Consider the following 55,191-nt stretch of genomic DNA (forward strand, 5'->3'; position numbering starts at 1 on the left):
GACCACGACCATCGGCTCCTACCCGCAAACCGCGACCATCCGCCGCGACCGCGCCGCCTTCCGCAAGGGCACGCTCACCCCCGAGCAATACCGCGACCGCATGCGCGCCGAGATCGCCGAAGTCATTGCTCTGCAAGAGAAACTGGGCCTGGACGTGCTCGTCCACGGCGAGCCGGAACGCAATGACATGGTCCAGTACTTCGCCGAACAGCTGACCGGCTTCCTCACCACCGCCAATGGCTGGGTCCAGTCCTACGGCACCCGCTGCGTCCGCCCGCCGATCCTCTACGGCGACGTCGCCCGCCCCGAGCCCATGACCGTCGATTGGATCACCTACGCCCAATCCCTCACCGACAAGCCGGTCAAGGGCATGCTCACCGGGCCGGTCACGATTCTGGCCTGGTCTTTCGTTCGCGACGACCAGCCCCTGGACGTCACCGCGAACCAAGTGGCCCTGGCGATTCGGGACGAGACGCTCGACCTCCAGTCGGCGGGAATCCGCATCATCCAGGTGGACGAGCCAGCCTTGCGCGAACTCCTCCCCCTGCGAGCCGATGCGAAGGCCGCCTACCTGGTGTGGGCGATCACGGCCTTCCGCCTCGCCACCTCGGGTGTCTCCGACGCCACCCAGATCCACACCCACCTCTGCTATTCCGAATTCGGCGAGGTCATCGACGCCATCGCCGCGTTGGACGCCGACGTCACCTCCCTCGAAGCGGCCCGCTCCCACATGGAGGTCCTCGACGACCTCAATGCCGCGGGCTTCGCGCTGGGCGTCGGCCCCGGCGTCTACGACATCCATTCACCCCGAATCCCCACGGTCTCCGAGATCACCGAATCGCTCTCCGAGGCATTGAAAGCCGTTTCCGCGGACCGCCTCTGGGTGAATCCGGACTGCGGCCTCAAGACCCGAGGCCCCGCCGAGGTCGAGGCCTCACTCCGCAACATGGTCCAAGCGGCCCTGACCCTGCGCTGAACCAAGGCCCCGGCTCGGCAGTCGATCCCGGCTGCCGAGCCGAGCCATGTCAGCCGCGGCCGAGGAGGTCTCGTCGCCAGCGGGCGGGTGGGGTGCCGTAGCGGGATTTGAAGGCGCGGCTGAAGGCGGCTTCCGAGGTGTAGCCGACTCGTTCGGCGATGTGCGGGATGGTCAGCGCCGTGCCGCGCAGCAGGTCGGTCGCGGAGTCCAGGCGTACCTGGGCGAGGTAGGTGGCCGGTGGTTTTCCGACGCGGGCCGCGAAGCGTGCCGCGAACGCGGATCGGGACAGGTTGCACAGCTGAGCCAGCTCGTCGACGGTCCAGTCCCGAGCGAGGTCTCGGTGGATCGCTTGCAGTGACGGGCCGAGCTGCGGGTCGAAGGCGCCGGCCAGCCAGTTCGGTTCGACGTCCGTGCCCGCGGCCCAGGTGCGCATGATCTGGATGAACATCAGATCGAGGATGCGGGCGATCATGACCGCGGAACCCTGTGAGGGCGAGAGCATTTCGATGAGGAGCATGCGGCGGGCGACCTCGAGTCCTTCGGGCACCGGCGTGCCCGCGCCGCCGAGCACGATCAGGTCCGGCAGGCTCCGCAGCAGGTGACTCGCCTGCGGGTCGCCGATGGTGAAGGTGCCGTGTAGCCAGCGCACCGGGCCGCTGGCCTCGACATCGCTCAACCGGTGGGAGTCGCCGCGCGGGATCAGGACCATATCGCCGCGGCCGACACGGTCGACGCCGGAGCGCCCGTCGATCCGCAGGTCGAGCTCGCCCTCCTCGATGAGGTGCAGACTGCCGACCTCGGCGAAACCGATGGAGAACGTCGGCCCCGGCGTGTATTCGGCCATGCGTTCCCCGCTCAGCCGAACGCTCCGGAGCAATTCCGAGAGCAGATCGTCCGGCGGCGAATCGGCTTGCGGCGCTGGACGATCGGCAAGTTTTCCCAGCGGAGCGGTCATGGTCGCAGCCTAGTCGTCTCAATACTGTCGACAACCGTGAGCGGATGCGCTCGCTGAATCGAGATCAACCGAGAGGTCAGTCATGTCGGAGAACGGCAACCCCACCAAGATCAGCTTCGTCTACTCCAACCCCACCGATCCGGAGGCCTTCGAGACCGCCTACCCCGAGCAGCTCACGCTCGCGCGCAAGCTCCCCGGCCTCACCCGGCTGCAGGCCTCGAAGGTCTGGCCCAAGGAGGACGGCAGCCCGACCCCGGCGTACCGACTGCTGGACCTGTACTTCACCGACTACGCGGCCGCCAGCGCCGCCGCCGCGGAAGCGGGCCCGCTGGTCGCCGCCACCGTCGAAAACGCCACCGGCGGCGTGGTGATCGCCTTCGCCGAAATTCTCGAGGACGCCTAGTCGCCGAGGGGCCGGGGCGGGACGCCGACGTATTCGGAGAGCGGGCGGATCAGGGCGTTGGACTGGGACTGTTCGAGGATGTGCGCGGTCCAGCCCGTGATTCGGCTCATGACGAAAATCGGTGTGAACATGTCGATGTCGAAGCCGAGCAGGTAGTAGGCGGGGCCGGTGGGGAAATCCAGATTGGGTTCGATGCCGGTGAACTCGAACATGGCGGATTCGAGTTCGGAGTACATGGCCAGCCACCGGTCTCCGCCGGTCAACTCGGCGATGTCCGCGAGGGCGGATTTCATGGTTGGGACTCGGGAGTCGCCGTCCTTGTAGACGCGATGGCCGAACCCCATCACCTTCTCCTTGCGGGAGATCCTCTCCCGCAACCACTTTCGTGCCTGAGCCGGATCGCCGATCTCCAGCATGGCGTGCATGACGGCCTCGTTCGCGCCGCCGTGCAGGCGACCCTTCAACGCGCCGATGGCGGCGGTGACGGCGCTGTACATATCGGATTCAGTGGAGGTGACCACCCGCGCCGCGAACGTGGAGGCGTTGAAGCTGTGTTCGGCGTACAGGATCAGGGAGGTTTCGAAGGCCCGGACCAGGCGCGGGTCACCGGCTTCGCCGAAGCACATGTGGAGGAAGTTCTCGGCGAAGGGACGCGCCGGATCGGGTGCGATGGGGTCCAGGCCGCGACGGCGGCGCAGGTCGGCGGCGATGACCGTGGGAAGCACCGCGGTCAGCCGTAAGGCCTTGGCCAGCAGAGCGTCTCGCGTGGTGCCGCGATCCTCCAAGGGATCCTCGGCACCCAGGTAACTGACCGCGGTTCGCACGACGTCCATCGGATGGCAGGTCTCGGGAAGCCGGGCGATGAGGGCGAGCAGGGAACGGTCCGCGCCGCGCAATGCGCGCTCGCGCACGCGGAATTCCTGGAGCTCGGCGGGATTCGGAAGCTCGCCGTACCAGAGCAGATAGGCGACCTCCTCGAAGCCGCGATGGCGGGCCAGATCCTGCACGGCGTAACCGCGATAGGTCAGGGTGCTGGTCTCGGGCACCACCTTGGAAATGGCGGTGGTGTCGACGACGACGCCCGCGAGACCCTTCTTGATATCGGTCATGGGAATCACTCGCTCACGGTGAAATTGAAGATATCGGTGTCGAATGCGTTGTAGGCGCGGTAGTTCAGCAGCTCGTAGAGGCGAGAGCGGTGCTGCATGCGGTCCAGCAGCGCGGATTGCGTTCCCGTCGACTCTATTTCGCGCAAGCCGGATTCGATGGCGAACATGGCCAGGCGCAGCGTGGTGACGGGATAGATGACGGCGTTGTAGCCGAGCGACTCCAGCTGCCCGGTCGAGAGCAGCTCGGACTTGCCGAACTCCGTCATATTGGCCAGCAGTGGGATATCCACGGCGGCAAGGAATTTGGCGAACTCGTCGGCATCGGCGAGCGCCTCGGTGAAGATGAGGTCCGCACCCGCGTCGGCGTACGCCTTGGCCCGATCGATGGCCGCGTCCAGACCCTCGACCCCGCGGGCATCGGTGCGCGCGCAGATCACGAAGCCCGGATCGCGCCGCGCCGCCACGGCCGCCCGCACCCGCCGCACCATCTCCTCGGCGGAAACCAGGGCCTTGCCGTCCAAATGCCCGCAGCGCTTGGGATTCACCTGATCCTCCAGATGGCAGCCCGCCAGCCCGGCCTCCTCCAGCAGGCTCACCGTCCGCGCCGCGTTCATCGGCTCCCCGAACCCGGTATCGGCGTCGATGAGCACCGGCAGGTCGGTCACCCGCGCGATCTGCCGGCCCCGCTCGGCCACCTCGCTCAGTGTGGTCAGCCCGATGTCCGGCAGGCCCAGCTCGGCCGAGACCACCGCCCCGGACACATAGACGCCCTCGAAGCCGATTTCCTGAATCAGCTTGGCCACCAGCGGATTCAAGGCGCCGGGCCAGCGTTGGATGCGCCCGCTCGCCAGCCCCGCCCGCAGTGCGGCCCGCTTCTCGCCCGGCGTGGTCGCGGCGGTCAACGGCCCGCTCACCGCACCCACCCGCCTAGGCTGATCACATGAGCGACCAACCGCCCCTGCGTTACCGACTGATCACCGGACCCGACGACGCCGCCTTCTGCGAACGCGTCAGCGGACTGCTGGACGAGGGCTACCGTCTGCACGGCTCGCCGTCGGTCACGTTCAACGGCACGTCGGTGATCGCCGCGCAGGCGCTGGTGTGGGAGGGCTGAACCTCCTCGGCAGGTGATCATCGGAAGATTCCTTCCTGGGTCGCCGGAGCGCGGTCCAGCACGGTGGGCGCGACGGTGAAGGTCAGCCGATCCAGCTCGCCCGCACGAAGTTCGGGAGTGCGCTGGGCCGCATCGAGAAAGCGGTCCTGCTCGTCGAGATCGAGGATGCCTTCGGTGAGGGTGCGGAACTTCTCGATGTATTGCCGGCGTCCGAAAGGCCTGGCCCCCAATGGATGTGCGTCCGCGACGGCCAGCTCGTCGGTGATGACTTCACCGCTGCGCAGTGCGACCTCGGCGCGGCATCCGAACGCCTTGTCCGCGGGATCGGTGGAGTGATAGCGCCGAGTCCACTCGGGATCCTCGACCGTCGTTATCTTGCGCCACAGCTCGACGGTGTCCGACCTGCGCGCACGCTCGGGCGCGTAGGAGCGCTCGTGGTGCCAGCCGCCGTCCTGTAGGGCGACCGCGAAGATATAGGGAACGGAGTGGTCCAGGGTTTCTCGGCTGGCGGTCGGGTCGTACTTCTGCGGATCGCCCGAGCCGCTGCCGATCACGACGTGCGTGTGGTGGCTGGTGTGCAGCACGATCGACGCGATCTGCGTGAGGTCACCGATCCGCGTCCGCATGCGGCGGGCCAGATCGATCGGGGCCTGGCTCTGGTACTCGGCCGAATGCTCCTTGGTGTAGCTGTCGAGAATGGCGCGCTTGGCCTCGCCCGGACCGGGCAACGGCACCGCGTACTCGGCGTCGAAACCGCCCAGCAGGCGGGCGATCACACCGTCGGCCCCTTCCCAGATCGGTGCGGGCGACCCCTCGCCGCGCATGGCCCGGTCGACCGCTTCGATCGCGGCCTTCCCCGCGAAGGCGGGTGCGAACGCCTTCCAGCTGGAGATCTCGCCCTTACGCGACTGCCGGGTGGCCGTCGTCGTATGCAACGCCTGACCGATCGCCTGATAGATCGTCTCCGTATCGAGCCCCAGCAAGGTCCCGATACCCGCCGCCGCCGACGGGCCGAGATGCGCCACATGATCGATCTTGTGCTCGTGCAGGCAGATCCCTTTGACCAGGTCGATCTGAATCTCGTAGCCCGTCGCCAAGCCTCGAATCAGCTCCGCCCCGCTGCGCCCGGCATGCTGGGCCACCGCCAGGATCGGCGGAATATTGTCCCCCGGATGCGAGTATTCGGCCGCCAGGAACGTGTCGTGAAAGTCGAGTTCCCGCACCGCGACCCCATTGGCCCACGCCGCCCACTCGGGCGAGAACCGCTGTGTGCCAGGCAATCCGAAGACGGTCGCACCGGGCGTGTACGGGTGCGCTAGCGCCTGCCGTCGCGCGGTGGTCACCGGCCGACGCAGCACCGCGGCCGCCGCCACCGCCGCATTGTCGATAATGCGATTCACGATCATCTCGGTGACCTCGGCCGAGACCTCGACCGGATCGACCGCCACCTCCGCGATCCGCATGGCCAGCTGCTCCGAGCGCGGGAACTCCTCACCCGCGGAGCGTGCGCGTACTGGATAGGTCTTCATACTTCGCACGCTACGCAGCCTCGCCGGACCGAAAAACGGCTCGCAGCGGCGAATTTCGGCGAGCGAACACCCGGCGAGCAGCGAAGTCTGCGAAGCTCGGGCGCGGCCGTGCGCGAAGTTCACGCCGAGATTGACTGGGCTCGACCGCGGTGCTGAGCTGGAAAGAGATACCTGACCTCTGTGTCGAACACTGGAGTCCGTTCGGCGGCCGATATCCGAAATCATTGGACCACAATCGAAATGGGATATTGCAATGACAGCACCGAGGATCGTTTCAGCCGAGGAGTGGCAGGACGAGTGGGAACGACTGCTCGTCAAGGAGAAGGAACTGACCCGCGCGCACGATGAGATGGCGGCGGCGCGCAGGCGCATGCCCTGGGTCGCGGTGAACAAGCAATACCGGTTCGAGGGGCCCGTGGGCCCGATGAGCCTGCTGGATCTATTCGAGGGTCGCCGTCAGCTCATCGTCTACCGCGCCTTCTTCGACCCGGGCGTGCACGGCCAGCCGGAGGGCACGGCCGGGGTCGAGCGCGGCAAGGCCTGCTTCGGCTGCTCCATGATGGCCGACCACATCGGCAATCTCGCCCACGTCAATGCCCGCTCCACCACCTTCGTCTTCGCCTCGCGCGCACCCCAACCCGAGATCGCGCGCCTGAAGAAGCGCATGGACTGGACCATGCCCTGGTACACCATCACCGACGATTTCGACGCCGACTTCGGAGTCGACGAATGGCACGGCACCAACGCCTTCCTCCGCGACGGCAACCGCATCTACCGCACCTACTTCATCAACGGCCGCGGCGACGCCGAACTGGGCAACACCTGGAGCCTCCTTGACATCACCGCCCTAGGCCGCCAAGAAACCTGGGAAAACTCCCCACCCGGCTACCCCCAAGAGCCCCCGTACGTTTGGTGGCGTCGCCACGATGAGTACGACCCCAACCCCACCTCCCCCGCCGACCACTGGCACCCGACCATCCCCGAGTGATCACACTCACCGAGTGGCACATCCTGGAGGTGAATTCGGACAAAACTCCTCCAGGGTGTGCCACTCGGCGATCAAGGGAGGCGGGTAGGGAGCGAGTCCAGGGCGGCGCTGATGCGGCCGGATGCGGCGGTCAGTTCGGAGATGTAGCGGCGGCGCTCGGGGCGGGTGACGTCGTCGCGCAAGGGGCCGATCTGGAGTTCCATCACAGCGTGGCCGCCGCTGTCGAAAACCGGTGCGCCGATGTAGCTCACCGCGAGAGGGATGTCGCGGTCGAGGGTGCGCTGGTCGTACGCGCTGCCGCCGATCGCGGCCAGTTGCGCCAGGACTCGGCCGCGCAGTTCCTTGCTGGCGGGGTGGTCGGCCAGGTGGTCGGCGACCTCGGAGAGGACGCGGAGATTCGGGATGCTGTCGGATTCGAGTTTCCAGACGCAATGTCCGGTGGTGCGCAGGGTGGCGAGGACCGCGCGGTACTCCGCGCGGCGTTCTGGGCCGCGGGTGCGCAGCCAATCCTCTTGGCGGGCAGTGCCCCAGTGGGCGATGATGGCCGCGCCCGCGGGGGCCAGCAGGGGGATGCGGGCTCCGGCCTCGATGCCGACCGTGTAGCGGTCGCGGGTGACGGCCAGGAACTCGAGGTGGTCGAGGGTGATGGTGGTGAGGGCCGCGCCGCAGTCGACGCGGTCGGCCAGGCGCTCCAATTCCCGGTCCAGCCAAGCGCGATCGTCCTCGGCCTCGGTGGACCGGCGACCGAGGGCGGCGAGCGCGGGGCCCGGTTCGTAGCTGAGATCGGGCAGTCGGCGCACCCAGCGGCGTTCGGCGAGCGCGGCCAGGATCGAGCCCGCGGTGGAGCGGTTCAACTCCAGGCTGTCGGCGATCTCGGCCGAGGTGAGCGGGCCGGGTGCGGCCACCAGCAACTCCACGATGGAGATAACCCGTTGCGTGGGCGGTGAGCTCGCGGTGGACCGGGTCTTGCCAGCGGGCACGCGGGGTCTCCTAGCCTGAGCCTCGATACGAATACCCGTATCGCTGGAAACGGATAATCGCACCGAGGTGCGGCCCCTGGCAACCAGGCCGCGCGCGCACCCATTCCCCTTCGCTCATGACCACTTTCGGCGTTTCGCCGGTTTGCCGACCGACTAGTTGGCCTCGAATACAGGAGTCTGCCGCGCCCGGCGTCCGTACCCGGGGTGTGGAAGCTGGTGGCCGTGGGCGCGGTGCTCGGGTTTCTGGTCGGCGAACTTCAGGTTCACCTGATTTTGGGGTGAGCCCGCGGATTTCGGCCCACATTCCGGACCTCGTTCCACCGCGGTGGCGTCGGTGGGGTCGTACGATGGGGACTCGCGCGCAAAACCGCCGGTAGCATTGAATTCGCATGCTACGCAGCACCGTCGTTCCGATGAAGTGCCACGCAGGGTCCGTGAAGTTGCGGCGAGTCTCCTCAAATTGCGATGTTTGCGAAGCCGAATCGGTACCATCCTGCACGTGCGCAAGATGTATGCGGGGGCCCGACTACGGCGGTTGCGCGAGGAACGGCGGATGACCCAGGCGGCCTTGGCCAAATCCCTGGACCTGTCCCCCAGCTACCTCAACCAACTCGAGCGTGATCAGCGACCGCTCACGATTCCCGTGCTGCTGAAACTGAATTCCACCTTCGACCTGGACGTGCAGTTCTTCGCCGCGGACTCCGACGCCCGCCTGGTGTCGGATCTGCACGAGATCCTGGTCGAGGCCGCGGGCGGCAATGCCGCGCCGGTGGCCGAGGTCGAGGATCTGGCCACCCGCATGCCCGAGGTCGCGAAAATCGTTGTGGCCATGCACCGCCGACTACGCGCGGCGACCGACCAGTTGGATCTTTTGTCCTCCAAGGTGGCCACCCCCACCGGCGCGCCCGGCGTGCCCATGCCCTACGAGGACGTGCGCGACTTCTTCTACGATCACCACAATCACATCGCCCAACTGGATCTCGCGGCGGAGCGGCTGTTCGACGAGAGCGGGCTCACCATCGGCTCGCTGGACCGGCAGCTGGCGCGGGTGGCCGAGGAACGCGCCGGGGTCACCGTCCTGGTGCGCGGCGACGGGGCCGACCCGACCATCCCCAAGCGCCACTACGAACCCGAGACCCGCACCCTGACCCTGGCCCGGCGGCTGCGCCCCGGCCAGCGCGCTTTCCAGATCGCCACCACCCTCGCGTTCCTGCTGCACGGCGCGCTGCTCGACGAGGTCCTCGACGAAACCCCCTCGCTCACCGACGAATCCCGCACGCTGGCCCGGATCGGGCTGGCCAACTACTTCGCGGGCGCGCTCATCCTGCCCTACAGCAAGTTCCTGCGCTCGGCCGAGGAACTGCACTACGACATCGACCTGCTGGGCCTGCGCTTCGAGGTCGGCTTCGAGACCGTCTGCCACCGGCTCAGCACCCTGCAGCGGCAGGGGCAGCGCGGCGTGCCGTTCTTCCTGATCCGCACCGATCGCGCGGGCAATATCTCGAAGCGCCAGTCCGCCACCGCCTTCCACTTCTCCCGGGTGGGCGGCAGCTGCCCGCTGTGGGTGGTGCACGAGGCGTTCAACCATCCCGGCCGCATGCTCACCCAGGTCGCGGCCATGCCCGACGGGCGGCGCTACCTGTGGGTGGCGCGCACCACCCCGCCGGTGCCGTCCGGATTCGGCACGGCCGGCAAGGAATTCGCCATCGGCCTGGGCTGCGATATCGAATACGCCGACCGGTTGGTGTATTCACGCGGCCTGGAACTCGACGACCCCGCCGCGGCCGTACCCATCGGCGCGGGCTGCAAGGTGTGCGAGCGACCCAACTGCGCCCAGCGCGCCTTCCCGCAGATCGGGCGGCCGCTGGCGATCACCGAGCACACCAGCTCGGATCTGCCGTATCCGCGCATGCCCCGGTGACTTTCTCCCCTATCGCGAGGAAACATGGTGGGATAAAGGACAATTCCCCCATCCAAACTGGATATCCATTGCGCGACAACGAAACAAATACCAAAAGGTATTGACCCGCATTCGCCACACATCACGAGCACATCATGTGTAGCGTCTGGATTCGCTCGAATCTCTCGACAACAAGCGGTGGCGCGGTGATCGGTATTGACGGATGCCTCAAACGCATCATGGACATTCCCGGCGCGCGCAGCGTCACCCTCGTGGACGGCGCGAGCGGGCTCGCCATCGCGGCGGCCGGGCGGCACGACGTGCTCGACCAGCACGAAGACGCCGCCGCCGCAACCGATGTCGTGCGCTCGGTGCTCACCTCACCGGCCCTGGCCACCGGCATGCCCGGCGATGACATCACCGAGATCATCGTCTGCGGCACCCGGGGATATCATCTGCTGAATTTGATCGACGGCGATTTCGAGGCACGGCTTTTCGTGCACATCCTCTTCGACGGCGACACCGGCAATCTCGCCATGGCGCGATACCAACTGCGATCAATTCTCGCCGAATTCGCCGAGGACGGTCATGGACAGTGAACTCGTCCTCGAACTACGGCGACTCGAACAGCAACGCGGCACCGGCGTGCTCACCGTGGGCGACGGCGCATTTCATTTCGTCGAGGGCGCGATCGTGGCCGCCGAATGCGCGCGCACCACGACGCTGGACCGCATGGTGGTGGCGTCCGGAGTGGCCACCACCGAGCAATGGCGGCGCGCCCGCGGCGGCGGCGAGGACCGACTGCTGGAGCGCCCGCGGGTGGAAACCCTTGCGCTGCTGTCGGTCTTCGACGCCGCCTACGTCCTGCTGGCCGCGCCGGCGCCGCTGGCATTCCACGGCGGACCCCCGCACCGGCTGGCCCGCACCTGCCGCATCACGCCGGGCGCGCTCATTCACGAATGCGCGCGCCGCGGCGACCCGCACGCCGGAGCCTGGCCCGTCGAACTGGTCGACCGGGTCGCCGTGGTGCCGGTGCGGCGGGTGCGGCGGCGCCGGGTCGTGCTCACCGGCGGCCACGCCGAGGTGCTCGCCGTCGTCGACGCCCGGCGCAGCATCACCGGCATCGCCGAGGATCTGGGCCGCACCACCTACGGCTGCCTGCTCGCGGTGCGGGAGCTCACCGCGGTCGGACTGGTCGAACCACCGGTCATGGTGGCGCTGGCCGATCCCATCCGCACCGTGCCCGCCCCGGCCCCGGCCGCATCTGTATCAGCCCCGGCCGCATCTGTATCAGCCCCGGCCGCATCGGTATCGGCCCCGGCCGCACCCGTATCGACCGGCACGGCAACCGATTCCGTGCCACCGCTGCGCCGCCGGGTCCGGCAGGCCGCGGCCGTCGACATCCCGGACCGCTGGGAGCCGCCCGACCGGGATGTGCTCATCCGCCTGCGGGCAGCACTCGAGGAGCTGGCATGACCGAACCCGGTGCACACATCGGCTCGGCGAACGGATAGGGAGGCGGCCTTGGAGGAACTCGCGTGACCGCGCGGAGAAGGCGGCTCGGTGAATTGATAGGAAGGTTGACCAAAGTGGCGATGTCCGGCCCAGAACCGAACACGCAGGTACTCATGGAGCTGAAGGCGCTGCGGGACCGGGTGCCGCAGCTGACCGGAACACTGGTGGCGTCCACCGACGGATTGCTCATCGCGCACGATCTGCCCGTCCATATCGAGCCCGCGGGCATGGCGGCCCTGACCGCCGCGCAACTCTCGCTCTCGCACCGGCTCGCCGCCACCGCCCACGGCGGCGGCTTCCACGAGGTGGTGGTGCACGGCGAGAGCGGGGACGTGGTGATCTACGCCGTCGGCTGGACCGCCTCGCTGACCGTGCTGGCCGGTCCCGGCGCGAATATCGGGCGGCTGCACCTGGAATCGCGGCCCGCCGCCCGCGCCATCGCCGACCATCTGGCGGCGGTCACCGGCGAGGCCGATCCGACCCCCAACCCCAAGTGATAACACCGATTGAAAGGAAAACCCATGTCCAACATGGATATCGCACTGAAGGACATGATGGTGATCGACGGCGCGCTCGGCGCGGCCGTGGTCGACTACAACAGCGGCATGGCGCTCGGCATGCTCGGCAGCTCCAAGGCGCTGGACCTGCAGATCGCCGCCGCGGGCAATACCGAAGTGGTGCGCGCCAAGCTGCGCACCATCGACCAGCTGGGCATCAAAGAGGACATCGAGGACATCCTCATCACGCTCACCAACCAGTACCACGTCATCCGACCCATGACCGGGCGCAAGTCCAAGGGCCTGTTCCTCTATCTCGCCCTGGACCGCAACCGCGCCAACCTCGCCATGGCCCGCCACCGCCTCAAGGGAATCGAGGAGGACCTCGAGGTGTAGCGCCTCGGCCACCATTAATTCGGTGGCGTCGGGCCGTGCGGCGGAGTTAGCGTTGACCCCGACCGCCCCGACGACGAAAGGACCGGCCGTGCATCATCATTCGACCTCCGCCGCCGCGTCGTCGCGTGCTTTCCGAGAACCGGAACAGCGCTAGCGCCCGTACCCCTTCGCCGCGGCCCGCACGGTTCCACCCCGTGCGCCCACCATGCTGTGCGATGCCGAAGTGGTCGAGGCCCCGGTTTGTGATACCGGCATCAGCGGGTTCGAGTCCCGCCGCATAGCCCAGGGGTTGGCCACATAGCCCAGGGGTTTTCCGATACAGCCCAAGGCGCAGTTGCTCTGTTGGCACGGGCAGCCTGATTTTCACTCAGGACCCACGTCGGTTCGATTCCGACCTGCGTCACTCCGCCGTCGCTCGTTCAAGTCGGGCCGGGCTGGGTATGCCCGGGGATGACCAATGTGAGGCAACGTTGAGGGAGACAGCGGTGTCCTACGACAGCTCGGCCCTGATTGCGGCCTTGGCCCGATTTTCGCGCCTACTTCCAACGGAATACGAGCCCGGTGACGCGCTCGACGAACTCGTGGCCGCCGAGACCGAGGTCCTGGGCCTGGCCGGGGTGGGGGTGGCCATGGTCTCGCGCGGACGAATGCGCAATGTGAAATCGTCGAGCGCGCGGGTGCTCGCCGCCGAGCGATGTCAGGAACAGCGACAAGAAGGCCCGTGCGTCGATGCCCACCGCAGCGGGGAGGTGGTCGCGGTCGGCAATATCGCCCACCTGTCCATACGCTGGCCGCGGTACGCCGAAGTGGTGCGCCGCGACCGGATCGCGGCGGTGGCCGGAATCCCTATGCGGTTGCGCGACAACCCGATCGGCGTGGTCGACCTGTACGGCGAGCAGGCCGGAAACTGGGCCGAATCCGACCTCGAGATCGCGCAGATGCTGGCGGACACCGCCGTCGGCTACGTCGTCAATGCGGATAGACGCCTACGGCAACACCGGTTGACCGAACAGTTGCAGGCGGCGCTGGAGTCCCGGGTCGTCATCGAACAGGCCAAAGGGGTGCTCGCCAACGCCTACGGAATCACCCCTGACGAGGCGTTCGCCCTGATCCGCCGACATGCGCGCACGAGTCAGCTGCGGTTGCAGACGGTCGCGCACGCGATTGTCGAATCGGGTCTTCGCGTGTGAATCCTCATGCTGGGTCACCGGTTTGCTGCGATACCGGGCACGCGCTCAGCATCGAGCCGGTAGTGTGATCGCCGTCGAACATCGTGTTCCGGTGTAGCCAAACGCCGGACGCACCTGTTCCGCCCAAGCCCCCGGTGGATCGCTCGACGCGACCACGCCTGCAAGGGGGCGCGCATTGATCACATTCACTCAGCCGATGCCTGACGGCGCTGTCCCGCATCGTGGACCCGTCCGGCTGTTTTCCCTTGCCTCGAGTCCGGACCAACCGATGAAAGGAAGGACGACCGATCATGATCACCAAGGCAGATCTGCCTGCTGGACTGTCCCTGCGGACGAGCACCGCCAGTGGCCCCAACGGCAGCTGCGTCCAGGTCGGCTACTGGCCGGGTCGGGGCATCGTGGTGGCTCATAGCAAGGAGGGAACCAATGGCGCGGTACTACTGTTCACCCACCGCGAGTGGGAGGCCTTCATCAAGGGAGTGAAGGCCGACGAGTTCCCCGCCGTCGGCTAGCCGAGCGGACTCCAGGCCTCGTCGCGTCCGGTGAGCGCGAGCAAAAGCCGTTGCGGCCCAGCGCTTTCCGGCACCGCCACCCGCGGTCCGAACTTGCCGCTCGCGGCCAGGCCGGGCGCGATCCGCTCGAAAACCGGCAGCAGAAACGCCACGACATCCGCATCCAGGGTGTCGTCGGCCCCGATGGCCCGCGCCAGATCCCAGGTGTGCATGGCCAAATCGGCCGCGAGGATGTGGGCGAGATCCCGCCCCGACGCCTCGCCGCCGAACGGTGAGGGCGCCCGCGACTCCAGCGCACCCGGCACCGCCAGCCCCGAACGCACCTGATCGCGGGCGGCCGACCACGCGGAAACGGTATCCGCCCCGCCGTTTTCGATCGGTCGCCCGTGCAGGACCGAGGCCAGCCGCAGATGGTTGCCGGTCACATGCTCGACCAGTCCGCGCACATCCCATTCGGTGCATGGGGTGGCTCGACCCCACTGCTCGGATTCGACCGCGCCGAGCCGGGTTTCGAATCCCCGCACGACCAACCCGTGCAGCTCACCCACATCCACGTCTTCCGCCTCCACCGCGTCACAGAGTTACTTGTGAATTGCAATCCACACCCTGACAGGCATACTTGCAAAAGACAAGACGCTACTCGGGAGGAACCTATGACCGACGGCACCGCGCGGATCGAACCGATCGACCCGCTGCGCTCCCCCTGCCCGGTCGCGGCCACCCTCGACGTCCTCGGCGACCGCTGGACCATGCTGGTGATTCGCGACATGTTCGCCGGAAAGCGGCGCTACACAGAGTTTCTCGCCTCCCCCGAGCGCATCACCACCAATATCCTGGCCGACCGCCTGCGCCGCCTGGAACGCCTCGGCATCGTCCATACCGTGACATACCAGGACAATCCGCCCCGCCGGGAATACCTCCTGACCGACACCGGCAAGCAACTGCGCCCGGTCCTCGCCGCCCTGGCCCAGTGGGGAGCCGCCCACATCCCCGGCACCGCCGACACCGCCACCGCGCTCACCACCCTGAGACAGACGCGAAAAGCCGAGACGGGCTAGGTTCGGAGGCTGTGGCAGCCGAATACCGAGTCGGGGACATCCTCGAAGTGTCCTGTCCGTTCACCCCGACGCGGGTGACGGCATTGACCGACGACCGGGTCTTCGTCGAATGGCCATGGTGGACAGCGGATCCGGACACCACCGGCGACCCCTGGAACGGCGAGGTCGCCCTGGCCGCCGACCCCGGCGCACCGGGCCGGCACGGCGAGCTGTTCCGAATCCGCCCCACCCCGGCCGACCTCACCCCCGAGTCGGAATGCCGAATCGGAATTCCGCCCACCGTCGTGCGCGTACTCGAAGTGCAGCACTACGACCCACCCCGCCAAACCGGCAGGCTCCCCCGCCCCCGCCGAGAGATCACCTGTCTCCCCGTCGAGCGGACCCCCGACTCCCCCGAAACCGCCACCTTCGACCCCGACGACGGCATCCCCCGCAAGCTCGAATTACGCTTCCGCCCCTACGCATTCCTCGAACCCGGCGACCAACTCGCCGACGCCGAAGCCCGCACCTGGCGCTTCGAATCCGCCTGGGACTGGCACCCCCTCGACGGTCGGCCGGGCGACACACCCACCTGGCCCCTCATGCTGCTCACCCGCCACGGCAGCGGCGATGACGACGCCGCCGCCGTCGACGTCGTGGAAGCCACGAGCATCGGCTCCCACGAGGACGAACTCGCGCAATGGGCCACCCTCGCAGGCGTGGAAGACACAGCCCCGCCCGAAGACTCGGCCCCGCCCGCACACCCGGCCGCGAACCTCGCCGCGCCGGAAGATCTCGATGAGCTCGACGATGTCGATACGACGCCGGAGCCCACCGAACCCGAGGACATCTACGTGCCCGACGACCTCACCGCCCCACAGGATCTCGACCCTTCCGACTACATGGACTGACCGCACCTCGAGGGGTGGCCAGGGTCTGAGGACGGGGTGGGTCAGGATTTCGCGAGGTATTCGAGGCGTTCGCCGTCGACGGCGGCGCGCATCATGCTGGCCAGGCCCGGGTGGTTTTTCAGGCCCGGGTCGGACTCGACTATTTCGCGGGCTACCTGTTGGGCGGCGGTGATGACTTCGAGGTCGTCGAGGAGGGACAGGAGGCGGAGGCTGCGGGCGGTGCCGGATTGGGCGGAGCCGAGGACATCGCCCTCGCGGCGTTGGCGGAGGTCGAGGACGGCCAGTTCGAAACCGTCGGTGGTGGCCGCGACCGCCTCGAGGCGGGCCATGGCGGTGCCGACCGGATTGGTTTCGGTGATGAGCAGGCACAGGCCCGCGTGTTTGCCTCGACCCACGCGACCGCGGAGCTGGTGGAGCTGGCTCACGCCGAAACGGTCCGCGTCGACAATGGCCATGACGGTGGCATTGGGGACGTCGACGCCGACCTCGACCACCGTGGTGCACACCAGGACGTCGATCTCGGCGTCGTTGAAGGCGCGCATCACACGGTCCTTCTCATCGGCGGGCAGGCGGCCGTGCAGCAGGCCCACCCGCAGATCCTTCAGCGGACCGGCGCTGAGCATCTCGTACATATCCACGGCCGAATGCGTGGTGGGCGCTTCCTTCTCCTCGGCTTTCCCCTTGCGCCCCTTGGCCTTTCCGTTCTCCTCCTCGTCACCGATGCGCGAGCACACCACGTAGGCCTGACGCCCCGCCGCGACCTCCTCGCGAATACGCTCCCACGCCCGATCCACCCACGACGGTTTCACCTTGGCCGGAACGACTTTCGACGTGATCGGCGACCGCCCGCGCGGCAGCTGGGTCAGCACGGAGGTTTCCAGATCGCCGAGCGTGGTCATGGCGATGGTGCGCGGAATCGGGGTGGCGGTCATGACCAGCAGGTGCGGGCTCGCGCCGTCGTTGGCCTTGGCGCGCAAGGCATCTCGCTGTTCGACACCGAAGCGGTGCTGCTCGTCGACCACCACCATGCCGAGGTCGAAGAACTCCACATTGTCCTGGATCAGGGCGTGCGTGCCGATCACCAGACCCGCCTCGCCGGTGACGGCGTCCAGCAGGGCGGCCCGCTTCTGCCCCGCCGACATGGAGCCGGTCACCAGCACCACCTTGGTGGCGTTCTCGTCCGCACCCAGCTCCCCGGCCGTGCCGAGATCGCCGAGCATCTTCGTCAACGACCGATAATGCTGTGCGGCGAGCACTTCCGTCGGCGCGAGCAGCGCGCACTGCTGACCGTTGTCCACCACCTGCAGCATGGCGTGCAGGGCCACGATGGTCTTGCCCGAGCCCACCTCACCCTGCAGCAGCCGATGCATGGGATGGCTGCGCGACAGGTCCGCGGAGATCTCGTCGATGACCGCGCGCTGGCCCTCGGTCAGCTCGAAGGGCAGCCGCTTGTCGAAGGCGGCGGCAATGCCGTCGGTGCGCGGCGGGCACGGCCGCGCGACGCGGCCCTCCACCTGATGGCGGCGCTCGGCCAGCACCAGCTGCAGGGCCATGGCCTCGTCGAAACGCAAACGGCCACGGGCGGCTTCGATATCGGCCTTGTGCTCGGGTAGGTGGATCAGGCGCAGCGCGTCCGAGACCGGCAGCAGGGAATGCTCGGCGCACAGGGCTTCGGGCAGCGGTTCCTCGAGCGGGTCGAGCTGATCGAGCACCTGCCGCACACAGCGCAGAATCGTCCAGCTCTGCACCTTGGCGGTGGAGGGATAGACCGGAATGAACTCGCGTTCGAAGAACGACATGTCGATGCCGCCCGCGCCCTTGGCGCTCTGCGCCAGACCGCGCAGCGCGCCGCCGCCGTGCACCGAGGTGAGGCTCTCGACCGAGCCCTCACCCTTCTCGGGCAGGATCAAATAGTCCGGGTGGGACAGGTTCCACTGCTTCTCGCGCCAGTAGTGCACGGTGCCCGACATCATCGCGCGCGCACCCTCTTTCACCAGGTGCCGCACCTTGTCGCCATTGAAGAAGGTGATGTCCACCGGCTTCGCGCCACCGGCGTCCAGGCTCACCTTGAGCAGGCTGCCGCGCCGGTTCTTCATGGGCCGCAGGTCGGTCTTGGTGATGCGCCCGATCACCGTGAGATGCGCACCCTCCTCGGGCTCCTCCTCGGTGAGCGGCTGCCCCTGGGTGGCATAGCGCAGCGGATAGTGCCGCAGCAGATCCTCCACGGTCTGCATGTCGAAACTCTCCTGCAGCGACTCGGCCGCCTTCACCCCGAGCACATGGTCCAGCCGATCGGCCAGCGTAGCCATTCAGTTCACCCCGATCCGCACGGTTCTATTCCACCCCGATCTGCACCACGTCCCCCGCCTGCCCACCGGGATACACCACCACCTCGACACCCGGGAACCCGGCGGCCACATGCGCCGCCAACTCCTCCGAAAGCCCTTCCGGCGCATCGCATCCGATGAGCATGGTCACCAATTCCCCACCCAGGCCCAGCATTCGGTCCAACAGCGTGCGCCCCGCCGCCCGCAGATCCGAATCGATCACGACCACATCGTGTCCGACCAATCCGAGCCCGTCCCCCGCCTCGCACATTCCCACCATGGTCAAGGCCCGCTCCGGCGCGACTCGCACCGCGCCCCACCGGGTTCCGGCCGCCGCCTCCGACATGGCGAACGCGTCGTCGGCCGCCGCCCGCCCCGCATCGTGCATCGACAGCGCCGCCAACCCCTGCACCATCGACCCGCACGGCAGCATCAACACCTCCCGCTGCCCATCCCGAGCCGCCACACTGACGGCCACCAATTCGTGCGCGGGCAACGCTCCGTTCGGCAGCACCAGCACCTCTCGATGCGCCACCCCGCGAATGGCTTGCAGCAAGACCTCCGAGGTCACCTCGCCCTGCAGGACAGTGGCGCCCGCATCCTCGAAAAGCCGCACCGCACCCGCACCGGACGCCACCGCCAGAATCGCGCGATCGGCCGCCCCACCGTGCGCCTCCCCGGACCCGGTCAACGTCTCGATCCGAATCCCGCTCAGCCCGCCCGCGACCAGCCCGGCCTCCACCGCCGCCCCCGCGTCCGCGCAATGCACGTGCGCCGACCAGGTCTCCGCCCCATCGCCGACCACCACAACCGAATCCCCCAGCGCGGCAAGCCGATCCCGCAACCCATCGATACGACGCGCATCCGTCCCCCGCACCAGGAACATCACTTCGTACTGCGGCACACCACCGCCAGCCGTCACCCCGGCATGCGCCTCCCCCGTCATCCCGGCATGAGTCCCCCTCGCCATCCCGGCATGAGCTCCCCTCGTCATCCCGGCGGAATCTCCACCCCCGCGCCGGTACTCGGGCCGGGTCGGTGCCCTGCCACCCGAGGCAGCGACCAGCTCATCCAGCAGCACCAGCAACCCTCGCGCCCCCGCGTCCACCACCCCGGCCTCGCGCAGCACGCCCAGCTGTGCCGGAGTCTCCCCCAACGCCTTCGCCGCACCGTCGGCCGCTGCCAGCGCGACCGCGACCAGATTCCGCTCGGCACAATCGGCCGCCCGTTCGGCGGCTCGATCCAGCACGGTGAGCATGGTGCCCTCGACCGGAGAGCTCAGCGCCTCCCGCACGAGCCGGGCGGCCTGCCGCAGCGCAACCCGCAGCGACTGCTCGGTCAACGGCCCGTCGGCCACCGCATCGGCGATACCCCGCAGCACCTGAGACAGGATGATCCCCGAATTCCCCCGCGCGCCCGCCGTCGCGGCCTGCGCCATGGCCGCCGCGATCTCCCGAGCCAAGGGCGTCGCCTCGGGGTGAGGCGGATCACCCTCGGCCGCCCGTTCCGCCCCGCGCACGGCGGCGCGCATGGTGGCGAGCAGGTTGGTGCCGGTGTCGGAGTCGGGGACCGGGAAGACATTGAGGGCGTTGATCTCGTCCCGATGCAGTTCCAGGGCGGCGAGGGCCGAGCGACCCCAGCTCAGCAGGGCAGTACCGTCGAGAGCGTCCGCAGGACCATTTAGAGCATCCGCTACCCCGGGCACCGTCACCGTCCTTCCGCACACGTCATGGAATCCCTGCGCCAGCCTAGTCGGGACAACCGACACCACGCTGTCACCTGGCATTCGTACGGTGCATACGCGACGGGTGCCGGGGACCCAATTGGACACGCCCGGGCGCGGTTGGCTACTCTTGTGCGGTTGCCTCACGCAGGCACGGTCCTGCCCTCTCAGGTATCGGCCCGCGTTGACCAGCAATTCGCTGGTAGGTACGTCCAAGACATAAGCTTTCGGACACGCTGTGCACCGTGCAGCGCGTCCCACTATGACATGAAGGAGCTCGCGACTATGGCTGCCGTCTGTGACGTCTGCGCCAAGGGCCCCGGCTTCGGTAAGTCGGTTTCGCACTCGCACCGGCGCACCAACCGTCGCTGGAACCCGAACATCCAGACCGTGCGCGCCCAGGTTGCCCCGGGCAACACCCGCCGCATGAACGTCTGCACCTCCTGCCTGAAGGCGGGCAAGGTCGTTCGCGGCTGATAGCTTTTCGTCGAAGGCCCCGGCACCCTGAATGGGGTGAGCCGGGGCTTTTGTCGTTCCCGGACCGAACACCTCAGGGGTGGGCATGAACGCGTGGCAGGTGGTTCCGCTCGCGCCTGAGCATGTGCACAGCATGGCCGAATGCCACATCGCCTGCTGGCGTGAGGCCTATCGGGATCTGGTGCCGCGACACCTGCTGGACGCCTTCGATGTCGAACAGCGCGCGGCGGCCTGGGAACGCATCCGCGTCAAATATCCGGGACAGGTCCACGTCGCCCTGATCGACGAAACCGTGGTGGGATTCGCGGCGGGCGGTCCGGCGAGCGAGGAGAACTCGCCCACGCCACTGGAACTCAACGCCATGTATGTGCGAGCCGCCCACCACGGCACCGGCATCGCCCACGATTTGATGGCCGCGGTGCTCTCCGACGAGGCCGACACCTCGCTGTGGGTCTTCGAGGAGAACCCGCGCGCACAGGCCTTCTACAAGAAGTACGGCTTCGAACTCGACGGCGAACGTCGAGTCGAAGCCTTCACTCCCGCAATCCAAGTGCGGATGGTGCGCCGGGCCCCCGACACAAACACCACCCGGCGCTGATCCCTACGCCGCGCCGTTGAGGCAATCCACCTGCTGGCTGATCGACTGCACCACGCACGCCAGGCGCGAGGTCACATTCGACGACAGTCCGCTCACACTGTTGGTGTCGAACAGGCTGCCGACGGGCTGAACCGTCTGGTGCGTGGTGTCGGGGGTGTAGTTCTCCAGCGGCAGGCCCTCGGCATTGGCCACGGCCGGCGCCGCGGCCAGCGCCGCACCGGCGGCCAGCGCGACGAAAACACCACGGGCAGTCTTGTTCTGCATACACATGCTCCTGAATCAGGTCATCGGGGTTCGCACTACGGCAGACGCCAGTCCACCGGCGCGGCCCCTAATGTACCCAGCAATTCGTTGGTGCGGGAGAACGGGCGAGAACCGAAGAATCCTCGCGAAGCCGACAACGGTGAGGGATGGGCGGATTCGATGTAGGGAGTGTTGCCCAGCATCGGCTTGAGCGTCGAGGCGTCGCGGCCCCACAGAATCGCCACCAGCGGCTGATCCCGGGCAACGAGCGCGCGAATTGCCTGCTCGGTCACCGCTTCCCAACCCTTGCCGCGATGCGAGGCGGGCTGGCCCGGCTGCACCGTCAGCACTCGGTTGAGCATGAGCACGCCCTGATCGCACCACGGCGACAGATCGCCATTGGACGGCATGGGCAGGCCCAGATCCTTGGTCAGCTCCGAATAGATATTGGACAAACTGCGCGGAATGGGCGAAACATCCGGGGCCACCGAGAAACTCAGCCCCACCGGATGCCCCGGCGTCGGATACGGATCCTGGCCCACGATGAGCACCCGGACCTTGTCGAACGGCCGCTGGAAGGCCCGCAGCACATGCTCCCCCTTGGGGAGATAGCCACGCCCCTCGGCGTTTTCGTTGCGCAGGAACTCGCCCATCGCGGCAATGCGGTCGGCCACCGGTTCGAGGGCCTCGGCCCAGCCCGTATCGATGACTTCCGACAGTGGTTTCGCACCCATGTCGGGAAAACTTATCGTGTCGAGTTTCATCGCGTAAGCGGCCCCGTCTAAGCGAAGGATTCCCAACCGCCGAGTCCGGTTCGGGGGGTGCCGTCGACCGTCACGCCGGAGCCCGGGCGGACCTGGCCGATGCGGAGCCAGCCCTCGGGCAAATCGCCCGAATCGGCGAAAGTCGCTGCGAAGGCGTGATCTTCGCCGCCCGCGAGAATCCAGTCAAGGGGGTTGACGCCCAGCGCCTTGCCGACCGCCTCCAATTCGGGGGCGGCCAAGGTCGCGGCGTCGAGATCGATGGCCACGCCGGAGGATTCGGCGATATGCCCGAGATCGGCGAGCAAACCGTCACTGACATCGGTGAGCGCGGTGATCTCGGCAGTATCCGGCAGGTCCAGCACCGCCTCGTACGGGGGCTGCGGAACCCGGTGCGCGGCAACCACATCCGCGAATTCCCCGACCAGTCCCCCGGCGTGCGCGGGATCGGCCTCGGCGGAGAGCACCGCCAGGCCCGCACCCGACCAGCCCAGCTTCCCGGCCACGGCCACCACATCACCGGGCCGCGCGCCCGACAGCTTGATCGGAGCCCGGCGCGGATCCCCGAACGCCGTCACCGAGATGATCAGCATCGGGCTGCGGACCATATCGCCCCCGGCAATGGACGCCCCGGCCCGACCGGCCTCGGCCCACATGCCGTCCGCCAGTTCCCGCACGAACTCGACCGGCGTCTCCGAGGGACACCCGAGCCCGACCACGAACGCGCTCGGCACCGCGCCCATGGCCACCACATCCGCCGCGTTCTGCGCGATCGCCTTGCGCCCGATGTCCACGGGGCTCGACCAATCGGTGCGGAAATGCCGATCCTGCACCAGCATGTCGGTGGTCACCACGAACCGCCCCTCGGGCGCGGCGATCACCGCGGCGTCGTCACCGGGTCCGAGCAGCACGCCCGGGGTGTGCGTGCGACCCGCGTTCACCAGCGCGATGAGCCCGAATTCCCCGAGCTCGCCGACCGTGCGCGCGGGCTGGACCGCCGGAGCTCCCGGAGCATCCGGCTGCGGCCTGTTGCTGGCGGTGATGGCGGTCTCCTTCGGGGCGAGTGTGATGCGGGTGGCTGACCGCTCGACGGTACCCTCGATGCCGATGAGCAACGACACCCGCGGCAGCGAGCCCGAGACCAAGCCGGACAGCACCGACGCCGAGCTCGCCGATACGAAGCTCGACGACACCGAGGCCACCGAGGCCACCGAGGCCACCGGGGCCACCGAGCCCGCCGATGCCGGCGACGCGACCGACGCCGAAAAGGCCGAGTCGGACGCCGCGGACTCGGACGATTTCGGTGTCCGCCGGTCCCCCGCGCTCATCGCCACCGCGGTCGCGCTGCCCGTGGCGCTGGTGGTCGGGGTGCTCGTCATGGGTGTGCTCGCCAATCGGCATCACAGTCGAGATGCGCTGGCCCTGGGCGCGGTTCCGGCCCCCGCCGCCGCCGGCCCGGAGTGCTCGGCGCTGCTGCCCGCGTTGCCGGGCACGATCGGTGACTACACCACCTCCGAGCTGGTGCAGCCCGCTCCGCCCGCGACCAAGGCGTGGCAGCTGCCCGACGGCGGGGACCCGATCGTGGTGCGCTGCGGCTTGGATCGCCCGCAGGAATTCACCAAGGCCTCGCCGCTGCAGGTCGTGAACGGCGTCAACTGGTTCGAGCTGCGCGATCAAACCAGCGGTGTCACCTCCGGCACCTGGTGGGCGGTCGACCGCGGGACCTACATCGCGCTGACCCAGCCCGACAATGCCGGGGCGACTCCGCTGCAAGAGGTTTCGGACGCCATCACCAAGACCATCCCGGCCAAGCCGATCGACCCGAACCCGATCCCGAACTGACGCAAGATATATCTGTCGGAGCCGCCATCGGATCCGTCAGAGGCCGCCATCGGGCCCGTCAAAGCTTGCGCAGCGTGGCCTTCCCGGCGGTGAGATCGACGTCCACACCCTCGTCTCCGTCGCCGGGATTCTCCCGATGCATGAGCACCGAGTGCCGCTGCTCCATCTCGTGCCGCTTGGCCGAGTTGAACGCGGCGTCGAACTGCTCGAGCCCGATGGCCGCCGCCTTGCGGTTCTCCTCGTTGCGCATCCACGGCAGCGCGGTGCGCCCGGTCGCGCGCCGGTAGGCCACGTCGGCGAGCGTCAGCCCGAAGGCTGATTCTTCCCGGCCAGCGCAGCCACGCCGCCTAGCGCAGGCCGGTGCCGCGGGCGAGCGCCGTCTCGATGAGGGTGCTCACCAGGGTGCGGTTGTCGATCCCGGTGGCCTCCCACATGCGCGGGTACATGGAGATCGAGGTGAAGCCGGGCATGGTGTTGATCTCGTTGATGACCGGGCCGTCGGCGGTCACGAAGAAGTCGACGCGGGCCAGTCCCTGGCAGTCCAGCGCGCGGAAGGCGCGCACCGCGAGCTCCCGAATCTCTTGGGACACATCATCGTCCAGCTTGGCGGGGACGTCGAACTCGCAGACGTCGTCGAGGTACTTGGTGTCGAAGTCGTAGAAGTCGGGCGCGTCGCCGTCGTCCTCGGGCATCCGGATCTCCGCCACCACACTGGCTTCCACCCGGCCGTCCGGGAATTCCAGTACGCCGCACTCGACTTCGCGGCCCACGATCCCGGCCTCCACGATCACCTTCGGATCGTGTTCGCGCGCAACGGCGATGGCGGCATCGAGCTCGCCCCAACCGTCCACCTTGGTGATGCCGATGGAGGACCCGCCGCGGGCGGGCTTCACGAACACCGGCAGCCCCAGGCGCTCCCGGTCGGCCTCGCTCACCGTCGCCACGCCCGGCCGCAGCACCACCTGCACACCGATCGGAAGTCCTTCGGCCGCAAGGAGTTTCTTGGTGAACTCCTTGTCCATGCCGGCCGCGCTGGCCAGCACGCCCGGACCGACGTAGGGCAGCTCGGCCAGCTCCAGCAGACCCTGCAGCGTCCCGTCCTCGCCGAACGCGCCGTGCAGCACCGGGAACACCACGTCCACGCTGCCCAGCACCGCGGCCTTGCCGTCGAGGGGCACCAGCGCGCCCGCGCGGGAGGGGTCGGCGGCCAGGACCAGCGCCGTGCCGGATTCGTCGACCGTGGGTAGGGCGCGGTCGCGCGCTTCGTGCTGTTCTGACCCGGTGAGCGCGCGGGGATCGGCGTCGCCGAGCACCCAGGTGCCCTCGCGCGTGATCCCGATCGGAACCGCCTCGTACCGTTCGGGATCGAGGCTCGCCAGCACGGTGCGTGCCGAAACACACGACACCCCGTGCTCATTGCTGCGGCCGCCGAACACCACCGCCACCCTGGTCCTGTTGGTCATGCCCCGAACCCTATCCGGTCGATTGTGGCGGCAGTGTTACGCGGTCGTCCCACCCCGCGACGGACTTACCCCGTACCGCGCGGTAACTCACTCCGATTTCAGGCGGCGGCCCTGCAGCTGTCCGACCGCCTCGGCGGCCGACATGCCCTCATGACACACCTGGTGCACCGCGTTGGTCAGCGGCATCTCCACGCCGTGCGCGGCGGCCAGCGCCCGCACCGATGTGCAGGACTTCACACCCTCCACGACCTGGCCATGAGTCGCCTCCAGCGCGGTCTCCATGGACCCGCCCGCGCCCAGCGCGTGCCCGAAGGAGCGATTGCGCGACAGCGGCGAGGTGCAGGTGGCCACCAGATCGCCCACGCCCGCCAGCCCCGCGAAGGTGACCGGCTCCGCGCCCACCGCCACCCCGAGCCGAATGATCTCGGCCAGCCCGCGCGTGATGAGCGTGGCAATCGAGTTGTCGCCCAACCCCATTCCCGAGGCGATGCCGCAGGCCAGCGCGATGACGTTCTTGCAGGCCCCGCCGATCTCACAGCCGATCACATCGGAATTGGTGTACGGCCGGAAATAGCCGGTGGCGCAAGCGTGCTGGACGGCCTCGGCCCGCGCCACATCCGAGCAGGCGATGACCGTCGCGGCGGGCTGGCCGGCGGCGATCTCGTGCGAGAGGTTCGGCCCCGACAGCACCGCGACCCGACTCGAATCCGCGCCGGAGACCTCCGCGATGACCTGACTCATCCGCAGCAGCGTCCCGGTCTCGATGCCCTTGGCCAGACTCAACAGCGTGGCGTCGGCGGGAATCAGATCCTTCCAGGCCGCGAGATTCGTGCGCAGCGACTGCGAGGGCACGGCCAGCACGACAATGTCGGCACCGGCGAGCGCAACAGCGGGATCATCGGTGGCACCCATCGGCGGCAGCGCGACATCCGGCAGATACCAAGGATTGCGACGCTCGGTGGCCAAGACCTTCGCCACCTCCGGCCGCCTAGCCCACATGGTGGTCTCGGTTCCAGCCTCCGCCAATACCTTCGCGAACGCGGTCCCCCATGACCCCGCTCCCAACACCGCTGCCCTAGCCATCAGCCCAATATAAGCGGGTGTGTTCGCCGCCATGCCGTTGTGGCATCTCACGGCCCCCGCACCGTCATTCCGGCGTGCTCCTGGCCGGAATCTCGCCCGAGTCGAGTGGATCCCGGCCAAAAGCGCGCCGGGATGACGAGCGGAGGAATTCGACGCCGCTCACAAACGCGTCATCTTGGAGTGGGAGGATTCGGGCATGCGTCCGTCCGTGCACGCGGTGATCGCGGTCAAGAGTCTCGGGCTAGCCAAGTCTCGGCTGTCCGATGGGTTGCCTGCTGAGCATCGGCCGCGGCTCGTGCTGGCCATGCTGGCCGATACCGTGACGGCGGCCGTCGCGACGCGGGCCATCGCGTCGGTGACCGTGGTGACGCCGGATCCGATGGTCTCCGAGTTGGTCCGCGGGCTGGGCGCGCACGTGCATCCCGAGCCCGAGATCACCGCGCCGCACACCAGCGGCCTCAACGCCGCCCTCGCCGCGGGCGCGGCCGCCATCCGGCACCGACACGGTCCCGTCGATCTGCTTGCCCTGCAAGCGGATCTGCCCGCGCTGCGCTGCGCCGAACTCTCCGACATGCTCGCGAGCACCGGGCATCGCCGCGCGGTGGTCGCCGATCATGAGGGCAGCGGCACCGTCGCCCTGCTGGTGCGCGGCGGATCCGTGACGCTGAACCCGCTTTTCGGTCCGGACTCCGCCCACCGCCACATCGCCGACGGCGCGGTGGAGCTGCTGGGCGACTGGCCCGGACTGCGGCAGGACGTGGACACCGCCGCGGACCTCGAGCGCGCCGCCGCGCTCGGCGTCGGGAAGGCCACCGGCGCGCTGCTGCGTGAAATCGGCGTGTCGCAAGCGTGTCGAGGAACCGAAGAGTTGCACCGAGCCCGATCTTCACTGTGCTGACGCCGCGTGATCTGCGCTGCAATGGACGGTGTCAGGTCGGCACCCCACCCGCGACATAAGGAATGATCGTGAGAGTGAGCGATACGGATACCGTCAAGCAATCGCCGCTACTACCGGCGGCACCGCCCGCGGCAACCCCTCCGCCCACCGCTGTCACGCCACTCCCGGCGGACCGGTACGTGAACCGGGAACTGAGCTGGCTCGATTTCAACGCCCGCGTGTTGGCGCTCGCCGAGGACCATTCTCAGCCACTTCTCGAGCGCGCCAAATTCCTCGCCATTTTCTCCTCGAATCTGGACGAGTTCTACATGGTCCGCGTGGCGGGCCTGAAACGCCGCGCGGAAACCGGATTGTCGGTGCGTTCCGCCGACGGGCTGTCCCCCACCGAACAGCTCGAGATGATCGCCGTGCGCACCCAGGACCTCGCCGAGCGACACGCCCGCGTCTTCCTCGACGACGTGCTGCCCGCCCTGACCGCCGAGGGCATCGCCATCATCCGCTGGGCCGACCTGGAGGACACCGAAAAGCAGCGCCTGTCCGGGTATTTCCAGGATCAGGTGTTCCCGGTGCTCACCCCGCTGGCCGTCGATCCGGCGCACCCGTTCCCCTACATCTCCGGCCTGAGTCTGAATCTCGCCGTGACGGTGAAGGATTCGGTCACCGGTGGCGAGCACTTCGCGCGAGTGAAGGTGCCTGACAACGTAGATCGATTCGTGCGGGTCCGCCGCGTCGCCGGGTCCAACGCCCCCGGCCGCGACGGTTCCGGCCGCGATTCCGCTGCGGGACAGAGCGGCTCCGTGGCCGCCTTCCTGCCCATGGAGGAGCTGATCGCCGCGCACCTCGATCAGCTGTTCCCGGGAATGGAAGTGGTGGAACAGCATTCGTTCCGGATCACCCGCAATGCCGACCTGGAGGTCGAGGAGGACCGCGACGAGGACCTGCTGCAGGCCCTCGAGCGCGAACTGGCGCGCCGCCGCTTCGGCTCCCCGGTGCGCCTGGAAGTCTCCGACGATATGACCGAGCACATGCTCGATCTGCTGCTGCGCGAACTGGATGTGGATCCGGCCGACGTCATCCAGGTGCCCGGCCTGCTCGATCTGTCGTGCCTGTGGCAGGTCTACGGCGTGGACCGCCCCAACCTCAAGGACGCCCCCTACGTTCCGGCCACCCCGCCGGCCTTCGGCGAACGCGAAACGCCCCGAAACGTTTTCGCCGCCCTGCGCGAGGGCGACGTGCTGGTGCACCACCCCTACGACTCCTTCTCCACCAGCGTGCAGCGGTTCATCGAACAGGCCGCCGCCGACCCGCAGGTGCTGGCCATCAAGCAGACCCTGTACCGCACCTCGGGTGACTCGCCCATCGTCAACGCGCTCATCGACGCCGCCGAGGCGGGCAAGCAGGTGGTCGCGCTGGTCGAGATCAAGGCCCGCTTCGACGAGCAGGCCAACATCAAATGGGCTCGGGCACTGGAACAGGCGGGCGTGCACGTGGTCTACGGCCTGGTCGGGTTGAAGACGCACTGCAAGACCTGCCTGGTGGTGCGGCGCGAGGGTGCCACCATCCGTCGCTACTGCCACATCGGCACCGGCAATTACAACCCGAAGACCGCGCGCCTCTACGAGGACGTCGGATTGCTCACGGCCGCACCGGAGATCGGCGCGGACCTGACCGACCTGTTCAACTCGCTGACCGGATACTCGCGAAAGGCCAACTACCGCAACCTGCTGGTCGCCCCGGTCGGGGTGCGCGCGGGCATCGTGGAACGCATCGAACGCGAGATCGAACTGGCGGGCCAGGGCCAGGCGGCGCGAATCCGGCTGAAGGCCAACGCCATCGTCGACGAACAGGTCATCGACGCGCTGTACCGGGCCTCCCAGGCGGGCGTGCCGGTGGAGATCGTGGTGCGCGGCATCTGCGGGCTGCGCCCCGGCGTGCCCGGTCTGAGCGACAATATCGTGGTGCGCTCGATTCTCGGCCGCTACCTGGAACATTCGCGCATCCTGCACTTCCAGGCGCAGCACGAATACTGGATCGGCTCCGCCGACATGATGCATCGCAACCTCGACCGGCGCGTGGAAGTGCTGGCACAGGTCAAGGATCCGAAACTGGCCGAGCGCCTCGGCGCGATCTTCGACTCCGCCATGGATCCCACCACCCGCTGCTGGGTGCTCCGGCCCGACGGCAGCTGGCAGGCCCAACCCGACCGCGACATCCCCGGCGAGGAGATTCGCGATCACCAGGAGTACCTCATGCGGCTGCGACGTCCGGATCGCCAGTGAGCCCGGCACAGTTCGACCCCACCGCCGATTTCGCCGACCCCCGCGTCGCCGCCAATATTCTCGCGGCGGGCGCGGTGCTGTGGCGGCCGGCCGCCGACGGCGGGCTCGAGATCGCGCTCGTGCACCGGCCCAAATACGACGACTGGTCGCTGCCCAAGGGCAAGCTGGATCCCGGTGAGACGCCGATGATCACGGCCGTGCGCGAGGTGGCCGAGGAAACCGGCCTGAATTCGCGCCTGGGGCGCTATCTGGGCCACGTGACCTATCCGGTCACCGGGCATCGCAGACTCAAACGGGTGGACTACTGGGCCGCCCGGGTCGTCGACGGGAAGTTCGAATCCAATACCGAAGTCGACGAGTTGGACTGGCGCCGCCTCGACACCGTGATGGACGCCCTGTCCTACCCCATGGATCGCTCCATCGTCCGCAATTTCCTTCGCCAACCGGCCGATACCACGCATCTGCTGCTGGTGCGGCACGCCAAGGCCGGTCGCCGCGACCGGTACGCCGGCGCCGACGACGAGCGCCCGCTCGAAAAGGCCGGTCGCACACAGGCTCGCGCGCTGGTGCCCAACCTGCTCGCCTTCGGCGCGGCCGAAATCGTTTCCGCCCCACCGGTCCGCTGTGTCCAAACCGTGACCCCGCTGGCGGAAAAGCTCGCCGTCGACGTGGAACTGGAGCCGCTGTTCTCCGAATCCGGTTACGCGGCAGCGCCCGACGCCGCCCGCAAACGCGCCCGCGACCTCGTCTCCGAGGACTCGGTGCGGGTGATCTGCAGTCAGGGCAAGGTGATTCCGGATCTGCTCGACTGGTGGGCCGCCGAGGACGGAATCAGCCTGCCACCGGCGCGCAACCGCAAGGGCAGCGTCTGGGTGCTGAGTTTCCACCAGGGCCGCCTGGTCGCCGCCGACCACATCGACCGGGCGCTGACACCTACCCCGTAAGTCCTTGGAACGCCGCCGTACCGGTCCCTGGCCGGGCGAATCCCCCCGTGGACGAGGCGATTCCACCCCGACCGGATCCACTATCCGCCCACAGATATGCGAAACGGCCCGGCGATGCCGGGCCGTCTCACATGTCGTCCTGCTCGAAAACTCCCGTCAGCGACGGGTTGTGGCCGTATTAACGGCGCGCGGTGCGCTTGGCCGCGGTCTTCTTGGCGGGAGCCTTCTTGGCCGTCTTCTTGGCGGTGGCCTTCGAAGCGGTGGCCTTGGTGGCCTTCTTCGCCGTGGTCTTCTTGGCCGCGGTGGCCTTCGCCGGGGTCTTCTTGGCGACCGTCTTCTTCGCGGCCGTCTTCTTGGCGGTGGCCTTCTTGGCAGGCGCCTTCGACGCGGCCTTCTTGGCGGTGGTCTTGGCCGGGGCCTTGGTGGCGGCCTTCTTGGCCGTCTTCTTGGCGGTGGTCTTCTTCGCACCCGCCTTGCCCGAAACCGGGGCAGCCACACCGCGCTTCACGGCCGGGCCGCTCGACGCGATCTTCTGCTTGCCAGCGATGATCGCCTTGAACTGAGCACCGGGACGGAAGGCAGGCACCGAAGTCGGCTTCACCTTGACGGTTTCGCCGGTGCGCGGGTTACGAGCAACCCGGGCAGCACGCTTCCGCTGTTCGAAGACACCGAAACCCGTGATGGTGACGCTCTGACCTTTGTTCACAGCACGCACGATCGTGTCGACCATCTGCTCGACTGCAGCAGTAGCGGTGCGCCTGTCAGTACCCAACTTCTCGGTCAGAACATCGATCAGTTCCGCCTTGTTCATTGAATCCTCCGCAGACTAATGGCCCGTCGTCGGACCGACTAGGTACCACGGTAAACCCTTTCCCGGCAAGAGTCTATGTGCCACGCGGAAATACATGACGCATGGCACACGCTCAGCTACCCCGTTTGAGGGCGTTCAGCTAACGCTCATCAATGATTACGTCTGCGAAATACGGGCCGGAATGGTAGCGGGTTTCCAAGTCGGCCTTGCGTTTTCGAACTGGCTGATCTCGGCCTCGTGCCGCAGAGTGAGGCCGATGTCGTCCAGACCTTCCAGCAGACGCCACCGGGTGTAGTCGTCAATATCGAACGGCAACACGACCGTTCCAGCCGACACGGTTCGCGCCTCGAGGTCGGTCGTCAATTCCAAACCCGGCTGTTCCTCGAGCAACTTCCAGAGCAATTCCACATCGCTCTGGGCCATCCGGGCCGTCAGAAGCCCGTCCTTGCCCGCGTTCCCACGGAAGATGTCGGCGAAACGAGACGAGATCACCACCCGGAACCCGTAGTCCTTCAACGCCCAAACAGCATGCTCACGTGAGGATCCGGTACCGAAATCCGGACCAGCGACCAGCACACTACCCCGGTTGTAGGGCGCGGTGTTCAGAATGAAGTTCGGATCCGTCCGCCACGCCGCGAACAACCCGTCCTCGAAACCCGTTCGGGTAACGCGCTTCAGATACACCGCCGGAATGATCTGGTCGGTGTCGACATTGGATCGGCGCAGCGGAACGCCGATCCCCTTGTGGACCTTGAAGGCTTCCATCGTTGATTCTCCTGAGTCTGTGGGAGCGGCGGAATCTGGGCCGCCGCTAGCGTGCGATCAGTTCAGATCCGCAGGTGAGGACAGGGTTCCGCGCACCGCGGTGGCCGCGGCGACCAGCGGCGAGACCAGGTGCGTACGGCCGCCCTTGCCCTGTCGCCCTTCGAAGTTCCGGTTCGAGGTGGACGCACAGCGCTGACCGGGGGAAAGCTGATCCGGGTTCATGCCCAGGCACATCGAGCACCCGGCCTGCCGCCATTCCGCGCCCGCGGCGGTGAAAATCTCGCCCAGACCCTCGTTTTCCGCCTGCAGCCGCACCCGCATCGAGCCCGGCACGATCAGCATGCGTACACCGTCCGCGACCTTGCGACCCCTCAGAACCTCTGCGACCGCACGCAAATCCTCGATGCGGCCATTGGTGCACGAACCCACGAAAACGGTGTCGACGGTGACCTCGCGCAACGGGGTGCCCGGCTTCAGGTCCATGTACTGCAGCGCCTTTTCAGCGGCCGCGCGCTCGTTCTCGTCGAAGATCTGCTCCGGATCCGGCACCGAGTCGCCCAGCGGCGCACCCTGTCCCGGATTGGTGCCCCAGGTGACGAACGGGGTCAGCGACGCGGCGTCGATGTGCACCTCGGCGTCGAAAACCGCGCCCTCGTCGGTCTTCAGGGCGTCCCAAGCGGCCACGGCGGCATCCCAATCCGCGCCCTGCGGCGCGTGCGGGCGGCCCTTGAGGAATTCGTAGGTGACCTCGTCGGGCGCGACCATGCCCGCGCGGGCGCCGGCCTCGATCGACATGTTGCACATGGTCATCCGGGCCTCCATGGACATGGAGCGCACGGCCTCACCGCGGTATTCGAGCACGTAGCCCTGACCGCCGCCGGTACCGATCTGCGCGATCACCGCCAGGATCACGTCCTTGGAGGTGACGCCCGCGGGCAGTTGCCCGTCGATATTGATGGCCATGGTCTTGAACGGGCGCAGCGACAAGGTCTGGGTCGCCAGCACGTGTTCCACCTCGGAGGTGCCGATGCCCATGGCCAGCGCGCCGAACGCGCCGTGGGTGGAGGTGTGCGAATCACCGCACACCACCGTGGTTCCCGGCTGGGTCAGACCCAGCTGCGGGCCGACCACGTGCACGATGCCCTGGTCGATATCGCCCATGGGGTGCAGGCGAATGCCGAATTCCTCGCAGTTCTTCCGCAGGGTCTCGACCTGCGTGCGCGAAATCGGATCGGCGATCGGCTTGTCGATATCGATCGTCGGGACATTGTGGTCCTCGGTGGCGATGGTGAGATCCGGGCGGCGCACCGGGCGGCCCGCGGCCCGGAGGCCGTCGAACGCCTGCGGACTCGTGACCTCGTGCACCAGGTGCAGGTCGATGTAGATGAGGTCGGGCTGGCGATTCTCGCCCTCGCCTGTGCCGCGAACGACGACATGCTGGTCCCAGACCTTCTCCGCCAGGGTGCGTGGCCGGTCGGCCATATCTCCATCACCTCTCGATAGACAGTCCCGCGCCCGGGCTGGTGACGCGGGGGCTTGCGCCGCTCTTCGAGCAACGCCGCGTCCGACGCGGGAGGCTGGTTTGCAATTCCCAACATGCGAGACGCTAATATCGTTCTATGAGACAGCATAGCGGTATCGGGGTTCTGGACAAAGCCATGGCGGTCCTGCACGCCGTAGCCGAGCAACCCTGCGGCCTCAACGAGCTGTGCGCCCGTACCGGCCTGCCCCGCGCCACCGCGCACCGCCTGGCCGTAGGCCTGGAGACCCATCGCATGCTGGCCCGCGACAGCCAGGGTCTGTGGCGGCCGGGCCCGGCCCTGTCGGAACTCGCGACAACCGCCAGCGATCCCCTGTTGGACGCCGCCTCCACCATCCTGCCGCGCCTGCGCGAGATCACCGGGGAGAGCGTGCAGCTCTACCGTCGCGACGGGAACGCCCGCGTCTGCGTGGCCGCCATGGAACCGAACGCGGGCCTGCGCGACACCGTGCCGGTCGGGGCGCGCATGCCGCTGACCGCGGGCTCGGCCGCGAAGGTGCTGCTGGCCTGGGCCGATCCGGATCTGCAGCGCACGATCCTGCCCGAGGCCGTCTTCGGCGAGCGGGCGCTGGCCGAGGTCCGCCGCCGTGGCTGGGCGCAGAGCGCGGCCGAGCGCGCGGCCGGGGTGGCCAGCGTGTCCGCGCCGGTGCGCGATGCCGCGGGCGGGGTGATCGCGGCCGTCTCGGTCTCCGGACCCATCGACCGCATGGGCCGCCGCCCGGGCGCGCGCTGGGCCGCCGATCTGGTGGCCGCCGCCGACGCCCTCCACAAGCGCCTCTGAAGCGCTTCTGACGGACTTTCGGGTCGGTGATGCACCCGGGGTGACCCTCGGGCCCCACAACAGCCGTCACGACAGCCTCAGCGGCTCCAGCCGCCCGGCCCCCCGCCGATGCCTCGGCGGGGGGCTTTCGTTTGCTCACTGCGGGTGTGCCCCACATCGCGTCGCACCGCCACTGTGACCACGGCCATACGCCGTAAACTACAGTCGCGCCATGGGAGTTAATCAACGCGCGCAGATCGTGATGTCCGAGGCGGAGATCAGCGAATTCATCCAGCGCAGCCGCATCGCCACCATGGCCACGCTGAGCGCTTCGGGCAGCCCGCACCTGGTGGCCATGTGGTACGCCGTCATCGACGGCGAGATCTGGTTCGAGACCAAGGCCAAGGCCCAGAAGACGGTCAATCTGCGGCGTGACCCGCGTATCACCGTGATGATCGAAGCGGGCGACACCTACGACCAGCTACGCGGTATTTCCCTGGAGGGCCGCGGTGAGATCGTCGAGGATCCCGAGGCCCTGTTCAAGGTGGGAATCAGCGTGTGGGAGCGCTATACCGGGCCTTACAGCGAGGAGGCCAAGCCGTTCGTGGAGGCGATGCTGAACAAGCGGGTTGCCGTGCGCGTGGTGCCGGAACGAATCCGCAGCTGGGATCACCGCAAACTCGGTTTGCCCGCGATGCCCAAGGGCGGCACGACCGCGGCACCGCTGGACTAGTTCCCGCGCGGCCGTCGGATCGGTTCCACTGATTGAACCGCGAAACCCGAGATCTCCAGACGCAAAAGCGAAGGCCCCCAGCCGGTTGGTTGGGGGCCTTCGCTTTGTAGTCCCGACGGGATTTGAACCCGCGCTACCGCCTTGAGAGGGCGGCGTCCTAGGCCGCTAGACGACGGGACCAGGATGAGATCCCGGCGGTTTCCACCGCCGGTGCACTCGAATGGAGAACCGGAGTTCTCGCAGCTGGGGTACCAGGACTCGAACCTAGAATGGCTGAACCAGAATCAGCTGTGTTGCCAATTACACCATACCCCATTGACCTGGGCTTTCAGGCTCTCCCCGGGGGAAGTTCCTGACCGCTTTCCGGCCGAGAAGAAGATTAGCAGCATCCTCCCGTAGATACACAAACCGGCTGGTCAGAGGCCGGTTTGTGCATCATTTCGGACCCTCAAGGCGATCTCGGTCAGCTCTCTAGGAGATCTCGGTCAGGGCCGCGCGCAGGCGGTCCATGGTGACCCCGCGGCCCAGCAGTTCCAGCGACTCGTAGAGCGGCGGGCTGATGTGGGATCCGGTCACCGCGACGCGCACGGGCGCGAACGCCTTGTTCGGCTTGAGACCCAACTCGTCGATGAGCGCGGTTTTCAGCGCTTCCTCGAGTGGGGCCGCGGTCCACTCCGAGACGCCTTCCAGCGCCTTTACCGTGGCCTGCAATACCGGAGCGGTGTCGGGCTTCAGATTCTTCGCCTTCGCCGCCTCGTCGATGGCGAACTCTTCGGGCGCGATGAACAGGAACTTCAGCAGATCCCAGGCATCGCCGAGAACCTTGATCCGGGTCTGCACGAGATCGGCCGCCGTTTCGAACAGCTTCTCGTCGATCTCCGCGCCGATATGCCCGTGTCCGGTGAGGTACTCGCGCAGCCGGTGAGCAAAATCACCGGGGGTCAGCAGACGAATATGTTCGGCGTTGAGAGCGTCGGCCTTCTTCTGATCGAAACGAGCCGGATTCGAATTCACCTTCGAGATATCGAACGCTTCCACCATCTCCGCCATGGAGAACACATCATGATCATCCGCGATGCTCCAGCCGAGCAGCGCCAGATAATTCAGCAAACCCTCCGGAATGAAGCCGCGGTCGCGGTGATGGAAGAGATTCGACTCGGGATCCCGCTTGGACAACTTCTTGTTGCCCTGACCCATCACGAACGGCAAGTGTCCGAACTCCGGAGTGAACTCCGCGACGCCGATCCGTTTCAGCGACTCGTAGAGCGCCAGCTGTCGCGGAGTGGAGGACAGCAAATCCTCGCCGCGCAAAACGTGGGTGATCTTCATCATCGCGTCGTCGACCGGGTTGACCAGCGTATAGAGCGGATCACCATTACCGCGGGTGAGCGCGAAATCGGGAACCACGCCCGCGCGGAAGGTGGTCTCGCCGCGCACCAGGTCGTGCCAGGACAGGTCGGTGTCGGGCATGCGCAGGCGGATCACCGCGGGGCGGCCCTCGGCCTTGTAGGCGGCGATCTGCTCGTCGGTCAGGTCGCGGTCGAAGTTGTCGTAGCCCAGCTTGGGATCTCGACCGGCGGCCCGGTGCCGGGCCTCGACTTCCTCAGGGGTGGAGAAGGATTCGTAGGCCTCCCCGGCGGCCAGCAGGCGCTGCACCACGTCGAGGTGGATGTCACGGCGCTGCGACTGCCGGTAGGGGCCGTAGGGTCCGCCGACCTCCGGGCCCTCGTCCCAGGTGAGGCCGAGCCAGCGCAGGGCGTCGAGGATGGCCGCGTAGGACTCCTCGGAATCGCGTGCGGCGTCGGTGTCTTCGATGCGGAAGACGAAGGTGCCGCCGTGGTGGCGCGCGAAGGCCCAGTTGAACAGGGCGGTGCGGACCAGACCCACATGCGGTGTGCCGGTGGGCGACGGGCAGAAACGTACCCGGACGTCGGTCATGGCTCTCTTTCGTTTCAGGGTCACCGTGTTCAGCGTTTGGCGGCAACGGGATTGGACAGGGTGCCGATGCCGGAGACGGTCACCGAGACGGTCTGACCGGCCTGCAGCGGGCCGACGCCCTCCGGCGTGCCGGTGAGGATGACATCGCCGGGGAGCAAGGTCATTACGGCGGTGACCCACTCGATCAGCTTCGGAATATCGTGCAGCAGAAGTGAAGTGCGGCTGCGCTGCTTTTCCACGCCGTCGACCTCGGTCAGGATCTCCAGATCCGAAGGGTCCAGGGAGGTCTCGATCCACGGGCCCAGCGGGCAGAAGGTGTCGTAGCCCTTGGCGCGGGTCCACTGGCCGTCGTGGCGCTGCTGATCGCGGGCGGTGACGTCATTGGCGACGGTGTAGCCCAGGATCACCTCGTGGGCCTTGGCGGCGGGCACGTCCTTGCACGGGCGGCCGATCACGATCGCCAGCTCGCCCTCGTAGTCGACCTGAGAAGAGCTGGGCGGCAGGATGATCGGGGCGTTGGGGCTCTGGATCGAGGTGCTCGGCTTCATGAAGATGACCGGGTCGGCCGGGGCCGGACCGCCCATTTCCTCGGCATGCGCGGCGTAGTTCTTGCCGATGCAGATCACCTTGCTGGCCAGGATCGGGGCCAGCAGGCGCACATCGGCGAGCGGCCAACTGCGACCGGTGAAGGTCGGGGTGCCGAACGGGTGTTCGGCGATTTCACGAACGACGGCGTCGGAACCGTCGCCTTCGATGCTGACGAAAGCGACTCCATCTGGGCTGGCAACTCGACCTAGGCGCATGGGTGGCATCCTATCGACCGGCTTCGACCTGCCCGAACGCGCCCGACCGCGGGGCGGAGCGTGACAGCGGGAGGAACGAACGCCCCGCGACGCGGGGGGCGGGCGGCGTCAGCGGCATACCGGTCCGCATCGCCTCGGCCCTGATGTGGAAAGCACTTATACGCAAGGCAACTCACCGCCCGCCAGCCGCCTTCCAAGATCGGCAAGCGGATGTGAGCAAACTGACAGCTCGTCCCGGAAACCACCTTGCGCCTCAGGTGTACCGTAAGAGCCGATGTTCAAATAGTAAGACATCTGTTCCACATAGTGAGACGTGAGGTGAGGGTCATGACCACCGTGACACAGATTGGTGCGGCGCGACGGTGGAGCATGCTGGCCCTCGGAGTCTTCGCGCAAACCTCCACCGCGGTCATGACCAATGGCGCTCCCTTCCTGCTGCCGTCCCTGACCCAGCGCGGATTGTCGCTGGCCACGGCCGGTCTGCTGGTCGCCATGCCGCTGGTCGGCCTGTGCTGCACGCTGATCGCGTGGGGCTGGATCGTCGATCACGTGGGCGAGCGCACGGCGCTGGTGGCCGGTCCCGCGGTGATCTTCGTGACGGGCACGGCCGCGGCCTTCGTCACGAACTACGTTGCGCTGGGGGCATTGCTGTTCCTGGCCGGTGCGGGCGGCGGCAGCACCAATGGGGCCAGCGGACGGGTCATCGTGGGCTGGTTCCCGAAGAACCAGCGCGGGCTGGCCATGGGCATCCGCCAGACCGCGCAGCCGCTGGGCGTGGCCGTCGGAGCCCTGACGATCCCGGCCGTCGCTGCGGCACACGGCTTCTCGACGGCCGTCCTGGTGCCCGCGGTCATGGCGGGCGTGGCCGCGGTCGGCTGCCTGATCGGGATTGTGGATCCGCCGCGACCCGAATCCGCCGGGGGCGCAGGACGTCCCACGAATCCCTACCGTGGGGATTCGACGCTGTGGCGCATTCACGCCGTGTCGATTCTGCTGGTCATGCCGCAGGCCACCATCTGGACCTTCGGTCTGCTGTGGCTGCATCGCGATGTCGGGCTGTCGCTGGCGACGGCCGGCGCGGTGGTGACGGGCACCCAAATCCTGGGCGCGGCTGGGCGAATCGGCGCGGGCATGTGGTCGGATCGGGTCGGCAGCCGGTTGCGGCCGCTGCGCACGGTGGCGATCGCGGCCGTTATCTCCATGTCCGCCTTGGCCGTAGCGGCGTGGGCGCACCAGTGGTGGGCGGCCATCCCGATCCTGGTGGCGGCCTCGGTCATCACGGTGGCCGACAACGGGCTGGCCTTCACGGCGGTGGCCGAGATCGCCGGTCCGTACTGGTCGGGGCGCGGGTTGGGCATTCAGAACACCGGCCAGAACCTGGCGGCGGCCGCGATCGCCCCGGCCTTCGGCGCGCTGATCACCGCGGCCGGGTTTCCGGTCACGTACCTGCTGGCGGCGCTGATCGCCCTGGCGGCGGTGCCGCTGGTACCCGCCGGTTCAGTCCCTTTGGTGCCCACCGGTTCCCGCTGAATCGCCGATTCGGGTCGACCCGGGTCGCCGAACCGGGACGAATCCGGGTCGCTGATTCGGGGCAAATCCGGAAGACCTGTGCCCGTTACGTTTTCGCATCCCAATGCAACTGTGCGATATGCCTCACTGCCCCAGCTGATTTCACGAAATCACCTCTGAGGATGGCATTTCGGCGGCCGGGAGGGAACGGGCGAAGGGTGCGAATCGGTCGGATTTCGATCATTCGGGCAGTGGTACTAACCAGTGAATCACCTTGTCGGCGTCGATATTCGGCCACCGACACGACGCAGCCCCCGTCCCCGCGAGCGCGGGAACGGGGGCTTGACCGTGGAACCTAGAGCGCCGCGGCGATCCGGTCGCCGATCTCCACCGTCGAGGCGGCACCCGAGCGCGACGCCAGATCCTTGGCGACGGCGGACTCGATGCGCGCGGCCTCCTCGGCCTTGCCGAGGTGCTCGAGCAGCAGCGCGACCGAGAGAATCGCGGCGGTCGGGTCGGCCTTGGACTGGCCCGCGATGTCGGGGGCCGAACCGTGCACGGGCTCGAACATGGAGGGGTTGGTGCCCGAGGCGTCGATATTGCCGGAGGCGGCCAGGCCGATGCCACCGGAGACGGCGGCGGCCAGGTCGGTGATGATGTCGCCGAACAGGTTGTCGGTCACGATCACGTCGAAGCGGCCCGGGTCGGTCACCATGTGGATGGTGGCGGCATCGATGTGCTGGTAGGCGGTTTCGATGTCGGGGTACTCGGTGGCGACCTCGGCCACGGTGCGCGACCACAGCGAACCGGCGTAGGCCAGCACATTGTTCTTGTGCACCAGGGTCAGGTGCTTGCGGCGCTTGCGGGCGGTCTCGAAGGCGTAGCGGACCACGCGCTCGACGCCGAAGCGGGTGTTGGTGGAGACCTCAGTGGCCACCTCGTGCGGGGTGTTGACGCGGATCGCGCCGCCGGTGCCGGTGTAGGGGCCCTCGGTGCCCTCGCGCACGACCACGAAGTCGATATCCGGGTTGGCGGCGAGCGGGCTGGTGACGCCCGGGTACAGCTTGGACGGGCGCAGGTTCACGTGGTGGTCCAGCTCGAAGCGGGTGCGCAGCAGCAGGCCGCGCTCGAGTACACCGCTCTGCACCGACGGGTCGCCGATCGCGCCCAGCAGGATGGCGTCGTGCTGCTTGAGCTCGGGGATGACATTGTCGGGGAGGATCTCGCCGGTGGCATGGAACCGCTTGGCCCCCAGGTCGTATTCGGTCTTCTCCACGCCGGGCACGACCGCGTCCAGCACCTTGAGCGCCTCGGCGATGACCTCGGGACCGATACCGTCGCCCGGAATGACAGCCAGTTTCATGAAATCCATGCTCCGTTCGATAACGCGCGGGTGCTCCTCTCCGCGCTGGGCAGGAGAGTCCACGCGCCACCCTAGCGGGTGCCCCCGCAACCCCTTTCACCAGGGCGAATCACTCCCAACCAGTGGGATTCGCCCGCCCCGTCACCCCGGCGTGCCGGTAGCCGGGATCGCGTTCGCGGGTTCGATCCCGGCGCGGCGGCATTCCTGTTGCACCTTCACCGCCAGCGCATCGGTCTGCGTCGACACCGCCAGGCACCACTGCCGCGCCTGCTCCCCGCACGCCCGCTGCTGCTGACCACCCATCGTGCCGGCGGAAAGCACTGCGACACAGCCGTTCTCGGAGCGGCTGTAATCCGGCCGATGGTCCAGCAGCGTCCACGCCACCGCACCGGCGACGATCAGCAGCGCGACCACGGCCGTGCCGATCACCAGCTTGCGCCGCTCCCCCGCGCTGAGCGGCTCGGTGGGCGGCGTCTTTCCACGCATTCCCCAATAATCCGCGACAAACCCGCCCGATTCACCCGGATTCCGCGCGAAAATCAATTCATGACCGGGTCGTATCCGCTCCACTCGACCGTCCACTGTGTAGTCACCGGCCATGGCGCCCACTGGGTTTCGGTGCGCACCGCCTCGGGCCGCTCCGGCACCATCGACTGCCAACTGCTGCACGCGGGCCCGGGGCCGTGCACCGCGGACTCGCCTCGCGTCGGCGACCGCCTCACGTGCGTCGTGCTCGGGTACGAGCGCAACGGCCTGATCCGCTTCGGGATCGGCTCGGGGCCCGGGTCCCGCCGCCGGTAATGTTCGGCGGATGTTCGACAATCTCCGACTCGAGCGCAAACTCCAACGCCTGGAACGCAAGATCGATCTGATCATCGCGCACCTGGGCATCGACGATCCGGGCAGCGTCACCGATTTCACCGAGATCGACGATCTGCTGCGGCGCGGCAAGAAGATTCAGGCCATCAAGCTGTACCGGGAGCAGGATCCGACCGCCGGATTGGCCGAGGCGCGCGATGCCGTCGAGGCCCGGGACCGTCGGTCGGGCCGCTGAGGCGCTGCTCGCGCGCACGCCCGCCTCGACGACCTGATCTCCTCGCAAATGCACCGGGCCCCTTCCACTTTCCGTGGAAGGGGCCCTTATCGCGTGGTGCGGAAGCTACCTAGTCGAGGTTGACCAGGGCGACCTTGGCCGCGCCGACCGCCTCGGTGATGGCGGTCTGGACGTCGGCGGGGACGTCCTTGTTGACGCGGAGGATGACGGTCGCGCCCTCCTTGTCGAGGTCCTGGGTGAGCTGGGCGGCCAGGATGTCGATGCCCGCGTCGCCGAGCTTGGTGGCCAGGCGGCCCAGCTGGCCGGGCTTGTCCTCGTAGTTGAGGACGGCCAGGTTCAGGCCCTCGGCGCGCATGTCGTAGTTGCGGCCGTTGATGTTGACGATCTTCTCGACCTGGGCGGGCTCGGTGAGGGTGCCGGCCACGTTCAGGGTGCGGCCGTCGCCGAAGACGGCGCGCAGGTCGACCAGGCTGCGGTGGGTCGGGGACTCGCTGTGGGTGGTGACCGACGCCTCCAGGCCGCGGTCCTTGGCCAGCGAGGGGGCGTTCACGAAGGTGACCACCGGGCTCTGCCCGCCATCGGGTTCAGCCTCGATGAGCGCCGAGAAGACGCCGCGCAGGGCCGAAAGCTCCAGCACCGCAACGTCTTCCGAGGACAGCTCGCCGCGCACCTGGACCTCGAGGGAGACCGGCAGCTCGTCGGCGAGCGCACCCAGCAGCGCGCCCTGCTTGCGGACGATCTCCAGCCACGGGGCGACGATCTCGTTGACCGCGCCACCGGTGACGTTCACCGCGCCGGGCACGAACTCACCCGCGAGGGCCAGCTGCACCGACTTGGCGACATCGGTGCCCGCGCGGTCCTGCGCCTCGGCGGTCGAAGCGCCCAGGTGCGGGGTGACGACGACCTGCGGCAGCTCGAACAGCGGGCTGTCGGTGGACGGCTCGGTCTCGAACACGTCGATGCCGGCGGCGCGCACGTGACCGGAGGTGATGGCGTCGGCCAGGGCCTGCTCGTCGATCAGACCGCCGCGGGCGGCATTGACGATGATGACGCCCTTCTTGGTCTTGGCCAGGGTCTCCTTGTTCAGCATGCCCTTGGTCTCAGGAGTCTTGGGCAGGTGAATGGAGATGAAGTCGGCGCGCTCGAGCACCTCGTCCAGGCTCAGCAGCTCGATGCCCAGCTGGGCGGCGCGGGCCGGGGAGGTGTAGGGGTCGTACGCGATGACCTTGGTCTCGAAGGCGGCCAGGCGCTGCGCGAACAGCTGGCCGATGCGGCCCAGGCCGATGACGCCGACGGTCTTGCCGAAGATCTCGACACCGTTGAACTTGCTGCGCTGCCAGGTGTGCTCGCGCAGGGTGGCGTCGGCGGCGGGGATCTGGCGGGCGGCGGCCAGCAGCAGGGTGACGGCGTGCTCGGCGGCGGTGTGGATGTTGGAGGTCGGCGCGTTGACGACCATGACGCCGCGCTCGGTCGCGGCGGGCACGTCGACATTGTCGAGGCCGACGCCCGCGCGGGCGACGATCTTCAGGTTCTTGCCCGCCTCGAGCACCTCGGCGTCGACGGTGGTGGCCGAACGAACCAGCAGCGCATCGGCTTCCGGCACGGCGGCCAGCAGCTCGGCACGGTTCGGGCCGTCGACCCAGCGGACCTCGACGCCGGAGCCCAGCGCGTCGACGGTCGACTGGGCGAGCTTGTCGGCGATCAGAACAACAGGAAGGCCTGCTTGGCTCACGGTGGGGTACTCCTGAGGAAGGGATCCGGGATTTACGGGCGTCAGCTTAATGGGCTGGGAATTGCTGTGTTTTACCGCCTGGTAGGCAAGTGCCATCAAAGCCTTGACCAGCGGGTTTGAGAATTGATCGGATGAAAGCGGCCGGTCGGTGGCATTTCCCGGCGGGGGGCGAAAACGCACCGGGGGCCGAAAACGCGAATGCCGGTCCCGAGCTGTGGCTCGGAACCGGCTTCCGCCAGCACGACTCAGGCGGCGACTTCGGCCGACAGCATCAGATCCGCCACCGCGCCGTAGGCCGCGGTCCAGGTCTGCGCGAGTTCCGGCGTCCAGCCGTCACCCAGGAAGTGCTCGAGGGTGGCGAGCAGCGAGGCACCCGCCACCGGGTAGTGGTCGGCGATGACGCCGAGGCGGGCGTGGTGGGCGCCCAGCTGTTGCACGAAAGACGGGTCGTCGGCGAGGGTCTCGACATTGGTGACGATCCGGGCCAGGCCGGCCAGGAAGCGCTCGCGCTGCGGGGCCAGATCCTCGGCGAACATGCCGCGGACCTCGGGGTGGGCGGCGAACAGGTGGTCGTAGAAGTACTCGACGGCCTCCGGGCCGACGGCGTCGACCTGCTGCCAACTGGACTGCAACGCTTCGATATTCACAGGGAAGTCCCCAATTCCGTTTCTCACGTGGGCTGTTGCGATGTGGGCTGTTGCGATGGATTCAGTTCTGGGCTGCGCGTTCCGCGGACGGTAGGTCCGGCGTGAACGAATCACCCGGCAGCGCACCGTAGTTGGCCGCCGGGAGCGGCAGCAGCGCGAGCTTGTCCACCTCTACGTTGAGGGTCTGGATCATGGCTTGCAGCTGCGACCGCAGCAGCTCGGAGTAGGCGCGCAGCTGCTCGTGGCGCTGGTCCTCCAACTCCGGGTCCGGGTAGCCCGCGGATCGGGTGGAACCCACGGATTCCCTTGCCCGCTGCAGCAATTCACGCTGCTGGGCACGCGCGACCGACATCAGGTCGCGGGCATGGTTCTCGGCCTGTTCGATGATGGCGTCCGCGGAGAGCTGCGCGCGGTTGAGGACGCTGACGGCGCGGGCGCTGATGCCCAGCTCGTCCTTCTCCAATTCGCCCTGCAGCCGGTCGATCTCCCAGTGCGCGTTGGCCAGCTGCTGCTGCAGCTCGGCCACCTCACCGGCGGAGGCCATGGTCTGCATCTGCATCTGCAGCGCCTCGGCCTTGGCGGACAGCTGCATGTTCTCCCGTTGCAGGCGAGCCAGTTCCGAGGAATTGCTGGTGAGGGTGAGGTTGCGATTCTCGCGGGCGAGCCGGGTCATCGAGCCGCGGACCTGCTCGAGGAAGCGGTCGACCTCCTCGGCGTCGTAACCCTTGCGGCCCAGCCGAGCATTCTTGAAACGGACGGAGCGAATGTCGTCGGGTTTCACATCCATTGGGCCACCTTGTCCGTGCTGCGTGGTCCGGCGGCGGGGGCCGGGAGTCCGAACGTCTCGAATCTGATTGCGTGGCGCGGCATTCCGGCGGTGGTCAGCGCCGTGACGGTCGCGTTCACCATGGCGGGCGAGCCGCACACCAGCGCGGTGGTGCCGGTCAGATCGCGGCCGCGGGCGGCGACCGCGCCGACGGTGCCCTGCACGCCGTGGAAGCCCGGATCCTCCGACACCACGGGGATATAGGAGAACCAGGGGTGGTCGGTGAGCGCGGTGAGCGACTCGTGGTCGTAGAGATTCCACGAGGTGCGCACGCCGTGCAGCAGTTGCACGCGCGGCACGACGGCCCCGTGATTCGACTCCTGCGCGAAGCGATCGACCAAGGCGCGCAAGGGAGCGAGCCCCGAACCGCCCGCGATCAACAGCAGATTGTCCACCGCGTCGGAGGGCACCTGGAAGGCGTTGCCGAGGGGCGAACCGAGGCGGATCTGATCGCCGGGGCGGACCTGGCGCGCGAAGGTGGTGCTGACCTCGCCGCCGTCCACGACCTGGACGTGCAGGTCGAAGGTGCCGTCCGGGCGCGGGGCGTTGGCGGGCGAGAAGTAGCGCCACAGCCGCGGGCGCTGCGGGATCTCCACGGCCAGTGACTGTCCGGCCGCGTAGTGATAGGGCTGGTGCGGGCGCACCGTGTGCACGGTGACGTCGACGCTGCGGCGTTCCGTCGCAACGATTTCGGCGTCCCACCAGGCCGGGGTGTCGGACGCCTGATCCGCGGCGTTGATCATGATGTCGGCCACGGCGTAGTACGCGCCGGTCCAGGTCTGGGCCAGCTCATCGGTCCAGCGCGGGCCCAGGAAATGCGCCAGGGTGGCCAGCAGCGAGGCCCCGGCGGCCGGGTAGTGCGCGCCGACCGCACCGAAGCGGCGGTGGTCGCGGCCCAGCTGGGCGACGAATTCCGGATCGGCCGCGAGGGATTCGACATTGCTGACGATCCGACCCAGGGCGGCGAAGAACTTCTCGCGCTGGCCGGTCATCCGGATGGGGAACATGTCGCGCACCTCGGGGTGCGCCAAGAACAGGTGCGCGTAGAAGTACTGCACGGCCTCATCGCCGACGCGCTCGACCAGCCGCCAGCTGCTCTGCAATGCCTCGACGTTCACGTGGACACCACCACTCCAACACTCCCTCTGGACACGGCCATGTCCGCATCGTCAATGCGGGTGAGTCATGGGACGACTGTCCAATAACGGCAAACATAGGGCATTGCCGAGGGCGTGTCTAAACGAAAGTGAGGCACCGACTTTGGGCAAACCTCTAGCGAATTACGCGTCGATTGTGGGGCTTTTCCGGCACTGAGACGCCGGTCACAGATAGCCGAAAGCCCGGCGTCGGAGCTACGGAGTCCGATGCCGGGCTTTCGAATGTCGAATTATTCGACGTCAGCCAGTTCTCAGCGGCCGAAGGAACCGGTCCACAGGGTGTCCAGGATGCCGTGAAGAGCGGCCGAGCCGGTGCTCAGCAGACCGTTCAGAGCAGCGGAACCGGTGTCGATGATAACGGGGATCATGAAATTACCTCTTCGAATTTCGGGCGAACTTATCTGACATGAAGCGTATCGGGCGGCATTCCGGGCCCGTTACGGGGATTAGCGCGATGTGACCGGCGTCACGATCTTGAAATTCTGTGGCACCGTTCATATGGGTGTCGAATTCCCGCCATATAACGTGCCGATCACGCCCCTATTTCTGGGGGCGTGATCTACGAAAATCGCTTGGACCAGGGTGATCTCGGGAGCTAGCGTCGGGTCCCATGACACTGCGTTCGATCCCTGATTCCATGGACCCGGCGGTGGTCGCCACGATCGACGGGGAGCTGGACCGGATCGTCCGCGAACACGGCGTCGACGTGCTGCTCGCCATCGAAAGCGGCAGCCGCGCGTGGGGGTTCCCCTCGCCTGACTCGGACTACGACTGCCGTTTCGTCTACCTCCGCCCGCTCGACGACTACCTGACCCCGTGGCCCGGCCGGGACGTCATCGAGACCCCGCTGATCGGTCTGCTGGATGTGAACGGCTGGGATCTGTTGAAGGCCCTGCGCCTGCTGGTGAACGGCAACGCGGTACTGATCGAATGGCTCTCCTCGCCCATCGTCTATCGCGGTGACGCGCAATTCCGGACCGAATTGCGCGCGCTCGCCGACGAGGTCGCCGACCGCAATCGGGTGGCCCGGCATTACCTGCATCTGGGCCGCCGCCAGTGGCAGCTGTTCGACTCGAATCGTTCGCTGAAGAAGGTGTTCTATTCGCTGCGACCGGCAATGGCATTGCGTTGGCTGCACGAGCATCCGGACAAAGCCGTGGCACCGATGCATTTGCCGACGCTCCTGGCCGAATGCGACCTCTCGCCCGATTTCGTCACGGCCATAGCGGAATTGACGGAATTGAAGTCCAAGACCCGGGAAATGGGGTCGGGCGAAGTCCCCACGCCGATAGCGGATTTCATCTCGACCGAGTTCGAGCGGGCCGCGGTGGAATTCGTGCGGGACGATCCCACCCAACGGCGACATGCACAGGCTCTATCAACCGAATTCTTCCGCCGCCGCCTGCGCGGCTGAAAGAATCCCGCGAGCATCGCCCGCGACGGACCGCCGTCGCGGGCGATGCGGGACCGTCGGCGGCCCCGCGATCGCCGCCCGGTCCGGCGTCGTCAGTGCCCGGCGGTGACGATGACGCGCACCCCGACGGCCTCGGGCCCCGGCTTGGTCGCGCGCACCTCGAACTCCACCCGCTGCCCCTCCGCCAGCGACCGGAACCCCTCGCCCGCGACGGCGGTGTACTCCACGAACACGTCCGGCCCGCCACCATCCGGGCTCAGGAATCCGAACCCCTTCTCGCTGTCGAACCACTTCACCGTGCCGTGCGCCATGACCAACCTTCTCGAATATCCGACAAAATCCACGCCCCCACACGTGCCGCGCTCCATGGTGTCACGCCCCGCCCGTGCCCGAGTGGCCGCCCACACGACCCCATCCATATATCGAATAACCGCCCCACCCCGCATCACTCACCGGCGGCCGCCCGAGTGCCTCACCACTCGACCGATTCACGCGAGCACGGCCCCCAAGTGCCCTGGGCCACATCACCTCTGCCGCAACGTCAAGATCAGGCAGCTCTCCAGGTGGAAATTCGGGCGAATTGCCGCCGGGCCAGCTCCCTGATCTTGATGCGGTGAGGGGTGGTGCCCGGGCTGCCCCTCGTCCGGCCCGGGCACCGGGGCCCGCGCTGCGCACCGGCGCGGCTCACGGGTCGTGCTCGCTTCGACCCGGCGCGGAGGGTGCGGCGCGGGTGGTCTGCCGCGTCAGCCCGCGCGCATGTCGCGGCCCTCGTCGTCGGTCTCGGATCCGCGCATGGCGTAGACGCGTTCGAGGAAATCGCGGTGCGCGCGCAGGGTGGAGTCGAGCAGTTCGCGCCAGGTGCGGCGGTCCACCCGCTGGTCGCTGACCAGCGAGGAGAGCGAGGCCGGGCCCAACTTGTCGATGTGGTCGACGATGAAGGTCAGTCGGCGCCTGGGGAATTGGGCGCCGATGCGGGGGTTGTCGTTCAGGAAGTGATCGAGTTCGTAGAGGTAGTTGACGGCGCGGTTGTACTCCTCGTCGGTGAGGTGGTAGTCCATGCGCTTGATCTCGACGATCCACAGTTCGCCGGAGTCGTGCAGCAGCACGAAGTCGGGTTCGCGTTTGGGGCTGCCGATGGTGGAGGTGACCAGCGGGGTGCCGAATTTCTGTGCGTACCAGCGTTCGAAGCTGGCGCGCACGCGCTTGAGGGATTCGTTCATGCCCAGCGGCGTCCATTCGGGGGCGAGCAGCCAGGGCGCGCTCTCGATGAGCTCCTGGAAGGGTCGCTCCAGCGAGCGGCGGTCGTCGATGAGGCTGCGCAGCCGGTCCACCACCGCGACGCGTTCGCTGGCGATCTGGCCGAGGGAGTAGATCTCGGCCACCCGCGCCCGCTCGAACAGTGCGACCACGACATCCAATTCGGGATCGCCCTCCTCCTCGGCGATCTCCTTGAGGGTGTCGAGCAGACTGCGCTGCGGCCCCAGCGACAGCGCCAGCCGCAGCATGTTCTGGATGTGGGCGGGATCGTCGAGGGAGGCACGGTCCTTGTGCGCCACCAGGATTCGCGCGGCATCCAGGACGGACTCGCGGAACAGGCGGTCACCGGGGGCGATGGCGTCGAGGGTCTCGTGGATGCGGGAGCGCTCCACGAACTCCTCCCAGACCCGGCGGCGAATCGACTTCTCGCCGAGCCTGCCGATCTCCTTGATCAGCGCCCGACCCCACTGGGCCAGCGCCTCCCCGCGCGGGGAATTCCAGATGATGTCCTGGCGGTCGGAGCGGACCAGGTCGTCATCATCGTCGAGCCAGTCCACATTGATCGCGCCGACCAGATAGGAGCGCAGTTTGAATTCCCCGGTGAATCCGGCCGAGATTCCGAAATCCCGTGTCTGCGCGACGATCTTGCCGCGCGCGTAAATCCGCACCCCCGCCATGGCCTCATCGCGATACGGCTGTTTCGAGTAGGCGATCCAGCCGGTCACGGGCAGGAATTGCCGCCCGAATCGCACCGGCACCCGGCCCACATCGACGCGCGTCTCCTCCATGACATCGATGGGCAACTGGCTCAGAATGAAGCTCTCCTGCCCGATGGCATTGCGCACCTCGACCCGCCAGTCGGCGCGCTCGATGCCGAAGCGGGCCGCCAGCTGACGATTCAGTTCGGTCCCGGTATTCACCCTTTTGCGAAAGAAATTGCGCAGGATGATGGTGGTGCCGCGCTTGGCGGTGAAGGTCCCGTCCAGGCGGCCGGGTCGCGGGTAGTAGTCGCTCTCGGTGTCGGAGAGCATGTCGTCGAGGTCCATCACGATGTGAGAGACGTTCCAGCCCAAAGGAGTTCGGTCCTCGTCACGGCTGCCCGCGGTGATCACCTCGATGGTGCGGCAGATGCCGAAGGCAGCGAGTTTGCCGATTCCCTTGCGCCCCATGACCGGCCGCCGCCGTTCGCGGGACAGGTCGGAGCCGGTGCGCACGCGCCGGTCCGAGCCCACCATCAGATAGTGCTCGTTGACTTCCGCGGCGGTCATGCCGTGGCCATTGTCGGAGACGACGATCTCGTACGCGGGTTCGTCGGCGGCCCTGACGGTTCCGGCCAGCATGGCGCCCCAGGGCAGCACGACCTCCACCTCGGTGGCGTCGGCGTCGTAGGAATTTGCGATGAGTTCGGCCAGTACCGCCGAAACCCTGTCGTAGAGCCGGATGCCGAGTTTGTCGATCGCCAACCGGCTGATGCGCATCGTGTACTTGTGGTCTTCGCGGTCTTGCGCGACTACCCGCACGTCCGGGTACATTGTGCAGGCCCCCATTGCCCTACGGGTAGCCGTCGTTCAGCTACCTCTGAATTCGATGCAACGCTGATTGATTAACGAGGGGCTGAACATTTACCATCCGCTTAGTCACGGTGTGATTCCGGGATTCACCAACCGATAGCCCAGAGCAACGGCAAGGTCTCGGTTACCTCCGCGAGACCGCGTAGCCCGCATCGGAAGCCGCGATTGTGCGATTTCGCCGGGGTGCTCGAGTGCGGCCCGAGCGGCACGATTCGCACCGCTCGGCATCGGGATCGCGGGGCGCGACCGATTCGCGCCCGGGTCCAATTCCCATACCGTTATCGAATTCGGGTGGGGGCATTCGAAACCGACCAGTAGGCCAACGGGGAACGTCGCGCTCGTAATGGCGCGCCACGGGATCTGGGTGACAGTCCGGTTGGTTCGGGGCAGAATGCGGGCGGCGGCGCGCTGATCATCCGCCGCGACTCGAGACAAGGGGACCCGGTGGCGAACAGTCAGACCATTGCCGCGCGTCAGCGCTTCTTCGGCGCGGACGCGGTGGATCCGGCGAGCGGCGCGGTCCGGGAGGACCGAGTGTTGGTGTCCTGGTTCGGCTGCGCGAGTTTCGCGGTGGCCATGGGCGGGGTGGTGTTCCTGCTCGACGCGTGGGTACCGCGCGGACTCACCTCCGGGTATGTGCCGACGACGCCGGCGGAGGTGGCGGCGCTCGCGCCGGAGGCGATCTTCATCGGGCACGGACATTTCGATCACGCCGCCGATGCCGGGGCGATCGCGCGGGACAGCGGGGCCGTGGTGCACGGGACCGCGGAGCACTGCGCGACGGCGCGGAAGCAGGTCGGCGGGGCCGAATTGCCTTGTAAGGAACTGGGTTCCAGTGCGTCGCCGGTTGGTGAGCGCTATGACTTCGAGCTCGCCGCGGGGATCTCGGTGACCGCGGTGCGCCACGTTCACTCGGCGCGCACCGCCCGGCACGAGGGCCCGGACGCTTCCACACCGGTGCGACCTCGGCCGTGTCTGTGCGACATGCGCACCTACCCGCCGAGTTTCACCGATGCCGGTCATCTGGCGCGCAATCTCGTCGCGCCGGAGGGCGGTGTGCTGCTGTATCAATTCCGGCTCGGCGATTTCGTGCTGACCTGGCACGACTCCTCCGGCCCGCTGCTGGACAGGGCGCCGCGGGTGCTCGAGGTGCTGCGCACCCTGCCCGCCTCGGATGTGCACGTCGGCGCGGTGCAGGGCTTCAACCAGTTCACCAATGGTCTGCGTGATCCGCGCAGCTATGTGGAGGCGCTACGGCCGAAGGTGTTCGTGCCCAACCACCACGACAATTGGCTGCCGCTCATGACCGCGCGCGGGGAGGCGTTCCGCACGCCCGTGCACGCGGAGCTGGCTCGAATTCCCGAGGCGCAGCGACCCGAGATCCGGATGCTCTTCGACCGCGACGACTACCTCGCGCCGGGCCGACTCGCCTTCGACCTCCAGTCTTGATCGCAGTTGATCAGTGGAAGCGGAGAACCATTGTGACGCTCGTGGTTCCGGCCAGGTTGACCTTGTCGGAGCCCTCGACGTCGACGAAGCCGAGTCGTTGGTAGAGGCGTCGGGCCGGATTCTCCAGCCGCACACTCAAACTGACCGCGTCGTACCGCTCGCGGGCGGTATCGAGCAGTGCCGACATGAGGGCCGTCCCGAGTCCGGTGCCGCGGCACTCGGGGGCGACACCGATGGCCAGTTCCGGAGTGTCGGCGTCGACGTAGCCGTAGGCCGGGTCGTCGGGGCCGAACCGGCGCAGCCACGCGGCACCGAGCGGAACTCCGTCGAATCCGCCGACCACGCCGAGATCACCGGCGGCGCCCCACCCTTCGACGTAGTGCGCGAGGGTGGGCACATCGCGCAGTTGGTCCGGGGAATCCATCCCGTTCTCGTGGGCGTAGGACGCCTCGTAGAGCATCGCCCACAGCAGCTTCTCGTCGGCGGGATCGGCGGGTCTGACGAACATGGGATCAGCCGACCACGAATTCGGCCGATGTTCCAGTGAATTCGGTGAGGGCCCCGGCGGCGTCGCGGCTGTCGCCGGTGTAGGTGATGCGGTAGCGGCCCGTCGCATTGTCCGGAATCGTCCACTGGATGCGGATGGTCGACGCCGCGGGTTGGCCGTCGGGACGGGACCAGTGCAGCTCGGTGCACCAGTCGTTGTCGTCGTAGACGCGCCGCCAGTCGCCGCCGGAGCGTTGCTGAACCTCGAAGTAGGTGCCGTCCGGGCGGAAGTTGTTGTTGGGGTGCGCGCCGACGAATTCTACCGAGACTGTCTGCCCCGCAGCGTAATTCGACTCCGGCTGGGTGAGCACGTCACCGAAGGCGCGACCGGCGTGCGGTACGTCGGCGGGGACCGCGGGTAGTAGGTTGGGCTGCAATCCGAAGGACCAGTCGAGCGGGGCGGGACCGCGCCCGAGATCGACGCGTGCCGCAAAAGCCTTTGCGAGCCGGTCGAATTCCTGCATGTGCGCCGAGAGGGTCCAGCGCCCGTAGAGGGTCTCGCCGCCCTCGTACTGCTGGATGGCGTACTCCTCCGGCGTGGTCACATACCCGCAGTAGCCGTTGGCATAGCCTTGCAGCAGAACGTTTTCCAACGGCACCGCCAGTGCCCGCGCCACCAGCCGCCGAATCCGGAGCCCCGACACCACCGTGTACTCCGACGGCCCCGACGCCAGCACCAGATCCCCGATGCGCATCAACTGCAGCGGCACGATCTGCGGCACCCACGGCCGCGGCGGCAGCACGCCGAGCGGGGCCAGAATTAGCTTGGGCGCCTGCACATCTCGCATCCACTCCTCGATCGGCGAATTGATTCCACCGAGCGCGGCCACCATTGGATTGGCGTCACCCTCCTGCAGGAACGACAGCTGCGAGTTCCAGTTGTCCTCGGTGCTGGTGGCCATGGCCGCCGCGCCCATCATGGCGGGCGAGGTGCGGGCGGGCTTGCCGTCGGGGGTGTACTCGCCGTCGATGGCGACGTCGGCGAGGTTCACGTAGTGCAGCACCGCGTCCACGCCGACGCTGCCCATCGGCGATGCGGCGTCGAAAGCCGCTCTGCCCGCCTGGAATTGGCGCTCGCCGATGATGGCGCAGTTGGTTCGATTGTCCTCGGTCGGGCCCGAGGGGTGCATCTTCCGCAGCCACAGATTCGGCGTCATGTCCCCCGCGTTGGTCTGCGGGAAGGCGGCCACGAACGACGGCGGACCGTCGAGATTGCGGACCCCCATCTCGTCGTGCTCCCAGCGGTAGCTGGCGTAGCCCTTGTTGTCGGCCGAGAGGAGGGTGTTGCGATCGGTCAGCGAGGTGCCGTGCGTGGCGAACCAGGTGATCGCCCCGACATCCGTGCCGCCCTTGCGGAATCGCAGCACGGTGACCTGCGGATCGATGCCGTCCGGAAACGCCGCCTTGTCCTCGGCCGGATTCTCTTCGAACGCGTTTCGCGACCGGTTCGCACTGGCATCGTGCAGCTCCCCGCGCCCCAGCATGATCGACCCCGGCCCGAGATTCTCATGCGCGTTGACGATCGCCTTGACGATCCCATTCACCTCGGCGTCGTGCGAGTTCTGCTGAAACCCCATGGCCGCGAGCGAATACGCGTACTCCCGAGCGGTGCCCCCGCACGAGTTGTGGTTGTGCGTGGCATTGAGATTCACGTTTCGCTCGGTATAGAGGTTCCCGAACCGCTGCTGCAACTGCTGCATGACAACCAGGTGCACCGACTGGAAAAGGCAGGCATTGTCCGTATTCACGAACGCGACCCGATCCCCCGTGACCTGATCCACCACGATGTAGGCCCGCGCATAGCACCGCGACAGCAGCCCCGTGGTGACCTGATCGGCCTCCGAATACCCCATCATCCCCTGCCCCGCCGGGGCACCGGTGATATCCGCGATCCCCACCCCGACCAGGTAGCCCTGCCCCGCGTCCCGATGCCGGATGGGTTGCGCCCCAACCGCGCTCGCGCCGAACACGGCACCGGCTCCCACGCCGCTCACCGCGGCACCGACCAGCACCGACCGTCGGGACAGTGACATCGCGCCCTCGCCTCTCCACAAAGAGTGAACCTGTTCCGTTTCAGGTTTCCCGAAGACTAGTCGGTCACTTGACCAATTTCTACCCGACCAGCCCGACCGATGCCCGCCACCCTATCCCCGGGCCAAGAGTTTGCACGCCCGTAACTCAGCGAGTCTCCCGATCCAGCTCGATCAACCGCTCCCGAACCAACTCCGGCCGCTCGTCGACAATGAAATGCCCACACCCCTCCACCAATTCGAGCCGATAGTCATCCGCCCGCGCCGTCTCGGCCGCCGCCAGCGAATAATGCACCGCCGCATCACCTTTCCCGAACAACGCCCGCACCGGCACCCTCGCCCGCCGCCCCTCCAACCTCCGCACCGCCCCCGGCACCTCCTTCAGGAGGAATGTCCGATACGTATCGGTGGCAGTCCGCGCCACCACCGGATCCCGAAACCGCTCCGAATAGATCCGCACGGTCTCCCGATCCATCCGCCTCCCCTCCGAGGTAGCCGCCCCGAACAGCCTCTCCAAGAACCGAGTCCGCCGCTGCAACGGCACCCCCACGCTCGCGATCAACGGCTGATACGCCAACAACCGCCAAGCCTGTCGAGCCACCACCCCCGCGGGCGACCAAGGATGCGCCATATTCA

The 55,191-nt window shown here is 67.6% G+C and carries 56 protein-coding genes and 4 tRNA genes (2 of these 60 running past the window's edge); 28 read left to right on the forward strand and 32 right to left on the reverse strand.

Annotation, left to right across the window (positions count from 1 at the left end):
• Positions 1-976: the 3' end of a 5-methyltetrahydropteroyltriglutamate--homocysteine S-methyltransferase gene (gene metE / locus VMT65_RS15865; RefSeq protein WP_326308961.1), read on the forward strand. The gene continues 1,286 nt to the left of window position 1, outside the view; the window shows 976 of its 2,262 coding nt (coding positions 1,287-2,262); the start codon falls outside the window, past its left edge; it ends in the stop codon at positions 974-976.
• Between the two features lie 49 nt (positions 977-1,025).
• On the opposite strand, the gene VMT65_RS15870 is transcribed toward metE, so the two are convergent.
• Positions 1,026-1,931, reverse strand: coding sequence for an AraC family transcriptional regulator (locus tag VMT65_RS15870; protein WP_326308962.1), 906 nt, complete (start codon positions 1,929-1,931; stop codon positions 1,026-1,028).
• Positions 1,932-2,013: 82 nt separating this feature from the next.
• Between VMT65_RS15870 and VMT65_RS15875 the strand changes: the two genes are divergently transcribed.
• The gene (locus VMT65_RS15875) at positions 2,014-2,334 is read left to right on the forward strand and encodes an EthD family reductase (RefSeq protein ID WP_326308963.1); all 321 of its coding nucleotides are present in this window, start codon (positions 2,014-2,016) and stop codon (positions 2,332-2,334) included.
• Here VMT65_RS15875 and VMT65_RS15880 read toward each other — a convergent pair.
• Together VMT65_RS15880 and prpB are read right to left on the reverse strand one after the other, a co-directional pair.
• A complete protein-coding gene (locus VMT65_RS15880) occupies positions 2,331-3,443 on the reverse strand; it encodes a bifunctional 2-methylcitrate synthase/citrate synthase (protein ID WP_326308964.1) in 1,113 nt (370 codons plus the stop codon). The two genes, VMT65_RS15875 and VMT65_RS15880, sit on opposite strands and share 4 nt — an antisense overlap.
• A 5-nt stretch (positions 3,444-3,448) precedes the next feature.
• On the reverse strand, positions 3,449-4,357 hold the full coding sequence (gene prpB / locus VMT65_RS15885; RefSeq protein ID WP_326309197.1) for a methylisocitrate lyase: 909 nt from the start codon (positions 4,355-4,357) through the stop codon (positions 3,449-3,451).
• A 26-nt stretch (positions 4,358-4,383) separates the two neighbouring features.
• Here prpB and VMT65_RS15890 point away from each other — a divergent pair, with 26 nt between their 5' ends.
• Complete coding sequence (locus tag VMT65_RS15890; RefSeq protein WP_326308965.1) at positions 4,384-4,557, forward strand: DUF1737 domain-containing protein; 174 nt, start codon at positions 4,384-4,386, stop codon at positions 4,555-4,557.
• A gap of 17 nt (positions 4,558-4,574) precedes the next feature.
• Here VMT65_RS15890 and VMT65_RS15895 read toward each other — a convergent pair whose 3' ends face one another.
• Positions 4,575-6,086 carry an MmgE/PrpD family protein gene (locus VMT65_RS15895; RefSeq protein ID WP_326308966.1) on the reverse strand — a complete coding sequence of 504 codons (1,512 nt, stop codon included), beginning with the start codon at positions 6,084-6,086 and terminating at the stop codon, positions 4,575-4,577.
• 253 nt (positions 6,087-6,339) lie between these two features.
• Here VMT65_RS15895 and VMT65_RS15900 point away from each other — a divergent pair, with 253 nt between their 5' ends.
• The gene (locus tag VMT65_RS15900; protein WP_326308967.1) at positions 6,340-7,074 is read left to right on the forward strand and encodes a DUF899 domain-containing protein; all 735 of its coding nucleotides are present in this window, start codon (positions 6,340-6,342) and stop codon (positions 7,072-7,074) included.
• A 71-nt stretch (positions 7,075-7,145) separates the two neighbouring features.
• On the opposite strand, the gene VMT65_RS15905 is transcribed toward VMT65_RS15900, so the two are convergent.
• Positions 7,146-8,054, reverse strand: coding sequence for a helix-turn-helix domain-containing protein (locus VMT65_RS15905; RefSeq protein WP_326308968.1), 909 nt, complete (start codon positions 8,052-8,054; stop codon positions 7,146-7,148).
• A gap of 499 nt (positions 8,055-8,553) precedes the next feature.
• Here VMT65_RS15905 and VMT65_RS15910 point away from each other — a divergent pair, with 499 nt between their 5' ends.
• The 9 genes from VMT65_RS15910 (at position 8,554) to VMT65_RS15950 (ending at position 14,064) form a co-directional block, all read left to right on the forward strand.
• Positions 8,554-9,975 carry a short-chain fatty acyl-CoA regulator family protein gene (locus tag VMT65_RS15910; protein WP_326308969.1) on the forward strand — a complete coding sequence of 474 codons (1,422 nt, stop codon included), beginning with the start codon at positions 8,554-8,556 and terminating at the stop codon, positions 9,973-9,975.
• A gap of 185 nt (positions 9,976-10,160) precedes the next feature.
• Positions 10,161-10,553, forward strand: coding sequence for a hypothetical protein (locus tag VMT65_RS15915; RefSeq protein WP_326308970.1), 393 nt, complete (start codon positions 10,161-10,163; stop codon positions 10,551-10,553).
• The gene (locus VMT65_RS15920; RefSeq protein ID WP_326308971.1) at positions 10,543-11,430 is read left to right on the forward strand and encodes a hypothetical protein; all 888 of its coding nucleotides are present in this window, start codon (positions 10,543-10,545) and stop codon (positions 11,428-11,430) included. The genes VMT65_RS15915 and VMT65_RS15920 overlap by 11 nt, the downstream gene beginning before the upstream one ends.
• A 119-nt stretch (positions 11,431-11,549) precedes the next feature.
• Positions 11,550-11,966, forward strand: coding sequence for a roadblock/LC7 domain-containing protein (locus tag VMT65_RS15925; protein ID WP_326308972.1), 417 nt, complete (start codon positions 11,550-11,552; stop codon positions 11,964-11,966).
• A gap of 24 nt (positions 11,967-11,990) precedes the next feature.
• Complete coding sequence (locus VMT65_RS15930) at positions 11,991-12,362, forward strand: hypothetical protein (protein WP_326308973.1); 372 nt, start codon at positions 11,991-11,993, stop codon at positions 12,360-12,362.
• Positions 12,363-12,570: 208 nt separating this feature from the next.
• Positions 12,571-12,647, forward strand: a tRNA-His gene (locus tag VMT65_RS15935).
• Between the two features lie 42 nt (positions 12,648-12,689).
• A tRNA-Glu gene (locus VMT65_RS15940) sits at positions 12,690-12,765 on the forward strand.
• An 82-nt stretch (positions 12,766-12,847) separates the two neighbouring features.
• Positions 12,848-13,552, forward strand: coding sequence for a GAF and ANTAR domain-containing protein (locus tag VMT65_RS15945; RefSeq protein WP_326308974.1), 705 nt, complete (start codon positions 12,848-12,850; stop codon positions 13,550-13,552).
• 290 nt (positions 13,553-13,842) lie between these two features.
• Positions 13,843-14,064 carry a DUF397 domain-containing protein gene (locus VMT65_RS15950; protein WP_326308975.1) on the forward strand — a complete coding sequence of 74 codons (222 nt, stop codon included), beginning with the start codon at positions 13,843-13,845 and terminating at the stop codon, positions 14,062-14,064.
• On the opposite strand, the gene VMT65_RS15955 is transcribed toward VMT65_RS15950, so the two are convergent.
• Complete coding sequence (locus VMT65_RS15955; RefSeq protein ID WP_326308976.1) at positions 14,061-14,633, reverse strand: TIGR03086 family metal-binding protein; 573 nt, start codon at positions 14,631-14,633, stop codon at positions 14,061-14,063. The genes VMT65_RS15950 and VMT65_RS15955 overlap by 4 nt on opposite strands.
• 84 nt (positions 14,634-14,717) lie before the next feature.
• Here VMT65_RS15955 and VMT65_RS15960 point away from each other — a divergent pair, with 84 nt between their 5' ends.
• Both VMT65_RS15960 and VMT65_RS15965 read left to right on the forward strand, forming a co-directional pair.
• Entirely contained in the window at positions 14,718-15,122 is a 405-nt protein-coding gene (locus VMT65_RS15960) for a winged helix-turn-helix transcriptional regulator (protein WP_326308977.1), read from the forward strand.
• An 11-nt stretch (positions 15,123-15,133) separates the two neighbouring features.
• Entirely contained in the window at positions 15,134-16,012 is an 879-nt protein-coding gene (locus VMT65_RS15965; RefSeq protein ID WP_326308978.1) for a hypothetical protein, read from the forward strand.
• 41 nt (positions 16,013-16,053) lie between these two features.
• On the opposite strand, the gene recG is transcribed toward VMT65_RS15965, so the two are convergent.
• Together recG and VMT65_RS15975 are read right to left on the reverse strand one after the other, a co-directional pair.
• A complete protein-coding gene (gene recG, locus VMT65_RS15970; protein ID WP_326308979.1) occupies positions 16,054-18,321 on the reverse strand; it encodes an ATP-dependent DNA helicase RecG in 2,268 nt (755 codons plus the stop codon).
• 25 nt (positions 18,322-18,346) lie between these two features.
• Entirely contained in the window at positions 18,347-20,125 is a 1,779-nt protein-coding gene (locus VMT65_RS15975; protein WP_442790229.1) for a DAK2 domain-containing protein, read from the reverse strand.
• Between the two features lie 222 nt (positions 20,126-20,347).
• Between VMT65_RS15975 and rpmB the strand changes: the two genes are divergently transcribed.
• Both rpmB and VMT65_RS15985 read left to right on the forward strand, forming a co-directional pair.
• Positions 20,348-20,539 (forward strand): 50S ribosomal protein L28, encoded by a 192-nt coding sequence (gene rpmB / locus VMT65_RS15980; protein WP_011210730.1) that lies wholly within the window; start codon positions 20,348-20,350, stop codon positions 20,537-20,539.
• An 85-nt stretch (positions 20,540-20,624) separates the two neighbouring features.
• A complete protein-coding gene (locus tag VMT65_RS15985) occupies positions 20,625-21,137 on the forward strand; it encodes a GNAT family N-acetyltransferase (protein WP_326308981.1) in 513 nt (170 codons plus the stop codon).
• 3 nt (positions 21,138-21,140) lie between these two features.
• Here the strand turns inward: VMT65_RS15985 and VMT65_RS15990 are convergent, their stop codons facing one another.
• The 3 genes from VMT65_RS15990 to VMT65_RS16000 are packed head-to-tail and all read right to left on the reverse strand — an operon-like array spanning position 21,141 to position 23,262.
• Positions 21,141-21,401: a hypothetical protein gene (locus tag VMT65_RS15990; protein ID WP_120737407.1), complete on the reverse strand. Its 261-nt coding sequence runs from the start codon at positions 21,399-21,401 to the stop codon at positions 21,141-21,143.
• A 35-nt stretch (positions 21,402-21,436) separates the two neighbouring features.
• Positions 21,437-22,114, reverse strand: coding sequence for a uracil-DNA glycosylase (locus VMT65_RS15995; protein WP_326308982.1), 678 nt, complete (start codon positions 22,112-22,114; stop codon positions 21,437-21,439).
• 47 nt (positions 22,115-22,161) lie between these two features.
• A complete protein-coding gene (locus VMT65_RS16000) occupies positions 22,162-23,262 on the reverse strand; it encodes a thiamine-phosphate kinase (RefSeq protein ID WP_326308983.1) in 1,101 nt (366 codons plus the stop codon).
• Here VMT65_RS16000 and VMT65_RS16005 point away from each other — a divergent pair.
• Positions 23,249-23,983: a DUF3515 domain-containing protein gene (locus tag VMT65_RS16005; RefSeq protein ID WP_326308984.1), complete on the forward strand. Its 735-nt coding sequence runs from the start codon at positions 23,249-23,251 to the stop codon at positions 23,981-23,983. The two genes, VMT65_RS16000 and VMT65_RS16005, sit on opposite strands and share 14 nt — an antisense overlap.
• Before the next feature lie 58 nt (positions 23,984-24,041).
• On the opposite strand, the gene VMT65_RS16010 is transcribed toward VMT65_RS16005, so the two are convergent.
• The 3 genes from VMT65_RS16010 to VMT65_RS16020 form a co-directional block, all read right to left on the reverse strand.
• Positions 24,042-24,275, reverse strand: coding sequence for a DUF6191 domain-containing protein (locus VMT65_RS16010; RefSeq protein WP_326308985.1), 234 nt, complete (start codon positions 24,273-24,275; stop codon positions 24,042-24,044).
• A gap of 55 nt (positions 24,276-24,330) precedes the next feature.
• On the reverse strand, positions 24,331-25,446 hold the full coding sequence (locus VMT65_RS16015; protein WP_326308986.1) for a D-alanine--D-alanine ligase family protein: 1,116 nt from the start codon (positions 25,444-25,446) through the stop codon (positions 24,331-24,333).
• 87 nt (positions 25,447-25,533) lie between these two features.
• Positions 25,534-26,529, reverse strand: coding sequence for an NAD(P)H-dependent glycerol-3-phosphate dehydrogenase (locus tag VMT65_RS16020; RefSeq protein WP_326308987.1), 996 nt, complete (start codon positions 26,527-26,529; stop codon positions 25,534-25,536).
• A 196-nt stretch (positions 26,530-26,725) separates the two neighbouring features.
• Between VMT65_RS16020 and cofC the strand changes: the two genes are divergently transcribed.
• From cofC to VMT65_RS16035, 3 genes are all read left to right on the forward strand, one after another.
• Positions 26,726-27,427 carry a 2-phospho-L-lactate guanylyltransferase gene (cofC, locus tag VMT65_RS16025; protein ID WP_326308988.1) on the forward strand — a complete coding sequence of 234 codons (702 nt, stop codon included), beginning with the start codon at positions 26,726-26,728 and terminating at the stop codon, positions 27,425-27,427.
• Positions 27,428-27,489: 62 nt separating this feature from the next.
• Entirely contained in the window at positions 27,490-29,706 is a 2,217-nt protein-coding gene (locus tag VMT65_RS16030; RefSeq protein ID WP_326308989.1) for an RNA degradosome polyphosphate kinase, read from the forward strand.
• Positions 29,703-30,650: an NUDIX hydrolase gene (locus tag VMT65_RS16035; protein ID WP_326308990.1), complete on the forward strand. Its 948-nt coding sequence runs from the start codon at positions 29,703-29,705 to the stop codon at positions 30,648-30,650. The genes VMT65_RS16030 and VMT65_RS16035 overlap by 4 nt, the downstream gene beginning before the upstream one ends.
• Positions 30,651-30,828: 178 nt before the next feature.
• Here VMT65_RS16035 and VMT65_RS16040 read toward each other — a convergent pair whose 3' ends face one another.
• The 3 genes from VMT65_RS16040 to leuC all read right to left on the reverse strand — a co-directional run bounded on the left by VMT65_RS16040 (position 30,829) and on the right by leuC (position 33,708).
• Positions 30,829-31,461 carry an HU family DNA-binding protein gene (locus VMT65_RS16040; protein WP_326308991.1) on the reverse strand — a complete coding sequence of 211 codons (633 nt, stop codon included), beginning with the start codon at positions 31,459-31,461 and terminating at the stop codon, positions 30,829-30,831.
• A gap of 156 nt (positions 31,462-31,617) precedes the next feature.
• Positions 31,618-32,226 (reverse strand): 3-isopropylmalate dehydratase small subunit, encoded by a 609-nt coding sequence (gene leuD / locus VMT65_RS16045; protein ID WP_326308992.1) that lies wholly within the window; start codon positions 32,224-32,226, stop codon positions 31,618-31,620.
• A gap of 57 nt (positions 32,227-32,283) precedes the next feature.
• A complete protein-coding gene (leuC, locus tag VMT65_RS16050; RefSeq protein ID WP_326308993.1) occupies positions 32,284-33,708 on the reverse strand; it encodes a 3-isopropylmalate dehydratase large subunit in 1,425 nt (474 codons plus the stop codon).
• A 137-nt stretch (positions 33,709-33,845) separates the two neighbouring features.
• Here leuC and VMT65_RS16055 point away from each other — a divergent pair, with 137 nt between their 5' ends.
• Both VMT65_RS16055 and VMT65_RS16060 read left to right on the forward strand, forming a co-directional pair.
• Positions 33,846-34,547 carry an IclR family transcriptional regulator gene (locus VMT65_RS16055; RefSeq protein WP_326308994.1) on the forward strand — a complete coding sequence of 234 codons (702 nt, stop codon included), beginning with the start codon at positions 33,846-33,848 and terminating at the stop codon, positions 34,545-34,547.
• Positions 34,548-34,758: 211 nt separating this feature from the next.
• Positions 34,759-35,259 (forward strand): pyridoxamine 5'-phosphate oxidase family protein, encoded by a 501-nt coding sequence (locus VMT65_RS16060; protein WP_326308995.1) that lies wholly within the window; start codon positions 34,759-34,761, stop codon positions 35,257-35,259.
• 107 nt (positions 35,260-35,366) lie between these two features.
• On the opposite strand, the gene VMT65_RS16065 is transcribed toward VMT65_RS16060, so the two are convergent.
• From VMT65_RS16065 to VMT65_RS16080, 4 genes are all read right to left on the reverse strand, one after another.
• Positions 35,367-35,439, reverse strand: a tRNA-Glu gene (locus tag VMT65_RS16065).
• A 63-nt stretch (positions 35,440-35,502) separates the two neighbouring features.
• Positions 35,503-35,574 (reverse strand) — tRNA-Gln (locus VMT65_RS16070).
• A 156-nt stretch (positions 35,575-35,730) separates the two neighbouring features.
• Entirely contained in the window at positions 35,731-37,197 is a 1,467-nt protein-coding gene (gene gltX, locus VMT65_RS16075) for a glutamate--tRNA ligase (RefSeq protein WP_326308996.1), read from the reverse strand.
• 29 nt (positions 37,198-37,226) lie between these two features.
• Positions 37,227-38,000, reverse strand: coding sequence for a fumarylacetoacetate hydrolase family protein (locus VMT65_RS16080; RefSeq protein ID WP_326308997.1), 774 nt, complete (start codon positions 37,998-38,000; stop codon positions 37,227-37,229).
• Positions 38,001-38,327: 327 nt separating this feature from the next.
• On the opposite strand from VMT65_RS16080, the gene VMT65_RS16085 reads away from it, so the two are divergent.
• Positions 38,328-39,530, forward strand: coding sequence for an MFS transporter (locus tag VMT65_RS16085; protein ID WP_326308998.1), 1,203 nt, complete (start codon positions 38,328-38,330; stop codon positions 39,528-39,530).
• Positions 39,531-39,864: 334 nt separating this feature from the next.
• Here VMT65_RS16085 and VMT65_RS16090 read toward each other — a convergent pair whose 3' ends face one another.
• Positions 39,865-40,872, reverse strand: a complete 1,008-nt coding sequence (locus VMT65_RS16090; RefSeq protein WP_326308999.1) for a 3-isopropylmalate dehydrogenase — start codon at positions 40,870-40,872, stop codon at positions 39,865-39,867.
• 141 nt (positions 40,873-41,013) lie between these two features.
• Positions 41,014-41,358, reverse strand: coding sequence for a hypothetical protein (locus tag VMT65_RS16095; protein WP_326309000.1), 345 nt, complete (start codon positions 41,356-41,358; stop codon positions 41,014-41,016).
• 60 nt (positions 41,359-41,418) lie between these two features.
• Between VMT65_RS16095 and VMT65_RS16100 the strand changes: the two genes are divergently transcribed.
• Together VMT65_RS16100 and VMT65_RS16105 are read left to right on the forward strand one after the other, a co-directional pair.
• Positions 41,419-41,673 (forward strand): hypothetical protein, encoded by a 255-nt coding sequence (locus VMT65_RS16100; RefSeq protein ID WP_326309001.1) that lies wholly within the window; start codon positions 41,419-41,421, stop codon positions 41,671-41,673.
• Positions 41,674-41,683: 10 nt separating this feature from the next.
• Entirely contained in the window at positions 41,684-41,926 is a 243-nt protein-coding gene (locus VMT65_RS16105; protein WP_326309002.1) for a hypothetical protein, read from the forward strand.
• A 109-nt stretch (positions 41,927-42,035) separates the two neighbouring features.
• Here VMT65_RS16105 and serA read toward each other — a convergent pair whose 3' ends face one another.
• The 4 genes from serA to VMT65_RS16125 form a co-directional block, all read right to left on the reverse strand.
• The gene (gene serA / locus VMT65_RS16110) at positions 42,036-43,658 is read right to left on the reverse strand and encodes a phosphoglycerate dehydrogenase (RefSeq protein ID WP_326309003.1); all 1,623 of its coding nucleotides are present in this window, start codon (positions 43,656-43,658) and stop codon (positions 42,036-42,038) included.
• 245 nt (positions 43,659-43,903) lie between these two features.
• Positions 43,904-44,305 carry a globin domain-containing protein gene (locus VMT65_RS16115; RefSeq protein WP_326309004.1) on the reverse strand — a complete coding sequence of 134 codons (402 nt, stop codon included), beginning with the start codon at positions 44,303-44,305 and terminating at the stop codon, positions 43,904-43,906.
• A 61-nt stretch (positions 44,306-44,366) separates the two neighbouring features.
• Entirely contained in the window at positions 44,367-45,092 is a 726-nt protein-coding gene (locus tag VMT65_RS16120) for a DivIVA domain-containing protein (RefSeq protein WP_326309005.1), read from the reverse strand.
• Positions 45,083-46,249, reverse strand: coding sequence for an FAD-binding oxidoreductase (locus tag VMT65_RS16125; protein ID WP_326309006.1), 1,167 nt, complete (start codon positions 46,247-46,249; stop codon positions 45,083-45,085). The genes VMT65_RS16120 and VMT65_RS16125 overlap by 10 nt, the downstream gene beginning before the upstream one ends.
• 649 nt (positions 46,250-46,898) lie before the next feature.
• On the opposite strand from VMT65_RS16125, the gene VMT65_RS16130 reads away from it, so the two are divergent.
• Positions 46,899-47,702, forward strand: a complete 804-nt coding sequence (locus VMT65_RS16130) for a nucleotidyltransferase domain-containing protein (protein WP_326309007.1) — start codon at positions 46,899-46,901, stop codon at positions 47,700-47,702.
• Positions 47,703-47,794: 92 nt separating this feature from the next.
• On the opposite strand, the gene VMT65_RS16135 is transcribed toward VMT65_RS16130, so the two are convergent.
• Both VMT65_RS16135 and VMT65_RS16140 read right to left on the reverse strand, forming a co-directional pair.
• Positions 47,795-48,013 (reverse strand): cold-shock protein, encoded by a 219-nt coding sequence (locus tag VMT65_RS16135; RefSeq protein WP_326309008.1) that lies wholly within the window; start codon positions 48,011-48,013, stop codon positions 47,795-47,797.
• 432 nt (positions 48,014-48,445) lie between these two features.
• On the reverse strand, positions 48,446-50,479 hold the full coding sequence (locus VMT65_RS16140; RefSeq protein WP_326309009.1) for an ATP-binding protein: 2,034 nt from the start codon (positions 50,477-50,479) through the stop codon (positions 48,446-48,448).
• A gap of 495 nt (positions 50,480-50,974) precedes the next feature.
• On the opposite strand from VMT65_RS16140, the gene VMT65_RS16145 reads away from it, so the two are divergent.
• On the forward strand, positions 50,975-51,979 hold the full coding sequence (locus tag VMT65_RS16145; protein ID WP_326309010.1) for an MBL fold metallo-hydrolase: 1,005 nt from the start codon (positions 50,975-50,977) through the stop codon (positions 51,977-51,979).
• Between the two features lie 10 nt (positions 51,980-51,989).
• Here the strand turns inward: VMT65_RS16145 and VMT65_RS16150 are convergent, their stop codons facing one another.
• The 3 genes from VMT65_RS16150 to VMT65_RS16160 form a co-directional block, all read right to left on the reverse strand.
• Positions 51,990-52,487, reverse strand: coding sequence for a GNAT family N-acetyltransferase (locus VMT65_RS16150; RefSeq protein ID WP_326309011.1), 498 nt, complete (start codon positions 52,485-52,487; stop codon positions 51,990-51,992).
• A gap of 4 nt (positions 52,488-52,491) precedes the next feature.
• Positions 52,492-54,558 carry a neutral/alkaline ceramidase gene (locus VMT65_RS16155; protein ID WP_326309012.1) on the reverse strand — a complete coding sequence of 689 codons (2,067 nt, stop codon included), beginning with the start codon at positions 54,556-54,558 and terminating at the stop codon, positions 52,492-52,494.
• A 145-nt stretch (positions 54,559-54,703) separates the two neighbouring features.
• Positions 54,704-55,191 carry the 3' portion of an alpha/beta fold hydrolase gene (locus VMT65_RS16160; RefSeq protein WP_326309013.1) on the reverse strand. Its footprint extends 391 nt past the window's final position, so 488 of the gene's 879 nt are visible here — the last part of the coding sequence; its start codon lies off the right edge, out of view — the gene reads right to left on this strand; its stop codon occupies positions 54,704-54,706.

The organism is Nocardia sp. CDC153 (assembly GCF_035818515.1).
Classification (GTDB): domain Bacteria; phylum Actinomycetota; class Actinomycetes; order Mycobacteriales; family Mycobacteriaceae; genus Nocardia.

Bases quoted from the DNA above. Each gene is read 5' to 3' on its own strand.
- VMT65_RS15870 (WP_326308962.1), bottom strand. From the start codon at position 1,931: ATGACCGCTCCGCTGGGAAAACTTGCCGATCGTCCAGCGCCGCAAGCC.
- VMT65_RS15875 (WP_326308963.1), top strand. From the start codon at position 2,014: ATGTCGGAGAACGGCAACCCCACCAAGATCAGCTTCGTCTACTCCAAC.
- VMT65_RS15880 (WP_326308964.1), bottom strand. From the start codon at position 3,443: ATGACCGATATCAAGAAGGGTCTCGCGGGCGTCGTCGTCGACACCACC.
- VMT65_RS15890 (WP_326308965.1), top strand. From the start codon at position 4,384: ATGAGCGACCAACCGCCCCTGCGTTACCGACTGATCACCGGACCCGAC.
- VMT65_RS15895 (WP_326308966.1), bottom strand. From the start codon at position 6,086: ATGAAGACCTATCCAGTACGCGCACGCTCCGCGGGTGAGGAGTTCCCG.
- VMT65_RS15900 (WP_326308967.1), top strand. From the start codon at position 6,340: ATGACAGCACCGAGGATCGTTTCAGCCGAGGAGTGGCAGGACGAGTGG.
- VMT65_RS15920 (WP_326308971.1), top strand. From the start codon at position 10,543: ATGGACAGTGAACTCGTCCTCGAACTACGGCGACTCGAACAGCAACGC.
- VMT65_RS15925 (WP_326308972.1), top strand. From the start codon at position 11,550: ATGTCCGGCCCAGAACCGAACACGCAGGTACTCATGGAGCTGAAGGCG.
- VMT65_RS15930 (WP_326308973.1), top strand. From the start codon at position 11,991: ATGTCCAACATGGATATCGCACTGAAGGACATGATGGTGATCGACGGC.
- VMT65_RS15950 (WP_326308975.1), top strand. From the start codon at position 13,843: ATGATCACCAAGGCAGATCTGCCTGCTGGACTGTCCCTGCGGACGAGC.
- VMT65_RS15960 (WP_326308977.1), top strand. From the start codon at position 14,718: ATGACCGACGGCACCGCGCGGATCGAACCGATCGACCCGCTGCGCTCC.
- recG (WP_326308979.1), bottom strand. From the start codon at position 18,321: ATGGCTACGCTGGCCGATCGGCTGGACCATGTGCTCGGGGTGAAGGCG.
- VMT65_RS15975 (WP_442790229.1), bottom strand. From the start codon at position 20,125: ATGCCAGGTGACAGCGTGGTGTCGGTTGTCCCGACTAGGCTGGCGCAG.
- rpmB (WP_011210730.1), top strand. From the start codon at position 20,348: ATGGCTGCCGTCTGTGACGTCTGCGCCAAGGGCCCCGGCTTCGGTAAG.
- VMT65_RS15985 (WP_326308981.1), top strand. From the start codon at position 20,625: ATGAACGCGTGGCAGGTGGTTCCGCTCGCGCCTGAGCATGTGCACAGC.
- VMT65_RS15990 (WP_120737407.1), bottom strand. From the start codon at position 21,401: ATGCAGAACAAGACTGCCCGTGGTGTTTTCGTCGCGCTGGCCGCCGGT.
- VMT65_RS15995 (WP_326308982.1), bottom strand. From the start codon at position 22,114: ATGGGTGCGAAACCACTGTCGGAAGTCATCGATACGGGCTGGGCCGAG.
- VMT65_RS16005 (WP_326308984.1), top strand. From the start codon at position 23,249: ATGAGCAACGACACCCGCGGCAGCGAGCCCGAGACCAAGCCGGACAGC.
- VMT65_RS16015 (WP_326308986.1), bottom strand. From the start codon at position 25,446: ATGACCAACAGGACCAGGGTGGCGGTGGTGTTCGGCGGCCGCAGCAAT.
- VMT65_RS16020 (WP_326308987.1), bottom strand. From the start codon at position 26,529: ATGGCTAGGGCAGCGGTGTTGGGAGCGGGGTCATGGGGGACCGCGTTC.
- cofC (WP_326308988.1), top strand. From the start codon at position 26,726: ATGCGTCCGTCCGTGCACGCGGTGATCGCGGTCAAGAGTCTCGGGCTA.
- VMT65_RS16030 (WP_326308989.1), top strand. From the start codon at position 27,490: ATGATCGTGAGAGTGAGCGATACGGATACCGTCAAGCAATCGCCGCTA.
- VMT65_RS16040 (WP_326308991.1), bottom strand. From the start codon at position 31,461: ATGAACAAGGCGGAACTGATCGATGTTCTGACCGAGAAGTTGGGTACT.
- leuD (WP_326308992.1), bottom strand. From the start codon at position 32,226: ATGGAAGCCTTCAAGGTCCACAAGGGGATCGGCGTTCCGCTGCGCCGA.
- leuC (WP_326308993.1), bottom strand. From the start codon at position 33,708: ATGGCCGACCGGCCACGCACCCTGGCGGAGAAGGTCTGGGACCAGCAT.
- VMT65_RS16055 (WP_326308994.1), top strand. From the start codon at position 33,846: ATGAGACAGCATAGCGGTATCGGGGTTCTGGACAAAGCCATGGCGGTC.
- VMT65_RS16060 (WP_326308995.1), top strand. From the start codon at position 34,759: ATGGGAGTTAATCAACGCGCGCAGATCGTGATGTCCGAGGCGGAGATC.
- gltX (WP_326308996.1), bottom strand. From the start codon at position 37,197: ATGACCGACGTCCGGGTACGTTTCTGCCCGTCGCCCACCGGCACACCG.
- VMT65_RS16080 (WP_326308997.1), bottom strand. From the start codon at position 38,000: ATGCGCCTAGGTCGAGTTGCCAGCCCAGATGGAGTCGCTTTCGTCAGC.
- VMT65_RS16085 (WP_326308998.1), top strand. From the start codon at position 38,328: ATGACCACCGTGACACAGATTGGTGCGGCGCGACGGTGGAGCATGCTG.
- VMT65_RS16090 (WP_326308999.1), bottom strand. From the start codon at position 40,872: ATGAAACTGGCTGTCATTCCGGGCGACGGTATCGGTCCCGAGGTCATC.
- VMT65_RS16095 (WP_326309000.1), bottom strand. From the start codon at position 41,358: ATGCGTGGAAAGACGCCGCCCACCGAGCCGCTCAGCGCGGGGGAGCGG.
- VMT65_RS16100 (WP_326309001.1), top strand. From the start codon at position 41,419: ATGACCGGGTCGTATCCGCTCCACTCGACCGTCCACTGTGTAGTCACC.
- VMT65_RS16105 (WP_326309002.1), top strand. From the start codon at position 41,684: ATGTTCGACAATCTCCGACTCGAGCGCAAACTCCAACGCCTGGAACGC.
- VMT65_RS16120 (WP_326309005.1), bottom strand. From the start codon at position 45,092: ATGGATGTGAAACCCGACGACATTCGCTCCGTCCGTTTCAAGAATGCT.
- VMT65_RS16130 (WP_326309007.1), top strand. From the start codon at position 46,899: ATGACACTGCGTTCGATCCCTGATTCCATGGACCCGGCGGTGGTCGCC.
- VMT65_RS16135 (WP_326309008.1), bottom strand. From the start codon at position 48,013: ATGGCGCACGGCACGGTGAAGTGGTTCGACAGCGAGAAGGGGTTCGGA.
- VMT65_RS16150 (WP_326309011.1), bottom strand. From the start codon at position 52,487: ATGTTCGTCAGACCCGCCGATCCCGCCGACGAGAAGCTGCTGTGGGCG.
- VMT65_RS16155 (WP_326309012.1), bottom strand. From the start codon at position 54,558: ATGTCACTGTCCCGACGGTCGGTGCTGGTCGGTGCCGCGGTGAGCGGC.